General features: G+C 65.5%; 50 protein-coding genes (2 of these 50 cut by a window edge). 28 read left to right on the plus strand and 22 right to left on the minus strand.

What is annotated here, in order from left to right; translation table 11 throughout:
* A protein-coding gene (locus CKO23_RS02150) for a bifunctional alpha/beta hydrolase/OsmC family protein (protein WP_200328100.1) crosses the window boundary here: on the plus strand, position 1 shows a 1-nt sliver of it. The gene continues 1,250 nt to the left of window position 1, outside the view; just 1 of its 1,251 coding nucleotides falls inside the window; the start codon falls outside the window, past its left edge; the stop codon is cut by the window's left edge — 1 of its three bases falls inside, at position 1.
* An 84-nt stretch (positions 2–85) separates the two neighbouring features.
* Here the strand turns inward: CKO23_RS02150 and CKO23_RS02155 are convergent, their stop codons facing one another.
* Complete coding sequence (locus CKO23_RS02155; protein ID WP_242482155.1) at positions 86–1,552, minus strand: glycosyltransferase family 39 protein; 1,467 nt, start codon at positions 1,550–1,552, stop codon at positions 86–88.
* A gap of 344 nt (positions 1,553–1,896) precedes the next feature.
* On the opposite strand from CKO23_RS02155, the gene CKO23_RS02160 reads away from it, so the two are divergent.
* Complete coding sequence (locus tag CKO23_RS02160) at positions 1,897–3,030, plus strand: glycosyltransferase (RefSeq protein WP_200328102.1); 1,134 nt, start codon at positions 1,897–1,899, stop codon at positions 3,028–3,030.
* Positions 3,031–3,052: 22 nt separating this feature from the next.
* Here CKO23_RS02160 and CKO23_RS02165 read toward each other — a convergent pair whose 3' ends face one another.
* Complete coding sequence (locus CKO23_RS02165; protein ID WP_200328103.1) at positions 3,053–4,552, minus strand: GGDEF domain-containing protein; 1,500 nt, start codon at positions 4,550–4,552, stop codon at positions 3,053–3,055.
* A gap of 383 nt (positions 4,553–4,935) precedes the next feature.
* Positions 4,936–5,538: a YceI family protein gene (locus CKO23_RS02170; RefSeq protein WP_200328104.1), complete on the minus strand. Its 603-nt coding sequence runs from the start codon at positions 5,536–5,538 to the stop codon at positions 4,936–4,938.
* Positions 5,539–5,720: 182 nt separating this feature from the next.
* Between CKO23_RS02170 and CKO23_RS02175 the strand changes: the two genes are divergently transcribed.
* Entirely contained in the window at positions 5,721–6,311 is a 591-nt protein-coding gene (locus CKO23_RS02175; protein ID WP_200328105.1) for a nucleoside deaminase, read from the plus strand.
* Here CKO23_RS02175 and CKO23_RS02180 read toward each other — a convergent pair.
* Positions 6,275–6,691, minus strand: a complete 417-nt coding sequence (locus CKO23_RS02180) for a hypothetical protein (RefSeq protein WP_200328106.1) — start codon at positions 6,689–6,691, stop codon at positions 6,275–6,277. The two genes, CKO23_RS02175 and CKO23_RS02180, sit on opposite strands and share 37 nt — an antisense overlap.
* Between CKO23_RS02180 and CKO23_RS02185 the strand changes: the two genes are divergently transcribed.
* The 4 genes from CKO23_RS02185 to CKO23_RS02200 all read left to right on the plus strand — a co-directional run bounded on the left by CKO23_RS02185 (position 6,690) and on the right by CKO23_RS02200 (position 9,791).
* Positions 6,690–7,526, plus strand: a complete 837-nt coding sequence (locus CKO23_RS02185; protein ID WP_242482156.1) for an ankyrin repeat domain-containing protein — start codon at positions 6,690–6,692, stop codon at positions 7,524–7,526. The genes CKO23_RS02180 and CKO23_RS02185 overlap by 2 nt on opposite strands.
* Positions 7,523–7,816, plus strand: coding sequence for a hypothetical protein (locus CKO23_RS02190; RefSeq protein ID WP_200328107.1), 294 nt, complete (start codon positions 7,523–7,525; stop codon positions 7,814–7,816). Before CKO23_RS02185 ends, CKO23_RS02190 begins: the two co-directional genes overlap by 4 nt.
* A 48-nt stretch (positions 7,817–7,864) precedes the next feature.
* Positions 7,865–8,602 carry a UDP-2,3-diacylglucosamine diphosphatase gene (locus tag CKO23_RS02195; RefSeq protein ID WP_346014546.1) on the plus strand — a complete coding sequence of 246 codons (738 nt, stop codon included), beginning with the start codon at positions 7,865–7,867 and terminating at the stop codon, positions 8,600–8,602.
* 460 nt (positions 8,603–9,062) lie between these two features.
* Complete coding sequence (locus CKO23_RS02200; protein ID WP_200328108.1) at positions 9,063–9,791, plus strand: VPLPA-CTERM sorting domain-containing protein; 729 nt, start codon at positions 9,063–9,065, stop codon at positions 9,789–9,791.
* Positions 9,792–10,024: 233 nt separating this feature from the next.
* On the opposite strand, the gene CKO23_RS02205 is transcribed toward CKO23_RS02200, so the two are convergent.
* The 10 genes from CKO23_RS02205 to trkA form a co-directional block, all read right to left on the minus strand.
* Positions 10,025–12,058, minus strand: coding sequence for a sodium-translocating pyrophosphatase (locus CKO23_RS02205; RefSeq protein ID WP_200328109.1), 2,034 nt, complete (start codon positions 12,056–12,058; stop codon positions 10,025–10,027).
* A 362-nt stretch (positions 12,059–12,420) separates the two neighbouring features.
* Positions 12,421–13,452 (minus strand): FAD:protein FMN transferase, encoded by a 1,032-nt coding sequence (locus tag CKO23_RS02210; protein ID WP_346014547.1) that lies wholly within the window; start codon positions 13,450–13,452, stop codon positions 12,421–12,423.
* Positions 13,453–13,826: 374 nt separating this feature from the next.
* Entirely contained in the window at positions 13,827–14,237 is a 411-nt protein-coding gene (locus tag CKO23_RS02215) for a 4Fe-4S binding protein (RefSeq protein ID WP_200328111.1), read from the minus strand.
* A 4-nt stretch (positions 14,238–14,241) separates the two neighbouring features.
* On the minus strand, positions 14,242–15,324 hold the full coding sequence (locus tag CKO23_RS02220; protein WP_200328112.1) for a hydrogenase large subunit: 1,083 nt from the start codon (positions 15,322–15,324) through the stop codon (positions 14,242–14,244).
* Between the two features lie 3 nt (positions 15,325–15,327).
* Positions 15,328–15,765 carry an NADH-quinone oxidoreductase subunit C gene (locus CKO23_RS02225; RefSeq protein WP_200328113.1) on the minus strand — a complete coding sequence of 146 codons (438 nt, stop codon included), beginning with the start codon at positions 15,763–15,765 and terminating at the stop codon, positions 15,328–15,330.
* Positions 15,762–16,211, minus strand: a complete 450-nt coding sequence (locus tag CKO23_RS02230; protein WP_200328114.1) for an NADH-quinone oxidoreductase subunit B family protein — start codon at positions 16,209–16,211, stop codon at positions 15,762–15,764. The genes CKO23_RS02225 and CKO23_RS02230 overlap by 4 nt, the downstream gene beginning before the upstream one ends.
* A gap of 21 nt (positions 16,212–16,232) precedes the next feature.
* Entirely contained in the window at positions 16,233–17,093 is an 861-nt protein-coding gene (locus tag CKO23_RS02235) for a respiratory chain complex I subunit 1 family protein (protein WP_200328115.1), read from the minus strand.
* A complete protein-coding gene (locus tag CKO23_RS02240; RefSeq protein ID WP_200328116.1) occupies positions 17,090–19,063 on the minus strand; it encodes a proton-conducting transporter transmembrane domain-containing protein in 1,974 nt (657 codons plus the stop codon). The genes CKO23_RS02235 and CKO23_RS02240 overlap by 4 nt, the downstream gene beginning before the upstream one ends.
* A gap of 32 nt (positions 19,064–19,095) precedes the next feature.
* Entirely contained in the window at positions 19,096–20,550 is a 1,455-nt protein-coding gene (locus CKO23_RS02245) for a TrkH family potassium uptake protein (RefSeq protein WP_200328117.1), read from the minus strand.
* Complete coding sequence (trkA, locus tag CKO23_RS02250) at positions 20,550–21,953, minus strand: Trk system potassium transporter TrkA (protein ID WP_200328118.1); 1,404 nt, start codon at positions 21,951–21,953, stop codon at positions 20,550–20,552. Before trkA ends, CKO23_RS02245 begins: the two co-directional genes overlap by 1 nt.
* Positions 21,954–22,674: 721 nt before the next feature.
* On the opposite strand from trkA, the gene CKO23_RS02255 reads away from it, so the two are divergent.
* From CKO23_RS02255 to CKO23_RS02265, 3 genes are all read left to right on the plus strand, one after another.
* Positions 22,675–24,936, plus strand: a complete 2,262-nt coding sequence (locus CKO23_RS02255; RefSeq protein ID WP_200328119.1) for an NADP-dependent malic enzyme — start codon at positions 22,675–22,677, stop codon at positions 24,934–24,936.
* Between the two features lie 284 nt (positions 24,937–25,220).
* A complete protein-coding gene (locus CKO23_RS02260; protein ID WP_200328120.1) occupies positions 25,221–26,798 on the plus strand; it encodes an AmpG family muropeptide MFS transporter in 1,578 nt (525 codons plus the stop codon).
* 357 nt (positions 26,799–27,155) lie between these two features.
* Complete coding sequence (locus tag CKO23_RS02265) at positions 27,156–27,539, plus strand: sulfur globule family protein (protein WP_200328155.1); 384 nt, start codon at positions 27,156–27,158, stop codon at positions 27,537–27,539.
* 131 nt (positions 27,540–27,670) lie between these two features.
* Here the strand turns inward: CKO23_RS02265 and CKO23_RS02270 are convergent, their stop codons facing one another.
* Entirely contained in the window at positions 27,671–28,234 is a 564-nt protein-coding gene (locus tag CKO23_RS02270; RefSeq protein WP_200328121.1) for a hypothetical protein, read from the minus strand.
* Between the two features lie 389 nt (positions 28,235–28,623).
* Here CKO23_RS02270 and CKO23_RS02275 point away from each other — a divergent pair, with 389 nt between their 5' ends.
* Entirely contained in the window at positions 28,624–29,094 is a 471-nt protein-coding gene (locus CKO23_RS02275) for an FUN14 domain-containing protein (RefSeq protein ID WP_242482158.1), read from the plus strand.
* A 279-nt stretch (positions 29,095–29,373) separates the two neighbouring features.
* On the opposite strand, the gene CKO23_RS02280 is transcribed toward CKO23_RS02275, so the two are convergent.
* The 3 genes from CKO23_RS02280 to cmoA are packed head-to-tail and all read right to left on the minus strand — an operon-like array spanning position 29,374 to position 31,685.
* Positions 29,374–29,973: a putative molybdenum carrier protein gene (locus tag CKO23_RS02280; RefSeq protein ID WP_200328122.1), complete on the minus strand. Its 600-nt coding sequence runs from the start codon at positions 29,971–29,973 to the stop codon at positions 29,374–29,376.
* Between the two features lie 9 nt (positions 29,974–29,982).
* On the minus strand, positions 29,983–30,963 hold the full coding sequence (gene cmoB, locus CKO23_RS02285) for a tRNA 5-methoxyuridine(34)/uridine 5-oxyacetic acid(34) synthase CmoB (RefSeq protein WP_200328123.1): 981 nt from the start codon (positions 30,961–30,963) through the stop codon (positions 29,983–29,985).
* The gene (gene cmoA, locus CKO23_RS02290; RefSeq protein ID WP_200328124.1) at positions 30,954–31,685 is read right to left on the minus strand and encodes a carboxy-S-adenosyl-L-methionine synthase CmoA; all 732 of its coding nucleotides are present in this window, start codon (positions 31,683–31,685) and stop codon (positions 30,954–30,956) included. The genes cmoB and cmoA overlap by 10 nt, the downstream gene beginning before the upstream one ends.
* Positions 31,686–31,822: 137 nt before the next feature.
* Between cmoA and ppk1 the strand changes: the two genes are divergently transcribed.
* From ppk1 to CKO23_RS02300, 4 genes are all read left to right on the plus strand, one after another.
* The gene (ppk1, locus tag CKO23_RS02295) at positions 31,823–34,051 is read left to right on the plus strand and encodes a polyphosphate kinase 1 (RefSeq protein ID WP_200328125.1); all 2,229 of its coding nucleotides are present in this window, start codon (positions 31,823–31,825) and stop codon (positions 34,049–34,051) included.
* A 359-nt stretch (positions 34,052–34,410) separates the two neighbouring features.
* Positions 34,411–34,911: a type I restriction-modification system subunit M N-terminal domain-containing protein gene (locus tag CKO23_RS25420; protein ID WP_242482159.1), complete on the plus strand. Its 501-nt coding sequence runs from the start codon at positions 34,411–34,413 to the stop codon at positions 34,909–34,911.
* A 9-nt stretch (positions 34,912–34,920) separates the two neighbouring features.
* Positions 34,921–35,046: an N-6 DNA methylase gene (locus CKO23_RS25425; RefSeq protein ID WP_346014549.1), complete on the plus strand. Its 126-nt coding sequence runs from the start codon at positions 34,921–34,923 to the stop codon at positions 35,044–35,046.
* 157 nt (positions 35,047–35,203) lie between these two features.
* Positions 35,204–36,724 carry an N-6 DNA methylase gene (locus CKO23_RS02300; RefSeq protein ID WP_346014548.1) on the plus strand — a complete coding sequence of 507 codons (1,521 nt, stop codon included), beginning with the start codon at positions 35,204–35,206 and terminating at the stop codon, positions 36,722–36,724.
* Positions 36,725–36,742: 18 nt separating this feature from the next.
* On the opposite strand, the gene CKO23_RS02305 is transcribed toward CKO23_RS02300, so the two are convergent.
* Together CKO23_RS02305 and CKO23_RS02310 are read right to left on the minus strand one after the other, a co-directional pair.
* Entirely contained in the window at positions 36,743–37,072 is a 330-nt protein-coding gene (locus tag CKO23_RS02305; RefSeq protein WP_440870554.1) for a BrnA antitoxin family protein, read from the minus strand.
* On the minus strand, positions 37,035–37,307 hold the full coding sequence (locus CKO23_RS02310) for a BrnT family toxin (RefSeq protein WP_200328126.1): 273 nt from the start codon (positions 37,305–37,307) through the stop codon (positions 37,035–37,037). Before CKO23_RS02310 ends, CKO23_RS02305 begins: the two co-directional genes overlap by 38 nt.
* Positions 37,308–37,775: 468 nt before the next feature.
* Here CKO23_RS02310 and CKO23_RS02320 point away from each other — a divergent pair, with 468 nt between their 5' ends.
* From CKO23_RS02320 to CKO23_RS02345, 6 genes are all read left to right on the plus strand, one after another.
* A complete protein-coding gene (locus CKO23_RS02320; RefSeq protein ID WP_200328127.1) occupies positions 37,776–39,026 on the plus strand; it encodes an exonuclease SbcCD subunit D C-terminal domain-containing protein in 1,251 nt (416 codons plus the stop codon).
* A 510-nt stretch (positions 39,027–39,536) separates the two neighbouring features.
* Positions 39,537–39,740 carry a hypothetical protein gene (locus CKO23_RS02325; RefSeq protein ID WP_200328128.1) on the plus strand — a complete coding sequence of 68 codons (204 nt, stop codon included), beginning with the start codon at positions 39,537–39,539 and terminating at the stop codon, positions 39,738–39,740.
* 99 nt (positions 39,741–39,839) lie between these two features.
* Complete coding sequence (nifE, locus tag CKO23_RS02330; RefSeq protein ID WP_200328129.1) at positions 39,840–41,192, plus strand: nitrogenase iron-molybdenum cofactor biosynthesis protein NifE; 1,353 nt, start codon at positions 39,840–39,842, stop codon at positions 41,190–41,192.
* Positions 41,180–42,508 (plus strand): nitrogenase iron-molybdenum cofactor biosynthesis protein NifN, encoded by a 1,329-nt coding sequence (nifN, locus tag CKO23_RS02335; RefSeq protein ID WP_200328130.1) that lies wholly within the window; start codon positions 41,180–41,182, stop codon positions 42,506–42,508. The genes nifE and nifN overlap by 13 nt, the downstream gene beginning before the upstream one ends.
* Before the next feature lie 231 nt (positions 42,509–42,739).
* Positions 42,740–43,300, plus strand: a complete 561-nt coding sequence (locus CKO23_RS02340) for a Uma2 family endonuclease (protein ID WP_200328131.1) — start codon at positions 42,740–42,742, stop codon at positions 43,298–43,300.
* A 114-nt stretch (positions 43,301–43,414) separates the two neighbouring features.
* Positions 43,415–47,089: an AAA family ATPase gene (locus CKO23_RS02345; RefSeq protein ID WP_200328132.1), complete on the plus strand. Its 3,675-nt coding sequence runs from the start codon at positions 43,415–43,417 to the stop codon at positions 47,087–47,089.
* Positions 47,090–47,178: 89 nt separating this feature from the next.
* On the opposite strand, the gene yqhD is transcribed toward CKO23_RS02345, so the two are convergent.
* A complete protein-coding gene (gene yqhD / locus CKO23_RS02350; RefSeq protein ID WP_200328133.1) occupies positions 47,179–48,333 on the minus strand; it encodes an alcohol dehydrogenase in 1,155 nt (384 codons plus the stop codon).
* Positions 48,334–48,419: 86 nt separating this feature from the next.
* Positions 48,420–49,532, minus strand: a complete 1,113-nt coding sequence (locus tag CKO23_RS02355) for an alkene reductase (RefSeq protein WP_200328134.1) — start codon at positions 49,530–49,532, stop codon at positions 48,420–48,422.
* Between the two features lie 192 nt (positions 49,533–49,724).
* On the opposite strand from CKO23_RS02355, the gene argE reads away from it, so the two are divergent.
* The 7 genes from argE to urtE all read left to right on the plus strand — a co-directional run.
* Entirely contained in the window at positions 49,725–50,909 is a 1,185-nt protein-coding gene (gene argE / locus CKO23_RS02360; protein ID WP_200328135.1) for an acetylornithine deacetylase, read from the plus strand.
* Between the two features lie 89 nt (positions 50,910–50,998).
* Complete coding sequence (gene ypfJ, locus CKO23_RS02365) at positions 50,999–51,919, plus strand: KPN_02809 family neutral zinc metallopeptidase (protein ID WP_200328136.1); 921 nt, start codon at positions 50,999–51,001, stop codon at positions 51,917–51,919.
* 296 nt (positions 51,920–52,215) lie between these two features.
* On the plus strand, positions 52,216–53,490 hold the full coding sequence (gene urtA, locus CKO23_RS02370) for an urea ABC transporter substrate-binding protein (protein ID WP_200328159.1): 1,275 nt from the start codon (positions 52,216–52,218) through the stop codon (positions 53,488–53,490).
* A gap of 210 nt (positions 53,491–53,700) precedes the next feature.
* Positions 53,701–55,332, plus strand: coding sequence for an urea ABC transporter permease subunit UrtB (urtB, locus tag CKO23_RS02375; RefSeq protein WP_200328137.1), 1,632 nt, complete (start codon positions 53,701–53,703; stop codon positions 55,330–55,332).
* Positions 55,333–55,338: 6 nt separating this feature from the next.
* Complete coding sequence (gene urtC, locus CKO23_RS02380; protein WP_200328138.1) at positions 55,339–56,424, plus strand: urea ABC transporter permease subunit UrtC; 1,086 nt, start codon at positions 55,339–55,341, stop codon at positions 56,422–56,424.
* Complete coding sequence (urtD, locus tag CKO23_RS02385; RefSeq protein WP_200328139.1) at positions 56,421–57,263, plus strand: urea ABC transporter ATP-binding protein UrtD; 843 nt, start codon at positions 56,421–56,423, stop codon at positions 57,261–57,263. Before urtC ends, urtD begins: the two co-directional genes overlap by 4 nt.
* A gap of 4 nt (positions 57,264–57,267) precedes the next feature.
* Positions 57,268–57,671, plus strand: partial view of an urea ABC transporter ATP-binding subunit UrtE gene (gene urtE / locus CKO23_RS02390; protein WP_200328140.1) — the 5' portion only. The gene runs 292 nt beyond the window's last position; the window shows 404 of its 696 coding nt (coding positions 1–404); its start codon is at positions 57,268–57,270; its stop codon lies beyond the right edge, outside the window.

Here is a 57,671-nt window from a genome sequence, read left to right on the forward strand (position 1 = left end):
AGGCGGCTTGGTCACCGACAGGCGCGCGGCGGCGCACCGACCGCCGGCGCGATGCCCGGGAGCCATGACATCCTGGGCATCGGCATCAATCCGGCCGATAGCGGTAGAGCCACCAGGTGTGCAGCGGACGACGGCAGGCTGGGCGGCCCCCTTCCTGCAAGGTCCGTCTCGGACAATCGAAGAACACACGCGCCTGCTCGGCCCGGAAGCCCGCAATCGGGGGAGGCGCGGCGAAGCGGGTCACCAGCCAAAAAGGCCCGAATAGCTCACCCGGACGCACGCGCGGCGCGATCTGACCTCGTAGATATTCCGAGGGACGGGTGAGACCCGGCCACTGGGTCGCATCGAGGTCGGGTCGATAGAACCTCAGCATCGCGGTCGTCTGGTAACGGTCCGCATAGACCGGCGCATCCAGCTCGCCGGCGATCCGCGCCAGCTCGGCAAAGCCGTGAGTCTCGCGCAGGATGCGGTTCTGACTGTCTGGCAGCGGCAAGGCGTCGGTCGCGGCATGGAAGGCGTAGAGACTCACGAGCAAGAGGTTGACGCCAGCCGCGGCGGCGACCCAGATGCGGACTGGACGCAGCCAAACCGCGAGCAGGGGCGCCGCGGACATGAGATAGACGACTGGCCAATTGGCCTCCACCTCGCTCACCAGGGACACGGGACCGAAGAAGGCCAAGGGGAAGCCGGTCGCGGCGATCAGCAATGCTCGGGCAGACCCTGACAAGGCCGGCGCGCTGTCGGCGCCCACCGAGCGGAGCCGACCCACGCGCCGAATGAGCATCGCAACCAGCATGGCGCCCCAGAACCCGAGCTGAGTGCCGACATAGCCGAGCAGGCTGCCGAGCCGCTCGAGCGCGGATTGCGGCCCTTCATGGTCGATGGCATCCGCCTCCGGCGCCGCGAAGCCGGCCACCTCGATCGAGAAGCCATGACCAAACTGAAAGCCCATGGTCAGCCAATCGTGCTGGGCATTCCAAAGGATGTTGGGCGAAAAGACCAGGAGCGCCGCCAGCCCGCCCAGGTAGGGCCAAGGCGTGCGCAAGGCCCGCCAGTCCGCAACCAGGATGGCCCAGAGGAAGACCGGGCCGACGAGCACCATGGTGTACTTGCCGAGCAGCCCGAGCCCGGTCGCCACGCCCGCTGTCACCCAGCGGCGCCTGTCGCCCGCCAGGGCGCGCTCCGCCTCATGCAGGGCCAACGCCCAAGCAAGCGCAAGCGCGGTCTCTGGCGTGATTAGGACACCGCCGGCGAGCCCCGGCAGGGTCGCGAAGGCAAGCAGCAGTGCGAGACTCAGATCTCTTGACCGAGTCAGTCCGGCGTTGAGGTAGAGCCTGGCAAGCACGAGCAGCGTGAGCGTGCTGGCGAGGATCCCCCCGAGTCGCGCCATCAGCGCGGAGCCCGGTTCGAGCAGAGTCCCGAGCCCCAAGAGGGCGACGCCTGGCGGATGGTCGAAGTAACCCCAGGCGAGGCTGCGTGCCCAGTCGAAGTAATAGGCCTCATCCTGGGTCACGGGCATGAAGGCGGCGATGGCGATGCGCCACAGAGTCATGGCGGCGATCAGCATCAGGGGCACGCGCCAGAGCGAGGCAGGCGTTGGCGCGGCCGGTCTAGGAGTGCTCGGCGATCGGTCGGTCGAGGCTGGGTTCATTGCCTGTCTGCCTTACGTGGAATCTCTCGCCGGCCCACGGCTCGGCTCCAGAGGGGTTAGAATGCGCGTCCCATCGCGCTGCCGGCCAACCGAGCATGCACCCAGCCTTGGCCAGCCCGGCCGAGTCTTGGCAGGGACCACGGCCCCGCACCCGCGAGGACACCGCCATCGGGACCGAGACGCGGGGCGAATCTTGACACAGACACCGGCCTCGAGGCCCGCAAACCGCTTTCAGGCGCTCTCTCATGACCGACCCCACGACCCGTCTCGCCCCCTGCCAGCCGCCAGAACTCGCCATCATCGTACCAACGTACCGGGAGGTCGACTCGGTCGAAGAGCTGTCGCGGCGGGTCGCGGAGGTGCTGGAAGGCGTCGCCTGGGAGCTGATCTTCGTCGATGACGATTCGCCCGACGGCACGGCCGAGCGCGCTCGCGCCCTGGCCCGCACGGACGCGCGTATCCGCGTGATTCAGCGCATCGGCCGGCGCGGTCTCTCCTCGGCCTGCATCGAGGGGATGCTCGCCACTTCGGCGCCCTTTCTCGCCGTGATGGACGGCGACCTGCAGCACGACGAGCAGCTCTTGCCGCGCATGCTCGCAGCCATCAAGGCGGAGGAGTTGGATATCGTCGTCGGCAGCCGCTACGTCGCGGGCGGCGACGTGGGCACCTGGAATGCCCGGCGCCAGTCGATGAGCCGGCTCGCGACCCGGATCGGCCAGATCCTCATCCGCGTGGAGCTGCAAGACCCCATGAGCGGCTTCTTCATGGTCCGGGCGGACGTCGTCAGGGCGTGCGTGCGACGCCTCACGGGCGTCGGCTTCAAGATCCTGCTGGACATCTTCTCGGCGGCCGAGCAGCCGCTGCGCTTCAAGGAGCTACCTTTCAGCTTCCGCCAGCGCCATGCCGGCAGCAGCAAGCTGGACAACGCGGTGCTCTGGGAGTACCTGCTGATGCTGACGCAAAAACTCATCGGCCCACTGATCCCGGTGCGCTTCATCGCCTTTTCGCTCATCGGCGCACTGGGCGTCTTCGTTCACATGGCGGTCCTCTGGCCGATGCTGCATTGGCTGGGCAACGAGGCCTTTCTGCTCGGCCAAAGCACGGCGACCCTGGTCGCCATGACCAGCAACTTCTTCCTCAACAACATCCTGACCTACCGCGACATGCGGCTGCGCGGACGCCAGCTCCTCTGGGGCTGGCTCAGCTTCGTGGCGACCTGCAGCGTCGGCGCGCTCGCCAACGTCGGCATCGCCGACTACCTCTTCCAAGAGGGACACTCCAGCTGGTTCCTCTCGGCCTTGGCTGGAATCCTGGTCGGCGCTGTCTGGAACTATGCGGTGACGGCGGTCTACACCTGGAAACGGCCAAAGACGGCGTGAGGGCGGGCGGATGGGCGTCGATTCAGGAGGCGACGACGACCTGGTTGCGCCCGGAGCGCTTGGCGTCGTAGAGCGAGCGATCGGCGGCCCGCACCAGGTCGAGGGGTTCGTCGAACCGATGCTCGCCGTCCATGTGCGAAGCGAGACCGATCGAGGTCGTGATGCGAAAGCGCGCGCCTGACTCACCGGCGTGCAGCGTCTCCTCGACAGCGGTGCGCAGCCGCTCGAACACCTTGAGCGCCGCCTCCACGCCATGCCCCGGCAGCAGGACGACGAACTCCTCGCCGCCATAGCGCATGATGTGGTCACGCTCGCGCAGATTCTTCTTGAGCACGCCGGCCACCTTGACCAGCACGGTGTCGCCAACCACATGCCCCTGGGTATCGTTGACCTGCTTGAAGTGGTCCAGGTCGATGAAACCGAGGGTCAGGGGCCAGGCGTTGTCGATGGCGAGCGCGAACTCGACGTCCAGCACCTGATCGAAGTGCCGCCGATTGTGCAGCCCCGTCAGGGCGTCATGGATGGCGGCCTTCTGCAGCAGCTCGGCCGCTTGCTCCATCTCGATCACGCGCTGATGGTGCTCGGCGGCCTGGTGGATCAGCCGCAGATTGCGGGTCGCCAGGATCTCGCGCGCCTGGTCGATCAAGCCGGCCGCCATCTCCGCGGACAGCACTTCGAGATCGAAGACCCCGCCCAGCTCTGGGAGCGCGATGAGGATGCCCTCGACGAGCACCTCCACTGCATCCGGCCCCAACCCCAGCCAGTCATTGGCGGAGCGTACGACCGCCTCCATGGCGCCCTCGCCCCCGTCCGAGAGGACGAATTCAGCGAGCTGACCGGCAACCGCGATCGGATGAATGAAGCGTTTTTGCTCCGCATCGAGCGTGCTGTCGTCCGGATCGTGCACGGCGACCGCCGTCATGGCGAGACGCTCTGGCACGCCCCAATGACGCATCAGCCAGGCCCCCGCTTCGCCGTGGTCGCAGCCCAGGGTGTCGCGCTCCAGCTTCAGGAATGCGTCGTGCGAGTCGTACTGCTCGATGAGCGGGGCATAGCGTTCCGGCAGGGCGGCATAGAGGGCCAGGATGCCGAGGTCCTGGAGCAAGGCGGCGAGATAGAGTTCATCGAGAGAGCCGAGCCCGATCCGCTCACCGAGCATGCGGCTCGCCAGGGCCGACACCACCGCCCGCTTCCAGACCCGCTGCAGGTACCGCTGTCGCCCATTCGAGGCGCGATAGAGGTCGGACAGGGTGAAGCTCAGGGCCATGGTCATGGTCGAGTTGAGCCCGAGGAGCATGACGGCCTGGTGCAGGTTGGTCGTGGTCCTGCGCTGGGCATAGAGCGGCGAGTTGCAGACGCGGAGCATCCGGCTGGAGAGGGCGGGATCCTTCGCCAGGAGCCCGGCGAGCACGCCGATGTTCACATCGGGATCGCGCCCCATCTCGAGGATGCGCACCGCGACTCCCGGCAGTGTCGGTAGGTTCGGGCAATACGCCAGGGCGTTACGGACGTCGGGGGTCATCCCAGCCACTTCCCGTGCTCATGGCCGGACGCGACCGTCCCAAGGGTCGGGACGGCCTGGCACGATCGAGCGGACGCGCGTGAGTGCGCACGCGGACGCATGAAAGGTCGGTATCGGTGCAAAATGGTCACCCTAGCCTCTACCCGTCTCGAGTATTCGAGACCACGCGATACCCCAGGTGGGGCGCGTTCAATCCGGGCTGCGCCGCCGCATGACCGGCAGAAGGGGCGATAGACTGCCGGCAACGACCCTGTGACAGCCCTGCATGAGGCTCGATCATACCCGGTGGATGCAGGCCCCGACAGCCTTAATTGGGGGCCGGCACCCGGGATGCCAGGCACCCTGGAAGACAGCGGCCCTCGCGGACCGCGGTGGACAGCACATCACTTGGCAGCGGCCGATGCCTCCACGAAGGTGACGACGAAGGTGACGGGCACGGCCTCGCTGATGCTCGCCAAGCCAGCGATCTCGCGCAGCTTCTCCACGCTATCGCTGAGTCCGAATTTGGACGCATCCACGATCAGCGGCTTGGTGGTGGCAACCATGAGCGTGCCCGGGTCCAGCTTGGCCGCCATCACCGAGAGCGTCATCGGCTGCTCCGCGCCGTGCAGCAGCAGGGTGCCTTCCGCGCTGACTCGGGCGACCTCACCGACCTTGAGGTCGGCGAGGAGCTTCGGGTCGATCTTGGCCTTGATCTGCGCCTCCTTGTAGTCTGTCGTGTCGAAGAGGATCTCGCGCATCCGCTCGTTGCGGATCGGCACCAGGGTCTCGACACTGTCGAGCATGAGCCCGACCATCACCTGCCCATCGGGGTCGATGCGACCATGCATCTGCGTGAAGCTGTTGTTCTCGGCGACATCCTTGGACTTGATGGTGACATAGGTGACAGCGGAGCGCTCAGGATCCAGACTCCAGTCGGCGAGCGCGGGGGCCGCGGCCAGGGCCGCGATCAGCATCAGGGATAGGGACAGGGTCGATTTACGCATGGTCTCCTCCGTTCGGCGGTTGATCATCGGGTTCTTGCGAAGCGTCGAGGTTGGCGCCTGTCGGCGAGTCGTTCGCCCTGCCGCGTGATCCGCGTCGGCAACCAATCCGCGTCAACAACTTGGAACCGAAATCCAGAGAAACAAGCGGTCCGGAACCGAACCGCGAGCTGCGAGAGAGCCAGATGCACCGCATTCAGATCGCCCCTCCTCATTGGCTGGACGCCTTCATCAGCGCACGCGAGACGCCCCTCGCCAGCGACCAGGCGCGGATGCGGCTGGTCCTCGATCTCACCCGCGAGCACATCCGCAACGGCTCTGGCGGCCCCTTCGGCGCGGCGCTCTTCGATGCCCAGAGCGGCGCGCTGATCGGGGTCGGGGTCAATCTGGTGGTTGCGTCCCGCTGCTCGATCGCCCATGCGGAGATGGTCGCGATCGCCGGCGCCCAACAGCGGCTGGGCGCCTATGACCTCAGTCGGGTGGTCGCTGGCGGCTGTGTCATCTATAGCAGCGCCGAGCCCTGCGCCATGTGCCTGGGCGCGCTACCCTGGTCGGGCGTCGAGCGGCTGGTGTGCGCGGCGCGCGACGAGGATGCACGCGCGGCAGGCTTCGACGAAGGGCACAAGCCCTGGGACTGGATCGAGGGCTACCGCCGCCGTGGGATCGAGGTGACGCGTGATGTCCTGCGCGAGGACGCCATCGCCCTTCTCCAGGCCTATGCCGCGGCCGGCGGCGAGATCTATGGTCCGGCCGACCGGGGCGGGAAGCCGGGCTGATCCGCGGAATCCGGCGGCAGGATGATCATCCGCTCGACGTCGGCGAGCCGGATCTGGCGGCCGTCGAGGGTCACGAGCCGGCGCCCCTGGATGCTGCCACGACGCACGCGATAGGTCGTGAGCTGCCCGGTGTTGGCGTTGACCACCTGGACCTGCACCACTTCCCGCTCTTGCCGCCAGCCCTGCAAGAGGCCCAGGACACTGCCGAGGGCCATCGCGGCCACGACGATGGCGGCCGCCAAGCGGATCGCCCCGCGCGGGACGAGTGGCGGGCGCGCCGGCTCCAAGCCGCGAGCAACGCGATCCCGATGCCAGCGCGCGCGCAGCACGCCATAGGCACCGAGTACCACCAACAGGGTCAGCAGGAGTTTTCCGATCATGGCGAGCCCGCCTTACAGGAATGCCGTCCAGCGCCGAAGCGATGCCCACGCCTGGGTTGCGGCGCCGCGAGCGGTGGACTTACCATCCCTCAATCTCGACGGGGTCATCCGCGAACGCCCAAGAGTCATGTACCATCCATTGTCCACCTTTTTTCTCGCGTTCGCCCTGCTCGTGAGCGCCTGCACGGAGCCGGCGCCACCGACTCTGAGCCTCTACAGCGCCGTGCATACGGGCGACCTGGATCAGGTGATGCGTCACCTCTACTGGGATACGGACGTCAATCAAGCGGACGTCAATGGCGACTACCCGCTCCATGTCGCCGCGCGCGATGGCCGGGTGCGCATCGCCCGCGAGCTGGTGGAGCATGGTGCTGATCCGCAGACCCGCGACGCCGCTGGCCAGACGGCGATGCGCGTCGCCCTGACCAACGGCAGGACGCAGGTCGCGCAGATGCTGATCGAGCACGGGGCGGCGCTCGACGCCCAGGCGATGCTCGCCGAGCTGGTCGAGGCTGGCGTCGCCGACCGGGATAGCTTCGCGCTGCTGTTGCGCCGCGGTGCGAGCCTGAACCAGCGTGATGCCGGGGGCCGCACGCTGCTGCACCTCGCCATCGCGGCGGGCCAGCTGGACACGGTGGCGCGCCTCATCATGCTGGGCGCCGACGTGAGCGAGCCCAGCGCACAGGGGCAACGCCCTCTGACGCTCGCCCTGGAGCTGGCGAGTCGCGGAGGCAAGGACAGTCGCGACATCGTCGATCTGCTCGAGCGCAACGGCGCGGCGCGCGGACAGGTCGGCGCCACCTCATCACCCGAGACACAGGGGAAACCAGAATGACCGAAAAGGTCGAAGACCTGACCGTCACTTACACGGAAGACGGCATCGAAACCACGAAGGAGCTGGACAAGGTCATCCTGTCCAAGGGGAGTTGGACGACCATCCTCTTCCGCTACCAGGATTGGGACCGCGCCAAGGGCGAATACGGCCCGGAGCGCTACACCATCCGTCGCTATCAAAAACGCGCGGGCGAGTACCGCCAGCAGTCCAAATTCAACATTTCCAGCCGGGCGCAGGCGCAATCCCTGGTCGAGGCACTGCAAGGCTGGCTGGATGCCGATACCGACTGATGCGTCGGTAGGGTGCGGGGCCGGGCACGCCCGTGGAGCTGGCGCCGCGTGACGCCTGACTTGGGCGAATCCCTTTTCGTCTCCGACCTGCATCTGGCCCCGGAGCGTCCCGCAACCATTGCGCTCTTCCTGCGCTTCCTCGCCGGGCGGGCGCGCCCGGCGCGGCAGCTCTTCATCCTCGGCGACCTCTTCGAGACCTGGATCGGCGACGATGACGACACGGCCGCCTATGTGGAGGTACGCCGGGCGCTGCGCGCACTCACGCAATCCGGCACGCGCTGCGCCTTGATGCGCGGCAATCGTGACTTCCTGCTCGGCCGCGCCTTCTGTCAAGACACGGGCTGCACGCTGCTGCGCGACCCCAGCCTCCACCACTTCGGCGGCGAACGGACGCTGCTCATGCATGGCGACCTGCTCTGCACGGACGACCTCGCCTATCAGCGCTTTCGGCGACGGATCCGCAACCCCCTGGTGACCTGGCTCTTCCAACGCAAGTCACTCGCCAGCCGGCGCGCCATCGCCGCCGACTATCGCCGCAAGAGCGGCGCCGCGACCTCGGCCAAGTCCAAAAACATCATGGACGTCAACCCGAGCACGGTCGCCGACTACCTCCGCCGCTTCCGAGCCACGCGGCTGATCCACGGGCACACCCACAGACCGGACGAGCACCAGCTCATGCTGGCGGCAACCAGTGCCCGCCGGACGGTGCTCGCCGAGTGGCACGAGGATCGCGGTGAGGTCCTGGTCCACCGGGCGGGTCACTGGCATCGCGAAGGCGCCGACTAGGCGCCTGTCCGACGGCCGACGCCGGTAAAGACGCTCACCGCCTCCGCACGCAACGCTGCGGCCGTGTGACAAGCGCGTGTCGCAGAGGTGAGACGTCGCAGCAAATAATAGCCATTTCAAATCAATAGCTTCCCGACGAGCGGCCATCATTGGCCGACGAATGGCGCGCTGCGCAGCCGGCGCGACTGCCCACGAATCCCTCCTTTAGTCCTTATTTCTCCATCGATTGAAAAGCACTCATGCCACGGCGGCTCAAGTGCTACCCCTCGCCTCAGCATCGCTCGGCACGATAGCTGCTTTATCAAGATCAGACAGCGGGGATGGACTCTCTGCCGAATCGAATCGGATCCGGAGTTCCCGAGCCAATCGTTCTTGGCTTTATCAGGGATCGATCCATCTCAGCACGCGACTCGATCGACGCGACGCGAAGATCGAAGCGACCAGAATCACGGATAAGCCGATGAACAAGCGAATGTATGCAGTGATCGTGGCCCTGTCACTTGTGGCGGGCGTCGCGCCGAACGCCTTCGGCGCGACCATCACCTTCTCCAAGCAAGCCGGCACCATCGCGAGTGTCTCCGAGGTCAGAGACTTCAGGACGAACGGAGCCATGATGGATGGGATGCAGGTGACGGCCTACTTCTCCGCGTCCGGAGCCGCGGCGGAGACCTCCGAGGTTCTGAGCTGGGCGGACATCGACGCGGTCTCGGGCGGCGTGAGCGGAGCCGGCTGGTCCCTTCGGCAGAGCGGCGACACCTTCGACGCCTCATGGACATTGAACATGAATGGCACCGCCACCGCCTCCATCACCAGGCTGGTGATCGACGCGGGGACGGGCAACTCCGTCTTCGATTTGACGCGCCCAAGCATGGGCACCTCCGGATCCTCGCAGGGCAGAACCTTCTCGCTGGGAGAAGGCCAACGCCGGGGGCTCTCTGTCACCTACTCGGACCTGGTGGCGCTGGACGGTCAATCACCAGTGGGCGACCTCTACCGCAGGCTGACCATCGACTTCCAGGACGGCGCGCTCTTCGGTCCTGGGCAGAGCCTGAGCTTTCTGGCGGATACCGACAACATCCTCACCCAGAGCGCGATGATGGCGCCAGTTCCGATCCCAGCCGCCGCCTGGCTCTTCGGTTCGGGACTGCTGGGGCTCATCATGGTACGCCGCGGAGGGCGTCAGTCCTGACTGATCTGACTTGAAGCCCGAACGAAGGCCCGGATGCATTCGCGGCGGGCTCGCTTCTCGAGCTGGCCGAGCAGGACGTCGCTCAGACGCGAATGGACTGCGATCCGCCGGCACTGGCATCTTGACCGCAACCCGCTGGACGGCATGACCGCGACGCAACGAAAAAGGCGCAGCCAAGCTGCGCCTTTTTCATTGGTCCGGGCCTGCTTGCCCGGAGCCTCATCCACGCCGGATCAGAGCAACGGCACCAGCAGCAGCGCCACGATGTTGATGATCTTGATCAGCGGGTTGATCGCGGGACCGGCGGTGTCCTTATAGGGATCGCCGACGGTATCGCCAGTGACCGCCGCATGGTGGGCATCGGAGCCCTTGCCACCGAAGTTCCCTTCCTCGACGTACTTCTTGGCGTTATCCCAGGCACCACCACCGGTACACATGGAGATGGCCACGAAGAGGCCGGTGACGATGGTGCCGATCAGCATACCGCCCAGCGCACGGATACCGGCGCCGTCGCCCATGAGAATGTTCATGCCGAAGGCGACCAAAACGGGCACCAGGATCGGCAGCAGCGAGGGGACGATCATCTCCTTGATGGCGGCCTTGGTCAGGAGGTCGACGGCACGGGTATAGTCCGGCTTGGCCGTTCCTTCCATGATGCCTTTGATCTCCTTGAACTGGCGGCGCACTTCCATCACGACCGAGCTTGCGGCACGGCCAACGGCCTCCATCGCCATGGCACCGAAGAGGTAAGGCACCATGCCGCCGATGAACAGGCCGATGATGACGGCCGGATCGGACAGCAGGAAGTCCTGCATCTTGCCGGCCGCTTGCAGGTTGTGGGTGTAGTCGGCGAAGAGCACGAGCGCGGCCAGACCGGCGGAGCCGATGGCGTAGCCCTTGGTGACGGCCTTGGTGGTGTTGCCGACGGCATCCAGGGCGTCGGTGGTCTTGCGCACGTCCTCCGGCAGACCGGACATCTCGGCGATACCACCCGCGTTGTCGGTGATGGGGCCATAGGCATCGAGCGCAACGATCATGCCTGCCATGGACAGCATGGCGGTCGCGGCGATCGCGATGCCATAGAGGTCAGCGACCATGTAGGAGGCCCAGATGGCGATACAGACGGAGAGGACCGGCAGGGCCGTGGACTTCATGGAGATGGCGAGACCCGCGATGACGTTGGTCGCGTGACCGGTCTGCGAGGCTTGGGCAACGTACTGAACCGGATGGAACTCGGTGGAGGTGTAGTACTCGGTGATGACCATCAGCGCGGCGGTCAGACCGAGGCCGATGAGGGCGCAGAACAGCATCGCGAAGAAGTGATCGCCCATGAGGAGCCCGGTCACGCCCGCGAACAGGATGAACGCGAGACCACCGGCGACCGCCGTGCCCTTGTAGAGCGCGGTCATGATGCGGCCGCCCTCGTTCGCCTTGACGAAGTAGGCGCCGACGATGGAGGCGATGATCGAGACCGCGCCCAGCGCGAGCGGGTAGATGACGAAGTTGATGTCGAAGCCACCGGCGGCCTTCGACAGCAGACCACCGAGGACCATGGTGGCGATGATGGTGACCGCGTAGGTCTCGAAGAGGTCTGCCGCCATGCCGGCGCAATCGCCGACATTGTCGCCAACGTTATCGGCGATGACCGCCGGATTGCGTGGATCGTCTTCCGGGATACCGGCCTCGACCTTACCGACCAGGTCCGCGCCGACGTCTGCGCCCTTGGTGAAGATACCGCCGCCCAGTCGGGCGAAGATGGAGATGAGCGAGCCGCCGAAGGCAAGGCCGATCAGCGCATGCAGCGCCGCTTCGTCCGCGCCCAGGTATAGGAAGTAGCCGGCCACCCCGATGATCCCCAGACCGACCACCAGCATGCCGGTGACGGCGCCGCCACGGAAGGCGATGGCGAGCGCGGACTCAAGGCTGACGGTTGCGGCCTGCGCGGTGCGCACGTTAGCGCGGACCGACACGTTCATACCGATGTATCCGGCCAGCCCGGAGAGCAAGGCGCCGATCGCGAAACCGCCAGCCGTCGCCAGGTCGAGCACGAGCCAGAGCACGACGAAGAGTGCGGCACCCACGATGGCGATGGTGCTGTATTGGCGATTGAGGTAGGCCTGCGCGCCGGCCTGAATGGCCGCCGCGATTTCCTGCATGCGATCGGAGCCGGCTGACTGAGCGTTAATCCAGGCCACGACGACGAGGCCAAAGATCACGGCCAGTGCCCCGGCGCTGATCGCGAACCAAAGGACAAAATCTGTTGACATGTACATCCCCCCGTTACGGGTTTTCGTTGGTGTGAGCCGAGCGAAAGCGGTGGCCAATGGCAACGTCGGGATACAGCAACGGACGGACCGGTTGGCCGCCAAAACGGCACGGAACTTTAACACAAAGGCATTGATGTTTTAGCCAGATGCCCGTGTTTTAACTGCGTCAAGAAACGCTGGCGGGCATCACGGCAGGCAAGAGGACCCGTGCGAGCGACGCCGGCAAGGCTGGGCGTCGTCGAGCGAGCCGCCCAAGAGTCAGAGGCTTTCAAGGAGTTGGCGTCGTTTAGGTTGGCAATCGCCGCGCGTCTCGGCGGTAAACGGATTCCAACCGGGCGACGCGCAAAATTCCTAAATGCTCTCTATTGCCGCGGATCCCGATTGACCGCCGCGTGATCGCCGACGCCCGCAACCGCGAGAACATCCTCGAACGACCGCGAACCGAACCCGCGGATCCCATCGCCGTCCCGCACGATGAAATAGGCCGCAAGCCCCTGGGCATCCGCCAGCGCTGGCCCGGCCTGGTCGCCGAGCACCATGAGTGCCGTCGCCCAGCCGTCGACCACCATCCCCACCGCTCCGATGACCGTGACCGAGCCGAGTTTGCGATCGACCGGCGCCCCCGTCTTGGGGTCGATCTCGTGCGAATAGTGCTTGCCGTCCTTCTCGAAGAAATTGCGATAGTCGCCGGAGGTCGAGAGCGCGCGATTCGAGATGGGGATGATGCGGTGCACGGCTCGCCGGTCCGGCATCGGCTGCTCGATGGCGATCGCCCAGGGCTCGCGCTTGGCGTTCAGTCCCTTCGCGCGAATCGCCCCGGCCACGGCGACCATGTAGTCGGTGATCCCCTGCGCATCCAGCCAGGCCGCGACACGGTCGGCGCCATAGCCCTCGCCCAGGGCGGAGAGGTCGATATAGAGATCGCCGCGCGCCTTGCGGACAGCGGGCGGGCTCGCCCTCAGCTCGAGCTTCTCCCAGCCGACCCGCATCTTCGCGGCCCGGATCTCCGCCTCGCTCGGCACGCCGTCATGCGGCGCCTCGGGGCCGAAGCCCCAGAGGTTGACGAGCGGACCAATGGTGATGTCGAAGGCGCCGCCGGTCAGCTTGGCGATGCGCTGTCCCTCCGCGATCACCGCGAGCAGATTTTCGGAGACGGGAATCCACTCAGTGCTCGGGTTGCGGTTGAGGCGCGAAAGCTCGGACGTCTCGTCGTAGGTCGAGATCTCCGCCACAACCGCATCCAGGACGGCGGCGACCTTTGGCTGCAGCTGATCCGCCGTTATCCCCGCCGGTGCACGCGCGACCTTGACCGAGTAATAGGTCCCCATGGTCGGCCCACCGAGCTCGAGCACCGGATCCGGCTGCTGACCACACCCCAGCAGCGCCAGAGACAAGGCGCAGCCGATCCAAAGCCGCCGAGCCCCACCCCCCGTGGCCGCGAGGTGCATTGACCACCGCGGATACGCCAAGAATCGCATCGCATCTACCATCGAAACAGTCACCTCGACCGCCGGCAGCCTTCCCCGGATTCGACAGGAGGCGGCACTGCGGGCAGTCTGTTGAGTGGACGAACATCACAAGCCGGCTGGGCAGCCGAGGGAACGGCCAGCGGATCGAGGACGCGGGCGATCTGGGCGAACGCCGCGCCGCAGACTGCCGCATCGCGCTGGCCGGCATCGACGCCATTCGCGAGCCGTCCATGCGGGTGAAGAGCGCGGCGAATGGAGCCGGCGCGTGGCGCGACCCTCGGCAGGCATCGCGGCCGGCGTCAAGAGGTCTTTGGCTTCTCCACTGGTAATGCCACGGCAACCCCCGAGGGGGGCTGTGGACCCTCGTAGTCCTTGCGGAAGGTCAGCACCTCCTTGGCCAACATGGGCGGCCAGGGCGCGGTCTTGAGCTCGATGCAGCCTTCACGGCAATCATCGACGCAGTTGCCGCACAGAATGCAGCGGCTGTAGTCGATGGCCCAGGTCTTGTCCTGCTTGCTGGCGACGATCGCGACCGTCGGGCATTTCACCGCGCAGATGGTGCAGAAGGTGCAATCGTTGATCTTGAACTCGATGTGCCCGCGCGTCCTGGCATAGGCTGCGCGGCGTTCGCCCGGATAGAGGCGGGTCACCGGTCGGTGCAGCGCGCTCTTGGTCACCAGGGATGAAATGGGGAACCAGGACCATGACATGGCGTTATCTCTCGGTGCAGCTCACACAAGGATCGATGGTCAGCACGATCACAGGCACATCGGCCAGTTCGCACCCCTTGAGCATATGGACCAGGGGCGCGATGTTCGCGAAGGTCGGCGTGCGGACCCGAAAACGCGCCAGGTTCTTCTTGCCGTCGGCGCTGATGTAGTAACAGACCTCGCCGCGCGGCTGCTCCAGACGGAACATGGCCTCGCCCTTGGGCCGCTTGCCCTTGACCGACACCTCCACCTCGCCCGCCGGCATGCGGTCGAGGCACTGGGCGATGATGTCGAAGGACTGATCGATCTCGCGCACCCGCACGATGCAGCGCGCGTAGCAGTCGCCTTCCTGCTCGACCACGGGCTCCCAGTCCAGCTCGCCGAAGGCGGCATAACCGAGCTTGCGGGTATCATGGGCCACCCCGCTCCCGCGCAGCACCGGACCCACCGCGCCGAGAATGTGCGCGTCCTCGGCCGTCAGCACACCCACGCCAACGGTGCGCTTCTTGACCGTCGGATCCTGGCGAAACACGTCCGCGATCTCATTGAAGGCGGTCTGGATGTCGCGCATGCGACCCCTGACGGCCTTGAGCACCGCGTCGTCGACATTCTTGCGGAGGCCGCCGACCTTGCAGACGCCGAAGATGACGCGCCCGCCGGTCGTCTCCTCGATGACGTCGACCAGCATCTCGCGGATCCGCCAGCTGTGCTGGAAGAGGCTCTCGTAGCCGAGCGCGTCGGCCGAGAGGCCCAGCCACAGCAAATGGCTCTGGATGCGCGAGATCTCGCCCCAGATGGTGCGCAGGTAGACGGCGCGCGGCGGCACCTCGACGCCCATGAGCTGCTCGATGCCCTGGCAGTAGCCCTGGCCATGGATGAAGCTGCAGATGCCGCAGATACGCTCGGCGACATTGGCCATTTCGATGAAGTCGTGGCGCTCCGCCAGCAGCTCGAGCCCGCGATGCACATAGCCGATGGAGGGCAGCGCCTGGACGACCCGTTCGTCATCCAGCTCGAGATCCAGATGAATGGGCTCCGGCAGCACCGGATGCTGGGGGCCGAAGGGGACGATGGTGGTGTTGGACATGGTTCAGCCCTCGGGGCCCGGTGTGTCAGAGGCGGTCGCGCCCGCCGCGTCCTTGCGAGCCGCCGCCGGCTTGGCCTTCTCCTGCTTGACGGTGACGCTTCCGGAGAAGGGAATCTTCTGCTTGGTGCGGAGAAAATTGCCGCCGTAGTCCAGTGTCAGACCCGGAACCTCGAGCCCGAAGAGGTCTTTGAGCTCGTTCTCATAGGTGAAGGCGGCGGGGAAGATGCCACTCAGGCTGGGGAGATCCGGCTTGTCCCTGGGGACCTGCGTGCGGTAATTGGTGCAGCGGTACTCCTTGTCATAGCTGATCATGATCTCGAAGGAGTCCGGCCGCGCCGTCCCGGTCATCTGCACCAGGCGATAGCCGTCGGCGCGATGCCGCTGTGCCGTCGGTACCCAGTCGGCGAGTGGGAGGTCATTGAAGGGTTCGTCGAGACTCATAGGGCCACCATCTTGCGTTGACGTTTCCGTTCTTTGGCCCGCTGCTCCAGGATATCCAGCGACCGCACGATTCCGTCGATGATGCTCTCCGGCCGCGCGGCGCAGCCGGGCACATAGACATCCACGGGAATCACCTGATCGATGCCGCCATAGACGTTGTAGGCATCGCGGAAGATGCCGCCGCTGAGGGCGCAGGCGCCGATGGCGACCACGACCTTGGGATCCGGCATCTGTGCGTAGAGATTTTCGACAACCTTGCGGGACTCCTCGTTCACCGAGCCGGTGACCAGGAAGATGTCCGCGTGCTTGGGATTGCCCGTGTTCACGATCCCGAACCGTTCGACGTCGTAGAGCGGCGTGAGGCAGGCCAGGAGCTCGATGTCGCAGCCATTGCAGCTGGTTGCCGCATAGTGCAGGACCCAGGGGGATTTCTTGAGGAAGCTCATGATGTTCAGGCCATCCGGTGTTCAGGAGATCACGGGGAGGAGCAAGAGATTCGTCACACCGAAGACGCCCGTCATCAACCAGGACGCCTTGAGCGTGCTCGACCATTTGAGCCGCGCGTTCGTATTGTCGACCAGAACCTCGGCGAAAAAGAGCACGAATGAAATGGGTAATGCGATCCAAGGCCCCCAGGGCGCGAAGAACAGATAGAGCCAACCGAGCAGGATGACGTTCTCGTACCAGTGGCCGATCTCGACGATGGCCAGATCGCTTCCCGAGAGATCCGTGGTCATGCCCTGCACCAGCTCCTGGTGTCCGTGATGCGAGGAGCTCAGGTCGAAGGGCGACTTGCGCAGCTTGATGGTCAGCACGAAGAGGAAGCCGACGAGGATGCCGAGGAGCTGTAGCACCTGCCAGGGGCTGCCGGCGATGATGTCCGACACCCGGAAGCTCCCCGTGACCAGGAAGAAGCCCAGCGGCACCATGATCAGCATGGGCTCGTAGGCCATCATGAGCATCAGCTCGCGCGAGGAGCCGATGTTGCTGTAGGGCGAGTTGGTCGCGTAGGCGGCGAGACAGAGAAAGATCCCAGACACCGTCAAGGCGAAGAGGCTGAGCAGCAGATCGCTGCCGAGGAAGAGGATGAAACCCGCGATGACCATGAAGAAGAGAAAGCCCCAGAGGTAGAGCGTCTGCAGCTGGGTGACGACCAGGGTGTCCTTCTCGAAGAGTTTGAGCACGTCATAGATCGGCTGCAGGATCGGCGGCCCCTTGCGCGACTGCATGCGCGCGGTCAGGCGCCGGTCGACACCGGCGAGCAGGGCGCCGAGGAGCGGGCCGACCAGAATGAAGGCGAAGGCGAGCGACCAGGCGTAGGGTTTCATAGCACGGCCCCCATCAGCATCACGAGCATGAGCGAGCCGCATCCGAACAGACCGACGCGGACCATGGTCCCTTCCCGAATGAAACCGGAGAGATAGTAGCCGCGACTCTCGACCACGCGCTCCACCCCCATGGCGCCACGGTAGGAGGCGCTGCCGTCCACATTGGCCCCGCTGAGGTAGCCGCTGACTTCCGTGAAATGGGGCGGCCGCAGCCAGAAGGCGAGCGGCATGAGGAAGAGCCCCGCCAGCATCAGGCTCATGAGGGTGATGGTCTCCCAGGGCATCGCCAGATTGGAGGCCGGAATCAGCCCGAGACTGGCCAGGAAGTCCGTATACGGAATCACGAAGGCGGTATCCGCCAGCGGGAAGAGGGCGCAGGCCACATAGGTCAGCAGCGTCAGCGCGACCAGGGCGATCGCCTCGTCCCTCGGGATGGGCACCTCGCTCGGCTGCGCGTGCCGCGGCATGGCGACCAGCTTGCCCATCCACTTGCTCCAGAAGAAGAGCGTCGGCGCGCTACCGAAGGCCAGGATGACGGCCAAGAGCACACCATCCCCCCACATCACGTCCATGCTGAGGAACGCCTGGAAGCAGGTGTACTTACCGAGCAGCATGCCGAAGGGCGCCAGGAACATACCCAGCATGCCGACCAGCAGCATGGCGGCGATCGCGGGACGCCGATAGACCAGCCCCTCCATGTCCTCGATATCGCGGCTGCCGATCAGATGCTCCGTGGTGCCGACGGCGAGGAACAAGAGCGCCTTGGCGACCGCATGGAAGAGGATGAGCAGGATTGCCGCCCACATGGTGGCGGCCGTTCCAACGCCCGCGCACATGACGATCAGCCCCAGGTTCGCGATGGTGGAATAGGCGAGCACCAGCTTGGCGTTGCGCTGATTGACCGCGACCAGCGAGGTCACCAGGAAGGTCAGGCCGCCGATCAGGGAGAGCAGCAGCCCGGCGAAGGTGTCGTGGAAGACGGGCGAGAGCTTGATCAGGATGAAGACCCCCGCCTTGACCATGGTGCTGGAATGCAGCAGTGCCGAGACCGGCGTCGGCGCGACCATGGCCCCCAGCAGCCAGGAGGAGAAGGGCATCTGAGCCGACTTCGAGAGTCCCGCCACCGCAATCAGCACCGCCGGAATCAACGCCAGGGCGCTGCCGCCGGCGACGAGCTGATCCAGCTCCCAGGTGCGCAGCCCAGGACCATGCGTCAGCCACACAATGGCCGCGGCGAAGGAGACCCCGCCGATGAGGTTGAAGCCCAGGGCGCGAAAGCCGTTGCGAATGGCCTCGTCCGTGCGCGAGTAGGAGATCAGCCAGAAGGAGCAGAGCGTTGTCACTTCCCAGAAGAAGAACAGCCACAGCAGGTTGTTGGCGAAGACGATGCCGAACATGGCCGCCAGGAAGAGAAAGAGCATGAAGAAAAAGAGGCTGCGACTGCGCTCTGGCCGCTGCTGCGACCGATCGAGGTCGCCGGCTTCGTGCTGCCCCGCCGCATGGGCGTGATAGTCGTGCATATAGCGGATGGCGTGGACGCAGATGAGCCCGCCGACGATGGCGATGATGAGCGCCATGAGCACGGAGAAGCTGTCGACGTAGAAGGCGTGCTCCACCCGCGGATGCTCGCTCGACAGCTCCGCATAGAGCATCAAGCCCGTCTGGACGACGATCAGCGCCGGGATGTACCACTCATATCCCTTGATGCGTCGGCAGAAATACAGCAGGAGGACAGCCAGCCCCAAGCCCCCGAGCATGAACAGCCAGTCCAGCACATGCGCCAGACCCTCGCTCAGCGCATAGAATTCCGGGCCGCTGTGCGCGTGCAACAGCGCCAGCACGACGGACGCCAGCGCCAGCGCCCCAACGGAAAAGCGGATGCGGCGCGCTTGCACGCCGACACTGGGTGCCGCGGCAATCGCAAGACCCGCGAGCAGAGAAAAGAGGAGGAGAAAGCTGATCAGATACATCTCATGTCCTCGAAGGAGGCCGTGGAGACAGGCTACTTCCGCCAGAACTGCGGGGTGAAGAGCACGAGTAGGGAAAAGACCTCGAGTCGCCCGAGCAACATGGTAAAGCTCAGGATCCAAATCTCATAATCCGTGAGGCTCGCGTAATTGGTCGCTGGCCCCACGGCACCGAGCCCGGGGCCGGCGTTATTGATACAGGCGACGACCGCCGTAAAGGCGGAGATGAAGTCCAGCCCGCCGAAGATGAGCAGAAAGGTCAGGGTGACGATGCTCATGAAGTAGAGAAACAGAAATCCGAGAATGGCGACCACCACCCCGTTGGGAATGACCGCGCCGCCGACGCTCACGGGTGCGGCGAGCGCCGGGTGCAGCAGCCGCGTCAACTCCCGCGAGCTTTGCTTGGCCAGGATCAGGGTGCGGAACATCTTGATGCCCCCGCCCGTCGACCCCGAGCTGACGGTGATCGCTGAGAGGAACAGCATCCAGAAGGGGACGAAGACCGGCCAGCGTGCGTAATCCGTGCTGACGAAGCCGCAATCCGTCGCGATCGAGACCAGATTGAAGCTCGCGAACCTGAGCGCGGGCAGGAACCCGCCATAGGTGCCGTCCTCCCAGAGGTAGAAGGCGCATCCGATCGAACTCAGCGCCAGCACGCTGAGGACCGCGCGGGCCTCTCCATCCCGCCCAAAGGGCCTGAGCGAGTGCTCTCGCCAGACCGCGAAATGGGTCGCGAAATTGAGCGCGGCGAGGGTCATGAAGACGATCAGAACGCCCTCGATGAGCGGCGAGTCGAAATCCCCGACGCTGCCGTCGCGCGTCGAGAAGCCGCCCAGGCTCAAGGTCGAGAAGGCGTGGCAGATCGCATCCAACCAGCTCATCCCGGCGAGACGCAGGCTCAGCAGACAGGCAAGCGTGATGGCGAGATAGATGCCCCAGAGCACGGCGGCGGTATCGGCGATGCGCGCCGTCAGCTTGGCATCCTTGATCGGCCCCGGAACCTCGGCGCGCAGCAGCTGCATGCCGCCGACGCCCAGCAGCGGCAGGATGGCCACGGCCAGGACGATGATCCCCATGCCGCCGAGCCAATTGAGCTCGTGACGCCAGAGATTGATGGAGGGCGGCAAGACGTCCAGGTGCGTCATGACGGTCGCCCCCGTCGTCGTCATCCCCGACATCGTCTCGAAGAAGGCATCCGTGAAGGAGAGCTGCTGATGCAGGATCAAGGGGACGGTCGCGATGGCCGCCGTCAGCACCCAGGCCATGGTCACCAGCATGAAGCCGTCGCGCGCCTTGAGCTCGCGCTGGGACTGGCGGGTCGTCAGGGTGAGCAGGCCGCCCGCCGTCAGACAGGCGGATTGGCTGACGAGGAAGGTCGGAAAGGTGCCGTCGCGATAGACCAGCGAGCAGATGATGGGCAGCAGATAGGTCAGGCTGAACACCATCAGCAGGCGCCCGAGCACATTGGCGACCGACAGCAGCTGCGGCATCAGAAGTAGGCCAGGCCGACCTGGAAGCAGCGCTCGACCTGCTGAACCAGGTCCTTGCTGGGCAGGAAGAGGATCACGTGATCCTCGGGCTCGATCAGGGTGTCGTCATGGGCGATCAGGACGCGGCCCTGCCCGCCGCCCAGACTGTCCTGGCTGGCGGCGCGCACGATGGCTCCGATGCTGACGCCCTTGGGCAGCTCCAGCTCGCCGACGCGCCGCCCGATCACCTTGGAGGTCGAACTGTCGCCATGGACGACGAACTCCAGCGCCTCCGCGGCCCCGCGTCTGAGACTGTGCACCGCGGCGACATCGCCACGGCGCACGCGCGCCAGCAGGGTTCCAATGGAGATCTGGGCGGGCGATATGGCGATGTCGAGCCGATCCGCCTGCAGCAAATCCGCATAGGCACGACGGTTGATGAGCGCCAGCACCCGACGCGCGCCCAGGCTCTTCGCCAGCAGGGCCGCCATGATGTTGTTCTCGTCGTCGTTGGTGAGGGCCATGAAGACATCCATGTCCTCGATGTTCTCGGCACTCAGGAGATTCTCGTCGGTGGCATCGCCGCAGAGCACCAGCGAGCCCGTGAGGGTCGCCCCCAGATCCTTCGCCCGCGCCTCCTCGATCTCGATGAGCTTGACCTGATAGCGGTTCTGCGTCGCGGTCGCAAGCCGGCTGCCGATGTTGCCGCCCCCGGCGATCATGATGCGCCGTGTCGGCCGATCGCGGTGATGCAGCTCGTTCAAGATCCGACGGATGTCCCGCGTGGCCGCGAGGTAGAAGATCTCATCTCCGGCGCGGATGGGGGTGGTGCCGGTCGGCGTGATCGGCTGATCGCGGCGGTAGATGGCGGCGATCCGCGCATCGATGTGCGGCATGTGCTTGCGCAAATCGGAGACCGGACGCCCCACCATCGGCCCGCCCTCCACGGCCCGCACAGCGACCAGACTCACGAGCCCGTCCGCGAACTCCAGCACCTGCAGCGCCTCGGGAAACTCGATGAGCTTGCTGAGGTAGTCGGTGATGATCTGCTCCGGGCAGATGCTGAAGTCCACGCAGAAGTTGGTGTCGTCCAATAGCTCCGGGTAGCGCGCATAGTCCCCCGAGCGCAAGCGCGCGATCTTGGTCGGGACCTTGAACAGGCTCGCCGCGATGCGGCAGGCGCAGAGATTGGTCTGATCGCTCTGGGTGACGGCGATCAGCAAGTCGGCGTCTTTCAGGCCGGCCTCGCGCAGCACGGAGGGCAGTGCCGCATTGCCCAGGACAGTGCGCAGATCCAGCCGCTCCTGCAGCTGCTGCAGGCGCCGCGCGTCGAGGTCGACGACATTGATCTCGTTGGCCTCGGAGACCAGCCGCTCGGCGACCGAGCTGCCGACCTGGCCCGCACCCAAGATGACGATCTTCACGACAGTGGGCTCCTTAGATTGGATCGACAGACTGGATCGACGCGCCGGGACTTGCGGGCGTTGATGCTAGCCGTTGGAGACTGAGCCGCCAATCGACGTCTGCGCCTCGATCTCGATCAGCGTGCGCGGCTCGCTATACTGCGAAGGCGCCAAGCGCTTGGCTCGGCCTGGTCGCGCAGACCGGCTTCCCGCCCAGCTCGCGGGACGAACACGAGCCCGCCGAAGCCAGGCGGCAGCGTCGACACTGACATCGGATGCCTGGCCGCGTTGCCACAACGACGACGAGGGTGCCTACAGGACGATGACGGCCTTCCATCGGCTGATCTTGGCCGGGGCCGAGCGGGGGGCGGGCTGGTGCTGATCGACGTCGGACGGCGTTGATCATCGCATCGCCCAGTCGGTTGAATGAGCATCGCGCCTCAGTCAGGTCGTGCCATGTGGGAGCGGCGCCCCGCCGCGACGACGGGCGCCCGATCGCGGCGGGGCGCCGCTCCCACCGACTGCGCGGTTGGGTCAATCGATGATCAAGGCCCGTCGGACCAAGTCTGTCTCCCGCTCGCTCCCGACCTTATTCGCCTGAGCGACAAGCGCCCCGCGCAGCGCCGCGATCGCCTTGAACAGGTAGCAGTCTTTGCAGGGATATATTGCGCTGCAGCATAATGACAAAACAAGAACGCTCGGGGGCCGATCGCCCCGGCAAGACCACCCTTCGGAGATCCAGATGTCGGACGAATTCGATCAGAGTGCCCTCGACTATCACCGCTATCCCAAGCCCGGCAAGCTGGAGATCAAGGCCACCAAGCCGCTCGGCAATCAGCGCGATCTGGCGCTCGCCTATTCTCCGGGGGTTGCGGCGGCCTGCCGCGAGATCGAGAAGGATCCGCTCGCGGCGTCGCTCTATACCTCACGCGGCAACCTGGTCGCCGTCATCACCAACGGCACGGCGGTGCTCGGTTTGGGCGCCATTGGCGGCCTGGCTTCCAAGCCGGTGATGGAAGGCAAGGCGGTCCTCTTCAAACAGTTCGCCGACATCGACGTCTTCGATATCGAGATCGAGGAGCGCGACCCGCAGCAGTTCATCGAGACCGTCGCCCGGCTGGAGCCCAGCTTCGGCGGCATCAACCTGGAAGACATCAAGGCCCCGGACTGCTTCATCATCGAGCGCGCCCTCAAGGAGCGCATGGGCATTCCGGTCTTCCACGACGACCAGCACGGCACCGCCATCGTGGTCAACGCCGCCATCCTCAACGGTCTGCGCGCGGTCGGCAAGGACATCGGACAGGTCAGACTGGTCACGGCGGGCGCCGGCGCCGCGGCCCTAGCCTGCGTCGATCTGCTGGTCGAGATGGGGCTTGCGAAGGAGAACGTCACCCTCACCGACATCGCCGGCGTGGTCTACGAAGGCCGCGCCGAGGAGATGGATCCCTACAAGGGTCGCTACGCCATCGCGACCGACAAACGCACACTGGCCGAGGCCATCGAGGGCGCGGACATCTTCCTCGGGCTCTCGGCGGCCGGCGTGCTCAAGCCGGAATGGCTGGCTAGCATGGCGGAGCGTCCCATCATCATGGCGCTGGCGAATCCGGTCCCCGAGATCATGCCGGACCTCGCGCGTGAGGCGCGTCCGGACGCCATCATCGCCACCGGCCGCTCGGACTTCCCGAATCAGGTCAACAACGTCCTCTGCTTCCCCTTCATCTTCCGAGGCGCTTTGGACTGCGGCGCTAGCGAGATCAACGAGGCGATGAAGATCGCCTGCGTGCGCGCCATCGCCGACCTGGCGATGGCCGAGCCCTCGGACATCGTGCGCGCGGCCTACGGTGGGCATCAGCTGCAGTTCGGCCCCGAGTACCTCATCCCCAAGCCCTTCGACCCGCGCCTGATGGAGCACCTGGCCCCGGCCGTCGCCCGCGCGGCCATGGAGTCCGGTGTCGCAACCCGCCCGATCGAGGATCTCGAGGCCTACCGTCAGACCCTGAGCCACCGCGCCTACCGCACGGGCATGACGATGAAGCCGGTCTTCGACCAGGCACGCATCGCACCCAAACGGGTCGTCTTCGCCGAGGGCGAGGACGAGCGCGTGCTCCAGGTCGCCCAGCAGGCGGTCATGGAGGGTATCGCGCGCCCCATGCTGATCGGCCGGCCGGAAGTCATCGGCAACCGGCTCGGCGAACTGGGACTGAGCATCCGCCCGGATCGCGACTTCGATCTCATCGTCCCCTGCGAGAATGCCAATTTCGAGACGCACTGGACGACCTTCTACGACAGGGTCAAGCGCCGTGGCTACGCCCCGGACGAGGCGCGCGAGTACATCCGCAACGACCCCACTGTGCTAGCCGCGACCATGGTCCGCTGCGGCGACGCCGACGCCATGATCTGCGGCATCGTCGGGCGTTACGCCCGCCATCTGAAGCACGTCGAGGAGGCCATCGGCACGGCGCCGGGCGTGCGCCGGCTGACGGCCATGAACGCGGTGGTACTGCGCTCGGGGCCGCTGTTCATCGCGGATACCTATGTCCAGGCCGACCCCAGCGCCGAGGATCTGGCCGAGATCACGCGGCTGTGCGCGGCCGAGGTCAAGCGGTTCGGCCTGGTGCCCAAGGTCGCCTTCGTCTCGCACTCCAACTTCGGCAGCGACGACTCGCCCTCCGCCACCAAGATGACCGAGGCGCTGCGGCTCCTGCGCGGCCAGGATCCAGAGCTGGAGGTCGAGGGTGAGATGCACGCCAACCTCGCCTTCGACGCGGTCGGCCGGCAGGCGCGCTTCCCCGAGTCGCGCCTGGAAGGTCGCGCCAACCTCTTGATCATGCCCAATCAGGATGCGGCCAACATCGGCTTCAACCTGCTGCGCACCATGAACGAGGGCGGCGCCCTGGGGCCGATGCTGCTCGGCACCGCGGCCGCCGCGCACATCGTCACGCCGAGCATCTCGGTGCGCGGCCTGCTCAACATGACAGCGTTAGCAGGCGTTCAGGCCGGTTGAGGTTTCGCCGGCATCTTGGCCAGCGCCGGATCCGTCTGGTGATCGCAGTCGGCGAGGATGCCTCATCCCCGCCGTCCTCCGATCGTTCGCCATCCTGACCCAACTCGGGCCAGGATGGCGCATTCCCATCCTTCCTGGGCCGCCTTGGCGTCAGCCGACCGCCGCTTGAGCTGCCATATCCCAGCCTGTATGCTCGCGGCCTTCTCGTCGACGCAAGAGATGCCCCAATCGTCGATCGACGCGTCGCAGCCGCCGAGCACTTCACCGAACCGACCCATCCTCCGATGATCCAGACAACCAAGGCCGAAGGCGAAGGCTGGCTCAAGGCTACCCGCGACCTCCTCGACCGGCGCGTGATCAGCATGCTGTTCCTGGGCTTCTCAGCCGGGGTTCCGCTGTTGCTGATCTTCTCCTCGCTGTCGCTGTGGCTGCGTGAAGCCGGTGTCGGGCTCGAGGAGGTCACCTTCTTCAGCTGGGCAGCGCTCCCCTACCCCTTCAAGTTCATCTGGGCGCCCCTGATCGACAAGCTCCCGCTGCCGTTCCTCACGCGCTGGCTCGGGCGGCGCAGGGCCTGGATATTCACGGCGCAGCTCTGCATCATCTCCGCGATCGTGCTCATGTCGCTCGTCGACCCCTCCAGCGGCTCGGACAGCCTGACGCTCATGGCCCTGGCCGCGGTCCTGCTTGGGTTCTCCGGCGCCACCCAGGACATCGTCATCGATGCCTTCCGCATCGAGTCGGCACCGCCGAAGCTCCAGGCATTGATGTCCTCCACTTATGTCGCTGGCTACCGCGTCGGCATGGTCGTCTCCGGAGCCGGATCACTGCTCCTCGCCTCGTCATTTGGATCGGAGGCGGGCAGCTACAGCTACGCGGCATGGCACTCGACCTACTTGATCATGGCCGCGGTGATGCTGATCGGCGTCTTCACGACGCTCCTGGTGAAAGAGCCGGAAACCAGCGCGGCACGCTCGCACGTCTACCCGACCTCTGAGTATCTTCGCCTGACTGGGGTGTTCGTGATCGCGGCCTGCGCCTTCGTCGCCGGGTTCTTCCTGAGCGACGACCTCTTCACACAACTCAAGGCCGCGGCCGGCAACGCGAACCTGACCAATTTCCTCTTCGAGATCCTGCACCTGGCGCTTGGGCTTGGATCGGCAGTGCTGACCGGCTGGTCAATGGTCAGGCTCGGCACCATCAACAAGGCGACGGCGCGCGAAACCTGGTTCGATCCGGTGCTGGATTTCTTCAGCCGCTACGGACTGAAGACGGCGCTGCTGATTCTTGCCCTGATCGGCCTCTATCGGATCTCGGACATCGTCCTGGGCGTCATCTCGAACGTCTTCTATCAGGACATCGGGTTCACCAAGCTCCAAATCGCGACGGCGGTGAAAACCTTCGGCGTCTTCGTCAGCATCGCCGGCGGGCTGCTCGGCGGGCTGCTCGCCAGCCGCTACGGGGTGATGCGCATCCTGCTGCTGGGCGCCGCACTCTCATCGGCAGCACAGCTCACCTTCGTCGCCCTCGCCCTCGTCGGCGCCAACCTCCCGATGCTCTACCTGGCCGTGGGCGTCGACAATCTGGTGGCCGGTCTGGCAAGCGCAACCTTCGTCGCCTTCCTATCCAGCCTGACCAGCGTCTCCTTCACCGCGGCGCAATACGCCATCTTCAGCTCACTGATGCTGCTCTTTCCCAAATTCCTGGGCGGCTACTCGGGCTCCATCGTGAGCGGAATTGGCTATCCGGGCTTTTTCGTCTTCACCTGCCTGATCGGCATCCCGGTCATCGGCCTGGTCTGGCTAGCCGGGCGACGGCTCTCGATCGACGGCCAGGCACGCACGAGCACGAAGGGCGGCGCATGAGACAAACCCGCAGCGCGGGCATGGACGTTATCAACACCGATTTGCGTCTGGCGAAGGCGACCCCATATACTCGCCGTGCCATGTCGGATCCGAACGGGCTTCACGTCTCGCCCCGGGGATGTTCCTTAGGAGACGTGAGTCGAGCGCCGTCAAGGTAGCCGTTCGGATCAAATGCTCACACCGAGCTTGGATCCATTCGGCAATCTCTTCGGAGCCTTGCTCCGAGCCGCGTCTGACTCCCGATTCCTCTACCCCGCACTGACCGTCGCGACTCCTTTGGCACCCCTGGCGTATGGGCCGAAGTGTCCAATGCCACTTCTGACGTTTCATGAGAATAGGGTAACGATGATGACCAAAATGAAAACGCTTGCCGCTCTTGCCGCAACAGCCATGCTTGCCGGCGCCTCCTTCACGGCAAGCGCCTGGTGGGGTGGTCCGGGTGGCGGCAACGGCATGTGGGACAACATGGGCGACATGTTCGGAGACGGCACGGGCGACTTCAACATGAACATGAGCGGCAGCGGCCGTAGCTACGGTCGCGGCTATGGCCGTGGTAATGGCTATGGCTACGGCTATGGCGCACCCTATGGCTACGGCTATGGCGCACCCTATGGCTACGGCGCACCTTATGGCTATGGCGCGCCCTATGGCATGGGAGCACCTTACGGCTATGGCGCACCTTACGGCGCGATGCCGCAGGCCCCAGCTCCAGTTCCAGCGCAAGCCGCTCCTGCCCGCTGAAGCAGCTTTGCGTCTTCAGGGGACAGAGTAGTGCCGCGCGTGCGCGGCGCATTCTGCCCTGAGTAGACCGGCCACTCCAGCCTGGCGCGCATGCGCCAGTGGAGCGGCGTCAAGCGGTCTGACCGAATCGGTCAGACTGCGCCCCAGACCTCACGCTTGACGTCCGTCTTGGTTGTCAGCACCTCGTCGAGGGTCCTGGTCGGAAAAGACGGCTTGAAGTCCTTGATCGCGTCGTAGAGGACGACGACCTTGTCCTCACCCGACATCCCCTTCAGATCCTGCTTCTCCACATAGCAAGCCTCGGTCAGCTCGTTCCACACCATGCCTTGGCGGAACTGGATCAGGACATAGCGGTGGCCCTCGATCTCGACCTGGCAGTTCTCCGCCAGATTGTCGATGTAGAAGACAGGGATGCAGTCCGCAGCCAGGTCGGCACTGAACCGCGTGACAAAGGCTGGAAGCTCGTCAACGCTCTCAAAACTGCCCGCAACCATCAGCAGCTGCTCGGCGTCTGCCAGCATCACGGCCTGCTTGATGAGCGCCTTGGGCGGCGTGCGCTTGCCGGCGGTCGCCTTCAACTCACCTTCGAGGACGACGAATTCGCCCCGAAACGCCTGCACCCCTTCTCTGCTGGTTGCGCCAAAAAGCGACTTCAGCCAAAAAAGCTCTTCTTTTTCGTATCGATCGAGCAGCATCGCGGATGAATCTCCAAAAGGATCGAAATGGACATCATGGCTGTCGCGATCTCTCGTGCCACCATAGACTGGAGGCTTTGGCTCGCCTCTAAGCTCGCCCGATTGTCGTGTTCACGACAAGCCCACCAAGAGATCGACGACGTCTTCAACGGGTGCGTATCCACCGATAAGATTTTCATTTATCTTGTGATTTGGTAGCGACTGCCGGTTGCGCACGCACCTTTCGGTCTAGGCGTCGCAGCGAGCCATCTACGCACGCATAGCCAGCAAGCAAAATTCCGGCCAGGCTCAACGCCCAGATGGCCCGGCGAGCAGATACAGGCCCCTCATGACAGCGGCGCCTTTTCCTGGCAACCTGCGCGCCGTCATCCGTCAAAGGACTTCTGCTCATGCAACCTAATCTGGTCATGGAACCTAATCTGGAACCGACCCGGATCATCCCTACCAAATGGCGGCTCGCCTATCCCGCCGCCGCCCTAAGCTATCTGGGCACCCTCAACGCCACGGCGCAGCCGATGAGACAGCCGAGTTCAGCGCCGGCGATCGACGGTGGCGCGCTCTTCAGTGAGTACTTTTTCCTCAAGCTCGGCTTCTCCTTCATGGTCGGCCTGGCCATGGGTTTCGCACTCAAGATCGCCTTCAAGATTGCGCTGCTCGTCATCGGCCTTATCCTGCTCGCCCTCTTCGGGCTGCAGATCTCTGGCGTCATTGACGTCAACTGGGGAGGCATGGAGGTCCACTACGACGGCTGGGCGGATTGGGTGGGGGCGAGCGCCAGCACCTTCTTCGGATTCGTCGGCGACAATCTGACGAGCGCCGCCTCCTTCTTTGCGGGTCTGGCGGTCGGCCTGAAGCTTTAGGTGATTTCCGGGAAACAACATACCCGCGGTTCCGATCCCGTAGGATGGGCAAAGCCCTGGCGATGCGCTTCTTTCGGAGTGCCGAGGGTCGCGGGGCGTGCCCATCATCCCAGCTCGGCGGCTTGCAAGATGGGCACGTCCGTCTGGCGTGGAGGTTGGGCTCGAGCCCAGAGCGCGGACGTTGCCCATCCTACCGATCCGGGTCTATTTGGGTAAGGTCATTTCCGGAAATCGCCTTAGGAGCCTGTCCGCGCTGGGCTGAGTCGGCTGCGCACGCGCCTAGCCGGCGCCCGTGCGTTGAGTCCAAGCGGCGAACAACCGGGTGAAACCGTCGAGGGCCTGGGAATAGATTCCCGGCAGACCGGACTCGCGCGGACCAGCGCAGTTGAGGACGCGAACGTGATTGGTCAGGAGCCAGTCAAGGGTCGAGGCGAGGTCGAAACCGGTGGCCAGATCACGCGTCAGCAGCGGCCGAGCGCCACGCCGAGCGAGCTGCGCCGTCAGTAAGGTGCCGCCGGTGAGCGCGCCAGCGTGCAGGATCAGCGTTGCATCGGAATCACGGAGATTCCAGAGCGTGCGCTCCCGGTAGTCGGCGGCGGGGGTCTCGAGCAAGGGATATCGCTCCGAAATCGCCCCGTCCTCCGCCCGCCGTCCGCGCGGGCACCAGCCGCCGATGGGCAGCCCCAAGGCCAGGGCCGCATCCAAGGCCGCTCGATCCACGCCGGTCTGACCTCCGGAGACGATGACGATCTCCGCCCCGAGCTGCGGCCTGACCCGCTGGCTGTGCATGGCAGCCAGAAGCTCGTTGTCGCGCTTGGCGAAGTAGAGATCCTCGTCGACCTTCCCCTTGCGCTTGAGCTGATCGATGACACCCTTCATCACCGGGACTCAGGGCCGGTTGGCGATCAGGAGCGCGCGCGTCGGGGCGGGATGGCCCTCAAGGGTGCGACTCGGATCGTCCGGATCGAGGTGATCGGGCAGAGACTGGAACCGCATCCAGTCTGTTCCACGCTGTTCCTCAGTGCTGGTCCGCTTCACGTCGATCACCTCCACACCGTTGAAACCGCAGCGTTCGAGCCAAACCACCAGGGCATCGACGCTCGGAATAAACCAGACATTGCGCATGCTGGCATAACGACCGCGCGGCACCAAGACCTGCTGAGCGCTTGCGTCCAGAACCAGGGTCTCCAGCACCAGCTCGCCGCCAGGACGCAGCAGGCGGAACAGGTCGGCGAGATGGTCGATGGGCAAACGCCGATGGTAGAGCACCCCCATGGAGAACACGCTGTCTAGGCCAGTCAGCCCCTCGGGGAGATCCTCGATCCCCAGTGGCAGAACGCTGAGGTTGTCCGCCGCCAGATAGCGATTGATCGCCTGGAACTGGACGACGAAGAGCAGCGTCGGATCGATCCCCAGAACCAGCTCGGCGCCCGCGCCCAGCATGCGCCATCCATGGTAGCCATTGCCACAGCCGACATCGAGCACCAGGCGCCCCGCCAAGGGTGCGATGGCGTCGGCCAGCCGATCCCACTTGAGGTCGGATCTCCACTCGGTGTCGATGTGCACGCCGTGGATGCAGAAGGGCCCCTTGCGCCAGGGATGCAAGGCCATGAGGGTATCGCGCAACCGGGCCTCGGTCGCCGCGTCGAGCGGCGTCTTGGAGAGCACGCCAACACGGGACTGATCCAGCATGACCCTGCCGGCAGAAAGCTCGGGCAGCGCGGCGACCGCCGCCTCCCAGCGCGGCAGGTCACCATGGGCGCCAGGCCCCAGACGGCGCTCGACCGCCTCGGCCAGAGCCGCGCGCCATGGCGCCAGGCGCGTCCGGGAAAGGCGCTCCAGGAAGGGTTCGAAGGTGCTCAGGTCCATGCAAGCCAGGCCACGAAATTGAGACTCTGGAACCAGCGGCAAACACCGGTGAACCCGGCATTCGCGAGCCGCCGCTCGTGCGTCTCGATGCTCTCCGGCACCAGCACCTGCTCAAGCGCCGCGCGCTTGCGGCTGATGGCCAGCTCGCTGTAGCCGTTCGCGCGCTTGAAGTCCTCATGCAGGGCCGTGAGCAAGGCGCCGCCGCGATCGTCCGGAACCGCCATCTTCTCGGCCAAGACCAGGACACCGCCCGACACCAGGCCGCCGCGAATCCGCTCCAGAAGCGCCAGCCGTTCGGTGACAGGGACAAACTGCAGCGTGAGATTCAGGACCACGACGGACGCCTGCTCGATGGCAACCGCCTGGATGTCCGCGCAGACCGCCTCAACCCGATCCGCCCCCGGCACGTCCTTGAGCCGCGCGCGCAGCCCGTCCACCATCGCGGGCGCATTGTCCACCGCGATGATGGGGACACCCGGCCCGACCTGCCGCAGCATCGAACGCGTCACCGCACCCAGAGAGCAGCCGAGGTCGTAGCAGCGCGTCCCCGGCCGAGCGACCTGACGGGCGATGAGCCCAGACAGCCCGACCAGTTCGGCATAGCCAGGCACCGAGCGACGCACCATGTCCGGGAAGACGCGGGCAACGTCGGCATCGAACTCGAAGGGCCGCACGGGCGCCTCGGGGCGATCGAACAGGTCGTCTGGCTCGCTTTGATTCATAGCTCGCCATTCTACCCTGCCGCGCGCAAGGCCCCCACTTGCGGCGTTCCCTGAAAATGGGGCGTCCACGACTCAAGGCGGGTTGTTAGAATCTAAGAGAAAGCAACGCCCACCCTCGAGGAGCCCGGATAACCGCCATGAGCACCAGCGAGAACAGTCAGTTGATCCAGCTCGACGCCGAAACCACCACGGCGACGACCATTCCACCCACGGTCGCCGAAGAGATCAGTCTGGACGACCCCAGCCTCTACCTGAATCGCGAACTCACCTGGCTCGCCTTCAATCGCCGCGTGCTGCATGGCGCGAGCGACTCGCGCAACCCGCTCCTGGAGCGTGTGAAGTTCCTGGCCATCGTCAGTAACAATCTCGACGAGTTCTTCATGAAGCGCATCGGCGGTCTCAAGCAGCAGATCGCCGCCGGCGTCCATACCCAGAGTCTGGACGGGCGCACACCGACGCAACAGCTCAAGGAATGTCAGGCGGCGGTGCGCGATCTGCAAACCGAACAGCGGCGCATCTACCTCTGCCTCATGGATGAGTTGGCCACCCAGGACATCCGCCTCGTCCTCTACAAGGATCTGGACGCAGACACCCGCATCCGGCTGCGCGAGCACTTCCGCGCCAATATCTTCCCGATGCTGACGCCGCTCGCCATGGACCCGGCGCACCCCTTTCCCTTCATCTCGAACCTGGCGCTCAACCTGCTCGTCACCCTGCGCTACCCGGGCGGGAACGAGGTCTATATGGCGCGAGTCAAGGTTCCGGTAAGCAAGGACGTCTCCAAGCGGCTCATCTCGGTCGACGGCACCCACACCTACGTCACCCTGGAAGACCTCATCGTCAACAACCTGGACATGCTCTTCCCAGGGATGGAGTTCGTTTCCTGCGGCCTCTTCCGCGTGACCCGCAACGCCATCGTGGAGCCGGACGTGGAGGTCGCGAACGACCTCCTGGAGATGATCGAGAGCGAGCTGCGCGAGCGCCACTTCGCACCCATCGTCCGGCTTGAAGTCGAACCCGGCATGGAGCCGACGCACCGCGGCATGCTCGCCGCCGAGCTGGGACTGAACGAGGAAGAGGACGTCATCGAGGTCGATGGCATGTTCGCGCTGCGCGACCTCTTCGAGATCGCCGCCATCGACATCCCCGAACTGCACGACAAGCCGCACCGCCCGGTGGACCACCCGCTGCTGGCGAATGATCGCCGCAACATCTTCCACATCATCCGCGAGAACGGCCCCATTCTGCTGCAGCATCCCTATCAGCCCTTCAGCACCTCGGTCGAGCGCTTCCTGCGCACCGCGGCCGACGATCCCAAGGTCCTCGCGATCAAGATGACGCTCTACCGGACCTCGGCCGGCGCCATCCTCGACTCGCTGATCAAGGCCGCGCGCAACGGCAAGCAGGTCGCCGTGCTGGTCGAGCTCAAGGCGCGTTTCGACGAGGCGGCCAACATCCAGTGGGCGCGCCGGCTGGAGGCCGAGGGCATCCACGTCAACTACGGCGTCATGGGGCTGAAGACGCACAGCAAGCTGATCTTCGTGGTCCGGCGCGACTATTCGCAGCTGCGCCGCTATTACCACATCGGCACCGGCAACTATCACGCGGGCACCGCCAAGCTCTACACCGACCTGGGCATGCTCGGCTGTGACGAGGACATCGGCCAGGATCTGACCGAACTCTTCAACTACCTCACCGGCTACTCGCCGCCGCCGAGCTACCGCAAGATCCTGGCGGCGCCCTACAACCTCAAACGCACCCTCATCGACAAGATCAACCGCGAGATCGACCACCAGAACCGCGATGGCAACGGCCTCATCCAGATGAAGATGAACGCCTTGGAGGACGCCGATATCACCCGCGCCCTCTACAAGGCCAGCCGCGCCGGCGTCCAGGTCGACCTCATCATCCGCGACACCTGCCGCTTCCGCCCCGGACTGCCAGGCATCAGCGAAAAGGCCCGCGTCGTCAGCATCGTGGGGCGTTTCCTCGAACACGCGCGCATCATCTACTTCCACAACGGTGGCGAGGAGGAATACTTCATCGGCTCCGCGGACATGATGGGCCGCAACCTCGACAGCCGCGTGGAGGTCCACGCGCCGGTCGAAAACCCAGAGCTGCGCCAGGAACTGCGGCTCATCCTCGACGTCCAGTTCGCCGATACCCGTTCCGCCTGGGACATGGACCCCGACGGCAACTACACCCAGCGCACGCCGGAGGACGAGAACGCCCGTGGCGCCCAGGAGACCCTGATCGGGGTCGCCGAGAAGCGCCTGGCCGCCGCCGCCAAGCATAAGGAGAAGAAGGTCCGTTCGCGGCTGCTCAGCCACTTCCAGTGGCGGCTGCGGGAGAAGAGCGCGCAGTAGGAACCCGCGGCCGGAGGTGCTGCGACCTCCGACCCCGCTGGGAACCAGAGTTGTCAGCTCGTAGGATGGGCAAAGTCCGCGCTCCGTGGCCCATGGATCACCGCACCGCCTGGCGGACGTGCCCATCCGGCAAACCTCCGCGCGGACAAGACGGGCACGCCCGTCAACGCCCAGCGCCCAATCTCAACGTCGCATGGCGGGCTTTGCCCATCCTACGAATCGACGCCCACATGGGCCGTGGACGAGCGCGAGCGAAGTCCACCAAATCCCGCGGCGGCGGTGGACTGCGCTGCGCTCGTCCACCCGACTCTCGCCGCCGCGCAAGGACGGCGAGCCATGACGAATCTGGAAGCTCACCCATGCCCCTGACCCTGCCCCAACTGGAGCGCCACCTGTTCAAGGCCGCCGACATCCTGCGCGGCAAGATGGACGCCTCCGAGTTCAAGGAATACATCTTCGGGATGTTGTTCCTCAAGCGCTGCTCGGACGTCTTCGACCAGCGCCGCGAGGAGGTCATCCAGCTCGAAATGGAGGGCGGCAAGACCAGGACCGACGCGGAGCGGTCCGCCGAGAACTCCCGCTGGTACAAGAGTTCCTTCTGGGTGCCGCCCCAGTCGCGCTATGCGTTTCTGCTGAACGACGCCCACCACAACGTCGGCGACGCTCTCAACAAGGCACTGACTGGCATCGAGAGCGGCAACATCAGCCTGTACGACGTGCTGGAGCACATCGACTTCACCCGCAAGGTCGGCCAGAGCAAGATCCCGGACATCAGGCTGCGCCAGCTCATCAGCCACTTCGGCATCCACCGCCTGCGCAACCAGGACTTCGAGTTCCCGAACCTACTCGGCGCGGCCTAGGAGTAACTGATCGGCGAGTTCGCCGACTCCGCCGGCAAGAAGGGCGGCGAGTTCTACACCCCGCGCTCCGTGGTACGCATGATGGTGCGGCTGCTCAAGCCGACCCTGGCCCACGACGTCTACGATCCCTGTTGAGGCTCCGGCGGCATGCTGATCGCCGCCAAGGAATGCATCGACGAGCACGGCGAGGACGGTCGCGAAGAACGCCGACAACACGCCCGCCTGGTCGCCTAAGTTCCCCGAGCGCTTCCGCTACGGCCAGGTGCCCCTAGGCGCCAAGAAGGCCGACCTCATGTTCCTGCAGCACATGCTGGCCGTCACGCGCGACGGCGGCCTGGTCGCCACCGTCATGCCCCACGGCGTGCTGTTCCGCGGCGGAGAGGAGAAGACCATCCGCGCCGGCATCATCGAGGACGACCTGCTCGAAGCCGTCATCGGCGTCGCCCCCAATCTCTTCTACGGCATCGGCATCCCCGCCTGCATCCTGGTGCTGCGCCAGCGGGTCCAGAGCGGGGCCAATCGCGGCGGCGGCAAGCCGGCCTACGCCCAAGGCAAGGTGCTCTTCATCAACGCCGACCGCGAACTCTTCGAGGGCCGGGCGCAGAACTACCTGATGCCGGAGCACATCGAGAAGATCGTCACCACCTTCGACGAATACCGCGCGGTCCCCGGCTTCTCCGCGATCGTGGACAACGCCACGCTCGCCGCCAACGCCTACAACCTCAACATTCGCCGCTACGCCGACAACGCCCCACCGCCCGAGCCGCACGACGTGCGCGCCCACCTGGTCGGCGGCGTGCCCAAGGCGGAGGTCGAGGCCAAGGCGGCGCTGTTCTCCGCGCACGGCCTCGACCCCGCGGATCTCTTCGTCGAGCGCGACGCCAAGTACCTCGACTTCAGAACCCAGCTCGCCCGGCGCCAGCACCTCAAGCCCGCCATCGAGGGCAACCCCGGCCTGCTCGCCAAGGAAGCCGCCATCCGCGCCGCCTTCGAGCAGTGGTGGGGAACGCACGGCGTGCGTATTGCCACGCTGAGCGGTCAGCTCGCCACGGACAGCGAAACGGCCATGGCCGTCGGCGGCCTAGTCGAACTGCGCGAAGAGCTGCTCGCCAGCTTCAGCGCGTCGCTGGAGGCCGTCGGCATGCTCGACCCCTTCCAGGTGCGCGGCATCGTCGCCGGCTTCTGGTACCAGACCAAGTACGACTTCCTCACCCTCATGGCGCGCGGCGCCAAGGGCGTGGCCGGCGCCTGGCGCACCAGCATCGTCACCGCGCTGGAGGACAAGGCCAGCAAGGAGAGCCCGCTGGAGCACAAGCTGGTCCGCTTCCTGATGAGCGACTTCGTCGAGGCCATCGGCGAGCTGGAGGCCAGGAAGGCCGAGCTGGACAGCCAGATCAAGGCCGCCAGCCCCAAAAACACAGAGGGCGAGGAAGGCGAAGCCAGCGAGTCAGCGGAGGAATCGGCCGACGACGACGAGAACGCCGTCGACGAGGCCCAGCTCAAGGCATGGAAGAACGAGCTCACCGCCATCAAGAAGCGGCTCAAGGCGAAGCAAAAGAGCTTCACCGCTCACCTCGACCGCGAGGTCGAGGGCCTGACACCCGAGCAGGCCGCCGAGCTGTTGCTCACCATCCTGCACGACGACATGCGCGCCATCGTCGAGCGCCACATCGCCGCCCAGCGCAAGGCCATCGTCGGCGCCTTCGAGAACTGGTGGGACAAGTATCGCGTGACGCTGACCGAGATCGAGGGCAGACGGGATGCGGCAGCAACGGCGTTGCGGGGGTATTTGGAGGGGTTGGGGTATGTCTGACCCCGCTTACGCCGACAATTACCGGGTCGCGGAATGAGTCGCCAGCCACTCGCGCAGCGCCTGATCGATACGCGTCTGCCACCCAGGCCCACCGGCACGAAAGGCGGCCAGCACGTCAGGGCTGAGCCGGATCGCGACCTGCTCCTTGGTCGGACGTTTATTGGGGCCGCGAGTCCGCACGCGAGCAACCTCGACCCCGCGCTGGCGCATGACCGCGTCGTTCCAGTCCGCCTCGGTCGTGCGCGGGTTATCCGCATCCTCTTGGATCTCGGCATCGGTCATGGCACGCACGCGCGGCCAATCGGTCTGGTCATCCGGGGGCGTAGTGCCAGTAGAGACGTCGCTCATGTGTGTCGGCCTTGCGAATTGAAATGAGATGGTCGCAGTCGTTGCGTGGCGTATGCACGACAAGAACCACGACGCCGTTCCACAGCCCGATGGTTTGCAGGCGTAGCTCGCCATAGGCGTCACGGCCATCCTCGCGAGTGATCGTGAAGCCAGCGAAGACCGCTTCCGCCCCGACAAAATCGAACCCATGCTTGGCGAGATTGATCTGGCGCTTCGCTTCGTCGTAACTGATCACATCTAAATTGTAGATGCGATTTGATATGGGTCAAGCAAAAGGACGATGCGTGGATGCAACAGAGAGGCGGCGATATGATGCTCCAATCCCGCACAGGAGTCAGGCCGAGAAGCGAATTGCGCGGATCCTTCGCACCACACCCCGGCGTTCTGGCTGCGCGTGGAGCGCGCGATGCCGGAATACGCGCAGCGCAAGGCCTGGCTGGCCGAGCACGGAATCGATGTCGCAGGGATCCGAGGACAATGGCTGACAACTTCACCAGTGACCACGTCAAGCTGCTGAATACCTGGCAGGGGCAGAAACGCGACGAGGCGGATCCCGTGCGATTGAGTTCGGGTAGGATTCGCTCGTAAAGTCAGCCCAACACCACCAAGCACGCAGGGGCTCGGCGCTCCGGCGGGCTTGTTTCTTTGTGAGACCACCCAAGCCGCTCAGGAGCGATGTCCAAATCGACGCTGTGAATCTCTCATGAAGGACCAATCGCGCCCTCTCAAGCTCCTCCACACCTCCGACTGGCACCTGGGCCGCAGTCTTTACGGCCGCAAGCGTTATGAGGAATTCGAGGCCTTTCTGGGCTGGCTCGCCGAGACCATCGTCCGGGAGCGGATCGATGTGCTGCTGGTCGCGGGGGACATCTTCGACACCAGCGCGCCCAGCCATCGCGCCCAGGCGCTCTACTATGGGTTCCTGTGCAAGGTCGCGGCGTCGGCCTGCCGCCATGTCGTGGTCGTCGCCGGCAACCATGATTCTCCGAGCTTCCTGAGCGCGCCCAAGGCGTTGCTGCGCGCGCTGGACGTCCACGTCATCGGCTCGGCAACCGAGGAGTTGGCAGACGAAGTCGTGGTGCTCACGGATTCCGCAGGCGCGGCGGAGCTGATCGTCTGCGCCGTGCCCTATCTGCGCGACCGCGACATCCGCACCGCGGAGGCCGGCGAGACCATCGAGGACAAGGACCGCAAGCTGCTCGACGGCATTCGTGGCCACTATGCCGACGTGGCGGAGATCGCCGAGCGGCGGCGCGCCGAATGGGGACGCCCGGTGCCCATCGTCGGCACCGGGCATCTCTTCGCGGCCGGCGGACAGACGGTCGAGGGCGACGGCGTGCGCGAGCTTTACGTCGGCTCGCTCGCCCATGTCCCAGCCGGCATCTTTCCGGCCTGCTTCGACTACCTCGCCCTGGGGCACCTGCATGTGCCACAGAAGGTCGGCGGCTTGGAGACCCGACGCTACAGCGGCTCGCCCCTGCCGATGGGCTTCGGCGAGGCCGGACAGGCCAAGAGCCTCTGCCTGGTGGAGCTGAGCGGCGGCGACGCGGCCGTCAGGCTCGTCGAGATCCCCGTCTTCCAGCACCTTGAGCGCGTGCGCGGCACCTGGGACGCCATCGCGGCCCGCATCCTGGAGCTGACCGCGACGCGGCGCGATGCCTGGCTGGAGGTCGTCTACGAGGGCGAGGAGATGATGAGCGACCTGCGCCAACGCCTGGAGCTGGCCGTGGAGGGCAGCGGGCTGGAGATCCTGCGCGTCAGGAACAACCGCATCGTCGAGCGGGTTCTGGAACGCATGGAGGAGGAAGAGCACCTGGCGGATCTGGAGGTCGGCGAGGTCTTCGAGCGCTGCCTCGCGGCGCACGGCATCCTGGCGGAGGAGCAGTCCGAGTTGCGGCGCGCCTATCAGGAGATTCTGCACGCCCTGCACGACGCCGATCCCTTGGCCGAATAGAGGCTGACCCGATGCGCATTCAGCCGCTGCGTTTTCAAAATGGGCGACCGCTCACAGCACATCGCACGGAATGACAGCAGACATCGAGTCTGCCCCTTTTCTGCGCTTGCCTGCGCGACACCAACATCTTGCTCGCCATCGCCATCGCCATCGCCATCGCCATCGCCATCGCCATCGCCATCGCCATCGAGGACGGACTGGCGCTTATGCGACAGACGGGTTGTAGAGCCCTTGACTGATCCATGGGTGTCGAGCGGCGTGTAAATGGCATTCATGAAGGCGCACATATGTGCGCGTTGCATTGCGAAATATCAGGGTATTAAAGTCGGAAATAGTTCGATACTGGCATCGTGATCAGCGCCCAAGGCGCTGTTCTGGAGCCTTGGTGTTCCGACTTCTGCCGGACGTCCGGGCGATGATTCAAGCCAATGGATACGCGAGCCGAGGCGATCGAGCCGAGTGTGTCAGCGCGCGTCCATGATCGAGAGGAATGACAGATGCCGATGCAAGATGGAACGGGTCCGCGTGGCGCTGGACGTGGTCGAGGTCAGGGACAGGGTCGCGGACGCGGCCCCTGTGGTGGCGGTCGAGGGCGCGCGGGACGCGGCAATGATCGGCCTGGGCGAGGCGCCGCCGATGAAGTCCGGCTCGGACACCCTGAACCCGATGCAACGAACCTGCTCAGCCCCCTCAGCCGGGAGATTGCGCACTTGAGATCCAGGCTCGCTCGGTTGGAGACTGGAGCCATGTCCGAGCCTCTGGAGTGATCCTGGCGACTCGGACCTAACGCTTACGAACGGAAATTTACGCCTCGTGTCGTCCAAACCGAAGATCAAAGAATTGCTCGTCGAGAGCGCCTGCGAACACAACAAAGACAAGAAAGGGTCGTGTAATGCCCCCACGCCTGGGGCGACCACTGGCGGCTGTGCCCTTGATGGGGCACAGATCGCCCTCTTTCCCTTTGCCGATGCCGCTCATCTGGTCCATGGCCCCATGTCCTGCATCGGCGGGGCCTGGGAGACGCGCCTGACACCGACCAGCTGGTCGGGCCGGGACCTGACCCAGACCGGTTTCGCCACCGACATCAATAACAACGATGTGGTCTTCGGCGGCGAGAAGAAGCTGGCCGCGGCGATCGACCATATCGTCGCAAACTATGCGCCCGAGGCCGTGTTCGTCTATTCGACCTGTGTCCCCGCCCTGACCGGGGATGACATCGACGCCGTCTGCAAGCACAGGAGCGAAAAGCACGGCATTCCCTGCGTTCCTGTCCATGTGCCGGGTTTCGTCGGCGCCAAGAACCTTGGCAGCCGCATCGCCGGGGAAGCCGTGCTGCAGCACCTGATCGGGACCAAGGAGCCGGAGGAGTCGACTCCCTTCGACATCAACCTGATCGGGGAGCACAACAATACCGGCGAGCTCTGGCGCTACCGGCATCTGCTCGAAGAGTTGGGCATCCGCGTGCTCTCGACCTTCAGCGGCGACGGCCGCATCAGCGAAATCCGCACCGCGCACCGGGCCAAGCTCAACGTCATCGTCTGCGCCAAGTCCCTGATCTCGATGACCCGCAAGATGCAGGAGCAATACGGGATTCCCTGGATCTCCTGCTCCTTCTACGGCAAGACCGACACCTCGGCCGGCATCCTGGCCATCGCCGAGGCCCTGGGCGATGCCGATCTGATCGAGCGCACCCGCGCGCTGATCGCCCGCGAGGAGGCACGGCTGGAAGAGAAGCTGATGCCTTACCGAGCGATCTTTGCCGGTAAGAAGGCGGTGCTCAATACCGGCGGCAACAAGGCCTGGTCCATCGCCTCGGCGCTGCAGGATCTGGGGATCGAGGTGGTGGCGACCTCGGTTCGCAAGTCGACCGAGGCGGACAAGGCCAAGGCGCGGGAATACCTCGGAGAGAATGCCATTCTGATGACCGAACCGGCGACCCAGCAGGCGAAGATCATCGATGAGACAGGTGCCCATCTGCTCCTGGCCGGTGGTCGTTCGCTCTATACCGCGATCAAGAAGCGGATCGCCTTCACCGACGTCAATCAGGAAAAGAAGAAGAGCTACGGCGGTTACGACGGCCTGCTCGTCCTCGCTGAAGACCTCAAGAACTCACTGCAGAATCCGGTCTTCGAACTGGTCGACAGGAAGGCACCATGGCAGAAGTAAGACGCAAATCGGGCAAGCCGCTGCAGGTCAACCCCCATAAACTCTCGCAGCCGATGGGGGCGACGCTGGCATTCCTGGGTGTCGACCGCTGCATGCCCTTGATGCACGGTGCTCAGGGCTGCGCCAGTTTCACCAAGGTGATGTTCACCCGTCATTTCTGCGAGCCCATCGCCCTGCAGACGACCGCGGTGAACGACGTGATCGCCGTGCTGGACGGTGGTGATTACAGCATCAGCGAGTCGGTCAAGAATATCGGTGACAAGATCGCGCCAGATCTGATCGGGGTGCATACCACTGGACTGACCGAGACCAAGGGGGACGATCTCCGTGGTGTCGCCAGCAAGATCGACGTGCCTCTGGTCTACGTCAACACCCCGGACTTCAAGGGCGGCCTGGAGAGCGGCTGGACCCTGACGACCCAGGCGCTGATCGATCAGCTCACCGCGCCCTGCGACCGGGTCGAGGCGCAGAAGATCGTGCTGGTCCCCAATGTCAGTCTGCAGCCCATCGAGGTCGAGAAGCTCCGCGACTTCATCGAGGCATTCGGCTTCAATGTCGTTGCCGTTCCTGATCTGTCCTCGTCGCTGGACAATCATCTGGGTGAAAAGCAGGCGTCCTTGAGCAGCGGCGGGGTGACGGTCGCCGAACTCGAACGGCTTGCGGATGCCGCCTTCGTCGTCAGTGTCGGGGCCTCCGTCAAGCCCGTCGGCGCGGTCTTGCAGAAGAAGAATCCGGCCATCCAGCACCGGCACTTCGATCATGTGAGCGGTCTGGTCGGAACCGACGCGCTGGTGGCCTGGCTGCTTGAGGCGAGCGGCAGGGACGCGCTTCCGGCGGTCGTTGAGCGCTGGCGCAAGCGGCTTCAGGACGCCATGCTCGACAGCCATTTCTCCATCGGGCAGACCCGCTTCCTGTTGGTCGCGGAACCTGATCATCTGGCAGCCATGGCCGCTTCATTGCGCGAGGTTGGAGGTAAGGTCACCCTGGCGATCGCCACGGTTGATTCACCCATCCTTGGTGACATCCAAGCGGATCAGGTGGTCGTCGGGGATCTCGAAGATGCCGAAAACATGAGCGACGCCTACGATATGATTATCGGCAATTTTCACACCGAGGCATTGGCGCATCGCGTGGGAAAAAAGGCGATCATGAGGGGCTTTCCCAATTATGAAGAGATCGGGAACGCCTTAAAGCATGATGTGCTCTATGAGGGTGGCGCCTATTTTCTTTTTGAAATCGCCAATGCCGCTGAAAGAATGCGAGAAGCGCAGGTTCACCATGAGCGTGAGCAGATCAAGCTGCAAGGTATCGCTTGATGGCTACTTGGCTCCCGGGTTGTCGCGCCGAGCTCCAATCAAGCAGGAGTCCGGTTGCGGCGAGGTGTTCGCCATAACGCGGCGAGCCCGGAGCACAGGCTGATCTTGATGGATGACGACGCGGCCTTCGTCGTGAGGTCAAGTCGCTGTCGAACGGTCATGCCATTTGACGGCACAACCTCGCTATACTCGCGCCGAAGGCAACGCCGGAACGGATCGGAGTGAAAACGCATGGGCCTACCGCAAACGCAGACTGACTTCTCAGCCGCCGACTATCTTGCCTGGGAAAGCGAGCAGCCGGAGAAATCGGAGTTCTTCCGGGGCGAGGTCTTCGCCATGGGTGGGGCGTCCAGGCGCCATGTGACCGTCACCCTGAACGTCGCGACCGCCTTGGTCGATCGACTCGAAGGCACTCCCTGCCGCGCCTACATGGCCGATATGAAACTCCGCGTTCTTGAGGACGAGGCGTATTTCTACCCGGATGTCCTGGTGACCTGCGATCCCACCGATCATCGCTCGGACCTCTTCATGAGCGCCCCGACGCTGGTGGTCGAGGTGCTTTCGCCCTCGACGGCCGCCTTCGATCGCGGCGAAAAATTCGCGGCCTACCGCCGGATCCCCTCGCTGCGGGAATTCGTCTTGATCGATCCCGAGAAACAGACCATCGAGATCTACCGACGCGCCGGTCACGACGTCTGGGAACTCCAGGATATCGCCCCTGGGACACCGCTAGCCTTAGCCAGCCTGGAGACCGAGATCGGCTGGGACCGCGTTTTCAGAAACCTCGACTGAGGTGACCTGAATCGGGGGAATCGATGTCGCCTCCCACCTGCTCGCGGCTCGCCGAACAGGGGATCCCGAACGCCCTCGACGCCGCCGCCCCCTGACCGAATAGAGACCGACCCGATGCGCATCCAGCATCTGCGTTTTCAGAACCTCAACTCACTGGTCGGCGAGTGGACGCTGGACCTGACCCATCCCGCCTTTGCCGCGGATGGCATCTTCGCCATCACCGGACCGACAGGGGCGGGCAAGACGACCATTCTGGATGCCATCTGCCTCGCGCTCTACGGCCGCACCCCGCGCCTGAACAAGGTCACCAAGAGCGGCAACGAGATCATGTCCCGCCAGACCGGCGACTGCTTCGCGGAGGTCACCTTCGAGACGCAGGCGGGGCGCTTTCGCTGCCACTGGAGCCAGCACCGCGCCCGGCGCAAGGCGAATGGCGAGCTGCAAGCCCCCAGACACGAGATCGCGGACGCCGCGACCGGCCGCATCCTGGAGTCAAAGATCCGCGACGTCGGCGCGCGCATCGAGGCCGCGACGGGCATGGACTTCGATCGCTTCACCCGCTCCATGCTGCTCGCCCAGGGCGACTTCGCCGCCTTTCTGCAGGCCGACCCGGACCAGCGCGCGCCCATCCTGGAGCAGATCACCGGCACCGAGATCTACAGCCGCATCTCCGTGCGGGTCCACGAGCGGCGTGCCGATGAGCGCAAGCGGCTCGACACCCTCGCCGCCGAGCTGGCCGGGATGCAGCTGCTGAGCGAGGAGGACGAGGCGACGCTAAACGCTGGCCTGGAACAGAAGCGGACCGAGGACGCCGAGCTGACCCAGCAGCTGGCCGCCCAGCAGACGGCCATCACCTGGCTCGACCGGCTCGCCCAGCTCGCGGAGGCTCTGGTCGCGATCGACGCCGCACGGCAGGACTGGCAGGCCCGTCAAGCCAAGTTCCAGCCTGAGCGGGAGCGCCTGGAGCGCGCCAGCCGGGCCTTGGAGCTGGCCGCCGACCACAGTGGGCTAACCGCGCTGCGTCAGCAGCAGTCGGCCGAGCAAGCGAGCCGGCAAGACGGTATCGAGCGTCTGCCCGGCCAGCAGGAGACCGTCAACAAGGCATTGGCCGACCTGGAGACCGCGACGCAGCAGCTCGCCGCGCGCAAGACGGAGCAGCAAGACGGCCTGCTCGTCCTGCGCCAGGTGCGCGCGCTCGACCTCAAGCTGCAGGAGAAGGATGGACCGATCAAGACCAGGGACACGGCCCTCGCCGGGCGGCAGACCGCCTTGGTCGAGAGCCGCCAAGACCATGCCGCCACCTTGGAATCCTTGGCGAAGGATCGAACGGCGCTAGAGACCCTGCTGGCCCAGCTCGAAGCGACCAAGACCGATGCGGACCTGGTCGAACACCTGGCCGGTATCCGCTCGCGCTTCGAGGTCATCCGGCAGCTCGACGGCCAGCGCCAAGCCAAGACCCAGACCGTGGCGAGCGCCGAAGCCGAGGCGACGCTGGCGGCACAGCGTGCGGCCGAGTCGAGCAAACAACTGGACAACGAGCGCGGCCTGCGTCAGGAGGCCGAGGAGCAGCTGCGCCAGCGGCAACTCGATCTGAAAGACCTGCTCCAGGACCACACTCTGAGCGACTGGCGGACCGACCTGTCGAGACTCCAGGCCCGGAGCGTCACCGTCGACAAGGCCGGCGAGGCGCTGCATGTCATCGCCGAGACGCGCCAGACGCAGGACGCCCTCGATACCGACCAGGCGCGGCTGACCTCAGCGTTGGAGGCGTTCGGCCAGCAGCGTGAGCAGCTCGTTCAGCGGCGTGACGCCCTGGAGCGCGAGCAGACGCTGCTGGACACCCAGCTGCGCCTCATCCGCCGCGTCCAGGACCTGGAAGAGGCCCGTCACCAACTACGCGACGGCGAGCCCTGCCCCCTGTGCGGCTCCATCGACCACCCCTTCGCAACCGGCCACATCCCGGAGCCCAGCGAGACGGAGACCCGGCTCGACCGCGTGAAGGCCGATCTCAAGTCGACCGCCACGGCGGTTGGCGAGATCCAGATCAAGCAGGCGGAGACGGCGAAGGATCTGAAGCAGACGGCAGACCGACAGGACGAGTGCCGGCAGCGACTGGCGGTCGCCGAGCGGGCGCTGGCGACGGCCCGCGACGCGCTTGCCATTGAGGACGATGGCTTCGCGTGGGACCAGGGGTTGGCGCTGCTGCGCACGGAAACCCAGGCGCGGCTGGATCGCGCCCTCTCGGTCGTCACGGACGCCGACTCGCTGGAGAAACGGATCGCCGAGCAGCGCGACCGGCTGGACCAGGTGCGCGAGACGGTCGCACGCATCGAGCGGGATGCCCAACAGGCGGCGCACGATCAGATGACGACCGCGCAAACCCTGGAACGCACCCGGCAAGAGGGCCGCACCCTGGCCGATCAGCTCGACGCGGCACTCGCCGAATCGCGCGCCCAGGTGCTCGCCTACGATATCGGGAACCTCTCCATCGACCAGTTGGAGCCCATCCTGGCGACCCTGACGGAGCGTCGAAATCTGTGGCTCGAACGCCTTGAGACACGCACCCGACTGGAGCATGGGATCGGCACGCTGGAGGTCCAGTCAGGACACCAGGCGGACCTCATCAGCAAGACCGCCGCCGAGATCGCTCAGGAGTCCGAGGCGCTCGCGGCGTTGCGCCGGGAGCGCGAACAGATCGCCGCCGAGCGTCGCGACCTGTTCCAAGACAAGCGCCCGGACGCCGAGGAGGCGCGCATGGCCGAGGGCGTCACCGCGGCGGAGCAGCGACTCGACACCGCACGCCAGGCGCAGACCGCGGCGACACAGGCGCTGGAGACGCTCAGGCACCGACTCGCCGAGCTGGAGGCATCGCTTTCAGCACGCGCCGAGCGCCTGCAAGCGAGCGAGGCGGCTTTCGCCGCCCGGCTGCATGGCGCGAACTTCGCGGACGAGGCCAGCTACAGTGCCGCCTGTCTCCCCGAAGAGGAGCGCGGGCCGCTCGCCGAGCAGGCCCGACAGCTCGACCAAGAGCGGATCCAGCTGGAGACCCGAGAGCGGGAGACGCGCGCCGCGCTCGCGACCGAGCGCGAGAAGCGCGTTACCGACCGGCCACGCACGGAGCTTCAGGAGGCACTGGAGCAGCTGGTCACCGCGCAGCGGGAGCTGCACCAGGAGATCGGCGCCATCAGCCAGCGCCTGGCGGAGAACTCCAGCCGACGCCAACAGCAGCAGGCGCGCGCCAAGGCGATCGAGCAGCAGAGGCGCGAGTGCGCGCGCTGGGACGCCCTGCACGACCTCATCGGCTCGGCGGACGGCAAGAAGTACCGCAACTTCGCCCAGGGACTCACCTTCGAGCTGATGGTCGGCCACGCCAACCGCCAGCTGCGCAAGATGACCGACCGCTATCTGCTCATCCGCGACGCGGCGCAACCCCTGGAGCTGAACGTCATCGACAACTACCAGGCGGGCGAGGTCCGCTCGACCAAGAACCTGTCCGGCGGCGAGAGCTTCATCGTCAGCCTCGCCCTCGCGCTCGGCCTGTCGCAGATGGCGAGCCAGAACGTCCGCGTCGACTCGCTCTTCCTCGATGAAGGCTTCGGCACCCTGGACGAAGAGGCGCTGGACACCGCCCTGGAGACCCTGGCCAGCCTCCAGCAGGACGGCAAGCTCATCGGCATCATCTCCCACGTCGGCGCGCTCAAGGAGCGCATCGGGACGCAGATTCAAGTGATCCCCAAGACGGGCGGGCGAAGCCTGCTGCAGGGGCCGGGTTGCGGCCCGACAGCTTGACCTGGACAGCGCTCCGCACCAAAACGCCGCCAGCGGCACGCCGAGCTATCAGGGCGCAGAACGCCAAAAGCGGGCGCTGAATGCCGAAATCAAACCGCCAACTCGTACACTGCCCGAGAGCGCTCCAACCCGACGTCCTGATGCTCCCCAAGCGCGGTCATGCCGTGCGCCTCGAGCTTGGCCAGCAGCGGGCCGATGGCCTCAACGCCGATGCCGTAGCTCGACAGATGGGTCGGCACTTGCAGCGACTCGAAGAAGTCGCTCGTGCGGGTGATGGCACCGTCGATACGCGCTTCCTCGTCGCCCTCATGCAACCCCCAGACGCGCTCGGCATACTGCAGGAGCTTCGCCCGCTTCTCCTGGCGCCGCACCTGAAGCATGGCCGGCAGGACGATGGCCAGGGTCTGCGCGTGGTCCAGGCCATGTAGCGCGGTGATCTCATGCCCGAGCATGTGAGTCGCCCAGTCCTGCGGCGCGCCGGCACCGATCAGACCGTTCAGGGCCAGGGTCGCCGTCCACATCAGATTGGCCCGCACCGCGTAGTTCTCCGGCTCGGCCAGCGCTTTCGGCCCTTCCTCGATCAGCGTCAACAGCAGGCCCTCGGCGAATCTGTCCTGCACCTTGGCATCTGCCGGGTAGGTCAGGTACTGCTCGACGATGTGGGTAAAGGCATCCACCACGCCGTTGGCAACCTGGCGCGGCGGCAGGGTGTAGGTTTTGGTCGGGTCGAGCACGGAGAAGCGCGGGTAGACCAGCGGATGGACGAAGAAGAGCTTGTCCTGGGTGGCCTTGCGCGTCACCACGGAGCCGCCGTTCATCTCCGAGCCGGTCGCCGGCAGCGTCAGCACGCTGCCGAACGGCAGCGCCTCGCTGATGGGCGCCTGCTTGGCGAGGATGTCCCAGGGCTCCCCGGCGAAGGGCACGGCGGCGGCGATGAACTTGGTGCCGTCGATGACCGAGCCGCCGCCGACGGCGAGCAGAAAGTCGACCCGCTCGCTACGCGCGAGTTCGACGGCCTTCATGAGCGTCTCGTAAGTCGGGTTCGGCTCGATCCCGGCGAATTCGAGGACGGTGAAGCCCTTCAGCGCCTGCTTGACCTCGTCCAGCGTCCCGGTCTTGACGACGCTGCCGCCGCCGTAGGTGATGAGCACACGGGCGCCGGCGGGGATTTCCTGCGCGATTCCGGCGATTTGGCCCTCGCCGAAGAGGATGCGTGTCGGATTATGGAAGGTGAAATTCAGCATGGGTCGTACCTGTTGAAGTCGATGGGACGAGCCTTCGAGGCTCGAAAACAGGCGCGGCGTGCGTCGCCACGTCGAGGCGGGGTCGATCAGAGACAGCGCGAGGGCGTGCCTTCGAGGAAGGGATAGTCCGTATAGCCGTGCGCGTCCCCGCCGTAGAAGGTCGCCTCGTCCGGCGCGTTGAGCGGAGCGTTGCGGCGCAGGCGCTCGACCAGATCCGGGTTGGCGATGAACAGCTTGCCGAAGGCGATGAGGTCGGCGGCGTTGGACTCGCGGGTTGCCAGGGCCAGGTCGCGGGTATAGGCGTTGTTGCCGACGTAGGTGCCTTCGAACAGCTCGCGCAACTTGGACAGCTTGAAGGGATGCCCGGTTTCGCGCGGACCGCCGGTCACGCCCTCGACGACATGCAGGAAGCCGATGCCGCGCGCCGAGAGCTGGCGAGTCACGTAGGAGAATAGGGTTTCCGGATCACCGTCTTCGATGTCGTTCGCGGGCGATAGGGGCGCCAGACGCACGCCGACACGCGCCTTGTCCCAGACTTCGAGTACCGCGTCCGTGACCTCAAGCAATAGCCGCGCGCGATTCTCGACGCTGCCACCATAGGCATCCTCGCGCCGGTTGGTCTTGTCGCGGAGGAATTGGTCGAGCAGATAACCGTTGGCCGAATGGATCTCGACCCCATCGAAGCCGGCCGCGCGCGCGTTCTCCGCCGCCCGGCGATAGTCGGCGACGATGCCGGGGATCTCATCCAGCTCCAGGGCGCGGGGCGTGACCATGTCGACCATCCCGTTGCCGGTGAAGACCTGGCCCTCGGCCTTGATGGCGGACGGCGCGACCGGCAAGGCGCCGCCCTCCTGCAAATCCGGATGCGAGATGCGTCCGACGTGCCAGAGCTGGATGAAGATGCGTCCATGATGGCCGTGGACCGCTTCGGTCACCTGCTGCCAGCCCGCGACCTGCGCCTCGCTGTAGATGCCTGGCGTCTGGATGTAGCCCTTGCCCTGGGGCGAGATCTGCGACGCCTCGCTGATGATGAGTCCGGCGGTCGAGCGCTGGGCGTAGTAGGTCGCCATCAAGGGGGTCGGAACGTCGCCCTTCCCCGCCCGGCTGCGCGTCAGTGGGGCCATGACGATGCGGTTCGGCAGGCTCAGGTCGCCGAGCTGGTAGGGTTGGAAGAGGTCGCTATCTGTTTGATCGGTCATCTGTGTGATCCGTGTTGAAGCCAAGGAGAGCTGGTCGGGAGTTGGCGACTGACCAGGTAAGGGTCAAGTGGCGGGATCGGCAAGGCGCAGCGCGCCGCCGGTCACAGTGTCGCGACAGCATCCTGGCATGGCATGATCAGGGTGCGGCTCCATCCCCGTCCCACGAGTTCGGCGCACCACTAGGAAGACTCCATGCCCACGCAGGCTCCTCCCCTCCAGACCATGCTCGAAAAGCTGATCGGTACCCTGTCCGTCAGCAGCGTCACACCCGACTTCGACCACAGCAACCGCCCGCTGGTCGAGCTGCTCGCCGGTTGGCTGGAGCATGCCGGCTTCGCGGTGGAGATCCTTGAGATCCCAGGCCACCCAGACAAGTGCAACCTGCTGGCAACCCTGGGCAGCGGCCCCGGCGGGCTGGTGCTTGCGGGGCACACGGACACCGTGCCCTTCAACGCGCCGCTCTGGAACTATGACCCGCTGAAGCTCACGGAGGCGGATGGCCGCTACTACGGACTGGGCACCTCGGACATGAAGTCCTTCTTCGCCCTGGCGATCGAGGCCGCGCGCGGGCTGGCCGCGGCAGACCTGAAGCGTCCGCTCATGATCCTGGCGACGGCGGACGAGGAGTCGGCCATGCACGGCGCCCGCGCCCTGGCGAATGCCGGCAGGCCCTTGGGACGCTATGCGGTGATCGGCGAGCCAACCGGGCTCAGACCGGTGCGACTGCACAAGGGCGTGATGGGCGAGGCGATTCGACTGGTCGGGCGCAGCGGCCATGCCAGCGACCCCAGCCTGGGGAACAATGCCCTGGAAGGCATGCACGAGGCGATCGGCGCCATTCTGGCCTGGCGCGAGGAGCTCAAGCTGGCGCACCATCACCCTGCCTTCCACATTCCCTACCCGACCCTCAACCTCGGCCACATCCATGGTGGCGACAACCCGAATCGCATCTGCGGCGACTGCGAGCTGCACCTGGACATGCGCCTGCTACCGGGCCTGACGGCCGAGGATCTGCGCACCGAGCTGACGCGCCGGGTCGCGGCGGTCGGTGAGCGGCGTGGACTCCAGTGGTCCGTCAGCCCACTGTTCGAGGCGATCCCGCCAGCCGAGACGCCGGCCGAGTCCGCCATCGTGCGGACGAGCGAGAAGCTGACCGGTCACGCGGCGGAGGCGGTCAACTTCGGCACCGAGGCGCCCTTCTTCAACCAGCTCGGGATGGAGACCCTGGTGCTGGGACCAGGCGATATTGCGCAGGCGCATCAGCCGAACGAATTCCTGCTGCTGGAGCGGATTCCGCCAACGCTGGAGATCTTGAGGGCGCTGATCCAGCGGTTTTGCGCGGACGGCCACGAATCCGCGTCCAGCGGCAGCGCCTGAGACGACATCGAGCCGCGACGCTGGAGCCTCAATGAACGGCTCCCACGCTCCGGCGTGGGAGCCAGATTAAGAAGCTGGAGATCAATCGCATGCGTTGGAAGACCGGCAGACGAAGCGAGAATGTGGAGGACCGCCGCGGCGGCGGCCTGGGCGGCCTGCCCTATGGCTCGCAACGGCCCTATGGCGTCGGGCGGAAGGTCGGCGTCGGCGGGGGGCTTGGGACCATCATCGTCGTCGTGGTCCTGCTTTTCCTCGGCGTCGATCCGACGGTGCTGCTTTCCCAGCTCGGTCAGGTCCCCATGGAGCAGACGGGGCCGTCTCAAAATCCCGCGCCCAGCCAAGGGCGAGCGCTGTCGCCATCCGGCCGGGATGAGCTGGCGGACTTCGTCTCCGTCGTGCTCGCGGACACGGAGGACACCTGGGACGCGATCTTCAGCGAGAAAGGCAAGCGTTACTCGGATCCCCAGTTGGTGCTCTTCAGCGGCATGACCCGCTCCGCCTGCGGTCTGGGCCAGGCGGCCATGGGCCCCTTTTACTGTCCCGGCGATCGGAAGGTTTACATCGACCTCGCCTTCTACGACGAGCTGCGCAATGAGTTCGGCGCGCCGGGCGACTTCGCCCAGGCGTACGTCATCGCGCACGAGGTCGGGCATCATGTCCAGAACCTGCTCGGCATTTCCGAGCAGGTGCAGACCCGCAGCCGGCGCTCCAGCAAGGTCGAGGCGAACCAGCTCTCCGTGCGCCTGGAGCTGCAGGCCGACTGTTTTGCCGGACTCTGGGCCAATCGCGCGCACAAGGCGCGCAACATCCTGGAGCAGGGCGACGTCGAAGAGGGGCTGAACGCGGCCTCCGCGATTGGCGACGACCGCCTCCAGCGCCAGAGCCACGGCAAGGTCACGCCAGACAGCTTCACCCACGGCAGCTCCGCGCAGCGCGTGCGCTGGTTCAAACGCGGGCTTCAATCCGGCCAGCTTTCGGCCTGCGATACCTTCTCGGCAAAGCAGCTGTAAGGGCCGTCTCCGAACATCCACCTCCTCTCCGCCGCGGACGCCTGACGACGCGACTGACGCGATCCAGGCGCCCTCGCACCGATTCCGAGCCCCGGACGGTGCGTACCTAACAGCGACGCACCAGCATAGTGCAGCGCTGCCCCCTGCCTCTGCGCCGATCGGCGTTTCACGGCGTGCGCCTCAAGGCGCTTCGGGGGCATGGACTCCTCTGGCACAGTGGTTGCTTTTTGCTCCCTGTCCGATCCAATGACGAATATCAATGGGAGTCCTTCGCGCACATGACCAAGACTAGATTCATGGCATCGGCCGCTGCCCTGACCGCCGCGCTGTCCCTCGGCATGTCCTCGCTCGCGAGCGCCGCCGACACCATCAAGGTCGGCATCCTCCATTCACTCTCCGGCACCATGGCGATCAGCGAGACGACGCTGAAGGACACCATGCTGATGCTGATCGACGAGCAGAACAAGAAAGGCGGCCTGCTCGGCAAGCAGCTCGAGCCCGTGGTCGTGGACCCCGCCTCCAACTGGCCGCTCTTCGCCGAGAAGGCCCGTGAACTGCTGGAGAAGGACAAGGTCGCCGCGGTCTTCGGCTGCTGGACCTCGGTTTCGCGCAAGTCCGTGCTGCCGGTCTTCGAGGAGCTGAACGGGCTGCTCTTCTACCCGGTGCAGTACGAGGGCGAGGAGTCTTCCAAGAACGTCTTCTACACCGGCGCCGCGCCGAATCAGCAGGCGATTCCGGCGGTCGACTATCTGATGAACGACCTCGGCGTGAAGCGCTGGGTGCTGGCCGGCACCGACTACGTCTATCCGCGCACCACCAACAAGATCCTCGAGGCCTACCTCAAAGCCAAGGGCGTGGCGGACGCCGACATCATGATCAACTACACGCCCTTCGGTCACTCCGACTGGCAGAGCATCGTCTCCGACATCAAGAAGTTCGGCTCCGCCGGCAAGAAGACCGCCGTGGTCTCGACCATCAACGGCGACGCCAACGTGCCCTTCTACAAGGAACTGGGCAACCAGGGCATCTCCTCGGAGGACATCCCGGTCGTCGCCTTCTCCGTGGGTGAGGAAGAACTCTCGGGCATCGACACCAAGCCCCTGGTCGGGCACCTGGCGGCCTGGAACTACTTCATGAGCGTCGACACGCCCGAGAACGAGTCCTTCATCGACACCTGGCATACGTTCATCAAGAACGACGACCGGGTGACCAACGACCCCATGGAGGCCCACTACATCGGTTTCAATCTCTGGGTGAAGGCGGTCGAGAAGGCCGGCAGCACGGATACCGACAAGGTCGCCGCCGCCATCATTGGGCTGGAGACACCGAACCTGACCGGCGGCAAGGCGGTCATGCTCAAGAACCACCACATCACCAAGCCGGTGCTGATCGGCGAGATCCAAGACGACGGTCAGTTCGCCGTGGTCTCCGAGACCGACGCGGAAGTCCCCGGCGATGCCTGGTCCGACTTCCTGCCCGGCAGCAAGGACATCACCGCCGACTGGACGCCGCCGATCTCCTGCGGCAACTACAACAGCGTGACCAAGACCTGTTCGGGGCAGAACTACTGAGCCATAAGGCTCTGGTACAGCATTCGGCAAACTCGTGGGAGCGCCGCCCCGGCGCGATCGGCCCGGCACCTGCTGGGCACCGTCGCGGCGGGGCGCCGCTCCCACCTTGGGCCTCGCGCCTCGGCCAAACCTCCGCCCCTGGCGTGACTCACTGCGTCCTCCAATTCCAGCAGAGCCGCAACCCATTCGGCTGCGGCTCGAGGTTCCGGTATGCCAACCCGATGTCTCCCTAGCGCGCTGTCGGCGCTACGCCTCTGCCTGATCGCAGGGCTCACCTTCATCGTCGTTGTCCCGCTGGCTCAGGCCGGTCCGGCCGAGCTGGAGCAAGGCGTCGAACTCATCCAGACCAACGATTACAAAGCCGTCGAGCAGGGCGTCGCCCTGGTCGCCGCCAGCGGCGACCCGAGGGCGCGCGACCTGCTCGCCGCACTCCAGGACTCCAAGCTCTATCTGCGCAAGGAGGATGGCCAGCTCTTCATCGGGGCGCGCGGCGAGGCGGGCTATGATCTGGTCGATCCCCTGACGGAGACGGCAGCCGGAACCGCCGCTAAGCGTGACCTCAAGCCCATCCGCATCAACAACCGGCTGCGCTCTCAGCTCCGCACAGCCGTCGCTACGCTCAACCTGACCCACCCGGATGCCTCCGTGCGCCTCACCGCGGTGAACGAGATGCTCGACCGCGTGGACGCGGACAGCCTGGCCTTGCTGCGAGACCTGGCCGGCGAGGAGAAGAACGCCCAGGTACGCGAGGGCATGACCGCCGCCATCGCGCTAGCCGACCTCCAGGCGGAGGAGCCGGCGCGGCGCATCGAGGCACTGGATCAGTTGGAGGGCAACCTGCACCCGGCGGTTCAGGGCGGCATCCAGCGCTTGCTGAGCCAGGAGCAGGATGCCGAGGTCCGCGCCACCGGCGAGCGTCTGCTGGAAGCCATCCAATTCAAGCGCGACCTCTACGGCTTCGCCGAGACCCTCTTCTTCGGGTTGAGCCTGGGCTCGGTCCTGGTGCTGGCGGCCATCGGGCTGGCCATCACCTTCGGCGTCATGGGGGTCATCAACATGGCTCACGGTGAGCTGATCATGCTCGGCGCCTATACGACTTATATCGTGCAGCAGCTGATGCCTGGTCACATCGGGCTCGCGCTCTTCCTGGCGATCCCGGCGGCCTTCGTCGTCTCGGGCGCGGTCGGCATCCTCATCGAGCGCGGCGTTATCCGCTTCCTCTACGGCCGACCGCTGGAAACGCTTCTGGCCACCTTCGGCATCAGCCTCATCCTGCAGCAGCTGGTGCGAACCCTCATCTCGCCGCAGAACGTGCCGGTCGCCAACCCGGACTGGATGTCCGGCTCCTGGCAGATCAACAGCGTGCTGTCGCTGACCATGAACCGGATGTACATCATCGCCTTCTGCCTCATCGTCTTCACCGCGCTCTATCTGGTGATGCGCAAGACCCAGCTCGGGCTCCAGGTGCGGGCCGTGTCCCAGAACCGCGCCATGGCACGCGCCATGGGGGTGCGCTCGGCGCGGGTCGATGCACTGACCTTCGGACTGGGCTCCGGCATCGCCGGGGTGGCGGGCGTGGCGCTCAGCCAGCTCACCAATGTCGGCCCCAACCTGGGGCAGTCCTACATCATCGACTCCTTCATGGTCGTGGTCTTCGGCGGGGTCGGGAACCTCTGGGGGACGCTGGTGGCGGGTATGTCGCTCGGCGTGGTCAACAAGATCCTGGAGCCCTGGGCCGGCGCCGTGCTGGCGAAGATCCTGGTTCTGGTCTTCATCATCCTCTTCATCCAGAAACGGCCGCGCGGGCTCTTCCCGCAGAAGGGCCGGGCGGCGGAGGGCTGACCGGCCATGCGACTCGGTACGCTTCATCTCGATCGCGGCGGGCAGATCTTCCTGGCCCTGCTGACGCTGACCACCATCCTGGTCCCCATCCTGAATCTGGCCGTCCCGGCGGACAGCCCCATGCATGTGTCGACCTTCACGGTGACGCTGCTGGGCAAGTATCTGACCTACGCCCTGCTCGCCATCGCCGTCGATCTGGTCTGGGGCTATCTGGGCATCCTGAGCCTGGGCCACGGGGCCTTCTTCGCCCTCGGCGGCTATGCCATGGGCATGTACCTGATGCGCCAGATCGGCGATCGCGGCGTCTACGGCAACCCGGAGCTGCCGGACTTCATGGTCTTCCTCAACTGGCAGGAGCTGCCCTGGTTCTGGCACGGCTTCGACATGTTCTGGTTCGCAGCCTTGATGGTGATGCTGGTGCCCGGCGTGCTGGCCTTCGTCTTCGGCTGGCTGACGTTTCGCTCGCGGGTCACCGGGGTCTATCTCTCCATCATCACCCAGGCCCTGACCTATGCCCTCATGCTGGCGTTCTTCCGCAATGAGATGGGCTTCGGCGGCAACAACGGGCTGACCGATTTCAAGGATCTGCTCGGCTTCGATCTCCAGTCGGACGTCACGCGCATCGGTCTCTTCATCGCCAGCGCCCTGGCCGTGGCCGGCGGCTACCTGGCCTGCCGCACCATCGTGACCTCCAAGCTGGGGCGGGTGACGGTCGCCATCCGCGACGCCGAGAGCCGCACGCGCTTCATCGGCTATCGGGTGGAGCGCTTCAAGCTCTGGGTCTTCACCTTCTCCGCGGTGCTGGCGGGTATCGCCGGCGCGCTCTACGTGCCGCAGGTGGGCATCATCAATCCCGGCGAGTTCTCGCCCATCAACTCGATCGAGATCGTGGTCTGGGTGGCGATTGGCGGGCGCGCGACCCTCTACGGCGCCGTACTGGGCGCGCTGCTGGTGAACTACGGCAAGACCTATCTCACCGGCGTCATGCCGGACGCCTGGCTGTTCGCCCTGGGCGGCCTCTTCGTGCTGGTGACGCTCTTCCTGCCCTACGGCATCGCCGGCCTGCTGCGCCGCAAGGAGACGACGGCATGAAGACGCTGGATAACCTGCGCACCACCATGCGCCGCGACCAGGTCTGGGAGTTCATGGTCCCCAAGACCGGCCTGGAGCTGGACATCAGCCACGGCACCATCCTGTATCTTGAGGACATCTCGGTGACCTTCGACGGCTTCCGCGCCATCGATCACCTCAACCTCTACATCGACGCGGGCGAGCTGCGCTGCATCATCGGGCCGAACGGCGCCGGCAAGACGACCATGATGGACATCATCACCGGCAAGACGCGGCCCGATACCGGCACCGCCTGGTTCGGCCAGACCATCGACCTGCTGCGCCTGAGCGAGCCGGAGATCGCCAGCGTCGGCATCGGGCGCAAGTTCCAGAAGCCGACCGTCTTCGAGCACCAGACGGTCATGGAAAACCTGGAGCTGGCGATGGCCGCAGACAAGCGCGTCTGGCCGACCCTGGTCGCCCGCCTGACGCCCGAGCAGCACGCGCGCATCGACGCTGTGCTGGAGACCATCGGTCTGCAGGAGCACCGCGCCCGCCGCGCCGGCGCCCTCTCCCACGGCCAGAAGCAGTGGCTGGAGATCGGCATGCTGCTGATGCAGGACCCACACCTGCTGCTGGTCGACGAGCCCGTCGCCGGCATGACCCACCAGGAGATGGACCGCACCGCCGAGCTGCTGAAGTCGCTCGCCGGGCGCCACACCGTCGTGGTCGTCGAGCACGACATGGATTTCGTGCGTTCCATCGCCAACAAGGTCACGGTGCTGCACCAGGGCAGCGTGCTCGCCGAGGGCTCCATGGACGAGGTGCAGAATGATCCGCGGGTGATCGAGGTGTACTTGGGAGGCGGCGATGGGCACTGAGACCATGCTGAAAATCGCAGGGCTCAACCAGTTCTACGGCCAGAGCCACACCCTCTGGGACCTCGACCTAGAGGTCCCCGAAGGCCAGTGCACCTGCATCATGGGCCGCAACGGCGTCGGCAAGACCACGCTGCTTCAGTGCATCATGGGCCTGCTGCCGGTTGCCTCGGGGCGCATGATCTACCGCGACATGGATCTCCTGAAGCAGTCCGCCGAGAGGCGCGCCAGCCTCGGCATCGGCTATGTCCCCCAGGGCCGCCAGATCTTCCCGCTGCTGACCGTGGAGGAGAACCTGCGGATCGGCCTGCCGGCACGCCCGGACCGCAAGCGCGACATCCCGCCCTTCATCTTCGAGCTCTTCCCCGTGCTCAAGGAGATGATGGGCCGACGCGGCGGCGACCTCTCCGG

Origin of the sequence: Thiocystis violacea, from assembly GCF_016583565.1 — a bacterium.
GTDB lineage: Bacteria > Pseudomonadota > Gammaproteobacteria > Chromatiales > Chromatiaceae > Thiorhodococcus > Thiorhodococcus violaceus_A.

What these genes read in the sequence shown, in the direction of transcription:
- CKO23_RS02200 (WP_200328108.1), top strand. Translation starts at nt 9,063, where the DNA reads ATGAACAAGCGAATGTATGCAGTGATCGTGGCCCTGTCACTTGTGGCG.
- CKO23_RS25420 (WP_242482159.1), top strand. Translation starts at nt 34,411, where the DNA reads ATGCCCCTGACCCTGCCCCAACTGGAGCGCCACCTGTTCAAGGCCGCC.
- CKO23_RS02225 (WP_200328113.1), bottom strand. Translation starts at nt 15,765, where the DNA reads ATGAGTCTCGACGAACCCTTCAATGACCTCCCACTCGCCGACTGGGTA.
- urtC (WP_200328138.1), top strand. Translation starts at nt 55,339, where the DNA reads ATGCGACTCGGTACGCTTCATCTCGATCGCGGCGGGCAGATCTTCCTG.
- ppk1 (WP_200328125.1), top strand. Translation starts at nt 31,823, where the DNA reads ATGAGCACCAGCGAGAACAGTCAGTTGATCCAGCTCGACGCCGAAACC.
- CKO23_RS02190 (WP_200328107.1), top strand. Translation starts at nt 7,523, where the DNA reads ATGACCGAAAAGGTCGAAGACCTGACCGTCACTTACACGGAAGACGGC.
- CKO23_RS02245 (WP_200328117.1), bottom strand. Translation starts at nt 20,550, where the DNA reads ATGCCGCAGCTGCTGTCGGTCGCCAATGTGCTCGGGCGCCTGCTGATG.
- CKO23_RS02280 (WP_200328122.1), bottom strand. Translation starts at nt 29,973, where the DNA reads ATGAAGGGTGTCATCGATCAGCTCAAGCGCAAGGGGAAGGTCGACGAG.
- cmoA (WP_200328124.1), bottom strand. Translation starts at nt 31,685, where the DNA reads ATGAATCAAAGCGAGCCAGACGACCTGTTCGATCGCCCCGAGGCGCCC.
- CKO23_RS02265 (WP_200328155.1), top strand. Translation starts at nt 27,156, where the DNA reads ATGAAAACGCTTGCCGCTCTTGCCGCAACAGCCATGCTTGCCGGCGCC.
- argE (WP_200328135.1), top strand. Translation starts at nt 49,725, where the DNA reads ATGCCCACGCAGGCTCCTCCCCTCCAGACCATGCTCGAAAAGCTGATC.
- CKO23_RS02230 (WP_200328114.1), bottom strand. Translation starts at nt 16,211, where the DNA reads ATGAGCTTCCTCAAGAAATCCCCCTGGGTCCTGCACTATGCGGCAACC.
- CKO23_RS02185 (WP_242482156.1), top strand. Translation starts at nt 6,690, where the DNA reads ATGGCGAGCCCGCCTTACAGGAATGCCGTCCAGCGCCGAAGCGATGCC.
- urtB (WP_200328137.1), top strand. Translation starts at nt 53,701, where the DNA reads ATGCCAACCCGATGTCTCCCTAGCGCGCTGTCGGCGCTACGCCTCTGC.
- CKO23_RS02355 (WP_200328134.1), bottom strand. Translation starts at nt 49,532, where the DNA reads ATGACCGATCAAACAGATAGCGACCTCTTCCAACCCTACCAGCTCGGC.
- urtA (WP_200328159.1), top strand. Translation starts at nt 52,216, where the DNA reads ATGGCATCGGCCGCTGCCCTGACCGCCGCGCTGTCCCTCGGCATGTCC.
- CKO23_RS02235 (WP_200328115.1), bottom strand. Translation starts at nt 17,093, where the DNA reads ATGAAACCCTACGCCTGGTCGCTCGCCTTCGCCTTCATTCTGGTCGGC.
- CKO23_RS02255 (WP_200328119.1), top strand. Translation starts at nt 22,675, where the DNA reads ATGTCGGACGAATTCGATCAGAGTGCCCTCGACTATCACCGCTATCCC.
- CKO23_RS02325 (WP_200328128.1), top strand. Translation starts at nt 39,537, where the DNA reads ATGGAACGGGTCCGCGTGGCGCTGGACGTGGTCGAGGTCAGGGACAGG.
- CKO23_RS02155 (WP_242482155.1), bottom strand. Translation starts at nt 1,552, where the DNA reads ATGACTCTGTGGCGCATCGCCATCGCCGCCTTCATGCCCGTGACCCAG.
- CKO23_RS02160 (WP_200328102.1), top strand. Translation starts at nt 1,897, where the DNA reads ATGACCGACCCCACGACCCGTCTCGCCCCCTGCCAGCCGCCAGAACTC.
- CKO23_RS02220 (WP_200328112.1), bottom strand. Translation starts at nt 15,324, where the DNA reads ATGTCCAACACCACCATCGTCCCCTTCGGCCCCCAGCATCCGGTGCTG.
- CKO23_RS02305 (WP_440870554.1), bottom strand. Translation starts at nt 37,072, where the DNA reads ATGAGCGACGTCTCTACTGGCACTACGCCCCCGGATGACCAGACCGAT.
- CKO23_RS02270 (WP_200328121.1), bottom strand. Translation starts at nt 28,234, where the DNA reads ATGCTGCTCGATCGATACGAAAAAGAAGAGCTTTTTTGGCTGAAGTCG.
- CKO23_RS02215 (WP_200328111.1), bottom strand. Translation starts at nt 14,237, where the DNA reads ATGTCATGGTCCTGGTTCCCCATTTCATCCCTGGTGACCAAGAGCGCG.
- cmoB (WP_200328123.1), bottom strand. Translation starts at nt 30,963, where the DNA reads ATGGACCTGAGCACCTTCGAACCCTTCCTGGAGCGCCTTTCCCGGACG.
- CKO23_RS02320 (WP_200328127.1), top strand. Translation starts at nt 37,776, where the DNA reads ATGAAGGACCAATCGCGCCCTCTCAAGCTCCTCCACACCTCCGACTGG.
- CKO23_RS02275 (WP_242482158.1), top strand. Translation starts at nt 28,624, where the DNA reads ATGCAACCTAATCTGGTCATGGAACCTAATCTGGAACCGACCCGGATC.
- CKO23_RS02170 (WP_200328104.1), bottom strand. Translation starts at nt 5,538, where the DNA reads ATGCGTAAATCGACCCTGTCCCTATCCCTGATGCTGATCGCGGCCCTG.
- ypfJ (WP_200328136.1), top strand. Translation starts at nt 50,999, where the DNA reads ATGCGTTGGAAGACCGGCAGACGAAGCGAGAATGTGGAGGACCGCCGC.
- CKO23_RS02260 (WP_200328120.1), top strand. Translation starts at nt 25,221, where the DNA reads ATGATCCAGACAACCAAGGCCGAAGGCGAAGGCTGGCTCAAGGCTACC.
- yqhD (WP_200328133.1), bottom strand. Translation starts at nt 48,333, where the DNA reads ATGCTGAATTTCACCTTCCATAATCCGACACGCATCCTCTTCGGCGAG.
- CKO23_RS02205 (WP_200328109.1), bottom strand. Translation starts at nt 12,058, where the DNA reads ATGTCAACAGATTTTGTCCTTTGGTTCGCGATCAGCGCCGGGGCACTG.
- CKO23_RS02340 (WP_200328131.1), top strand. Translation starts at nt 42,740, where the DNA reads ATGGGCCTACCGCAAACGCAGACTGACTTCTCAGCCGCCGACTATCTT.
- CKO23_RS02165 (WP_200328103.1), bottom strand. Translation starts at nt 4,552, where the DNA reads ATGACCCCCGACGTCCGTAACGCCCTGGCGTATTGCCCGAACCTACCG.
- CKO23_RS02240 (WP_200328116.1), bottom strand. Translation starts at nt 19,063, where the DNA reads ATGTATCTGATCAGCTTTCTCCTCCTCTTTTCTCTGCTCGCGGGTCTT.
- CKO23_RS02345 (WP_200328132.1), top strand. Translation starts at nt 43,415, where the DNA reads ATGCGCATCCAGCATCTGCGTTTTCAGAACCTCAACTCACTGGTCGGC.
- CKO23_RS02175 (WP_200328105.1), top strand. Translation starts at nt 5,721, where the DNA reads ATGCACCGCATTCAGATCGCCCCTCCTCATTGGCTGGACGCCTTCATC.
- urtD (WP_200328139.1), top strand. Translation starts at nt 56,421, where the DNA reads ATGAAGACGCTGGATAACCTGCGCACCACCATGCGCCGCGACCAGGTC.
- CKO23_RS02180 (WP_200328106.1), bottom strand. Translation starts at nt 6,691, where the DNA reads ATGATCGGAAAACTCCTGCTGACCCTGTTGGTGGTACTCGGTGCCTAT.
- CKO23_RS02300 (WP_346014548.1), top strand. Translation starts at nt 35,204, where the DNA reads ATGTTCCTGCAGCACATGCTGGCCGTCACGCGCGACGGCGGCCTGGTC.
- nifN (WP_200328130.1), top strand. Translation starts at nt 41,180, where the DNA reads ATGGCAGAAGTAAGACGCAAATCGGGCAAGCCGCTGCAGGTCAACCCC.